The organism is Paenibacillus sp. SEL1 (genome assembly GCF_054602535.1).
Genome location: NZ_CM137723.1, coordinates 4,160,172 through 4,217,842, shown reverse-complemented (window position 1 = coordinate 4,217,842; position 57,671 = coordinate 4,160,172). Strand labels below are relative to the sequence as shown.

The window sequence follows — 57,671 nt, the reverse complement described above, 5'->3', positions numbered from 1 at the left end:
TCTGGATTAAAATCTTTAATGGAAGCGGCTATTTTCGTAGTGTACTCACTTGTATCGAAAGCTTCGATTTCACTGACGCCGGATTTTCCAGCCATCAGATTATCCCATAGTGTGTTCAAATCCTGTCCCAGCGAAGTGATTACACCCATTCCTGTTATGACAACACGTTGTTTCAAAGATAATCACCTCTATGTCTACTGCATATTGTATTTTAAGACCGCACACTCTTGTGCGTAAAAATAATATAGAATCAACTAAAGTTAGTAATGCCGCATACTTCTCAGCCTTTGACTAAGTGAAGCTGAGCCAAACTCAAAAACACGCGGCAATTCCGTCTTTAGTTCAATCTGTATAATTAGGAGAAAGTCCCGCCTGTAACAGAACGGGACTTTTGATGACATGAATTAGGTATGAGATTGTATGTACTTCACAACTTCACCTACAGTTGTAATTTTCTCTGCATCTTCATCAGAGATTTCCATATCAAACTCATCTTCCAATTCCATTACCAATTCAACTACATCGAGAGAATCAGCGCCTAAATCATCTTTAAAAGATGCTTCAAGTGTAACTTCGGCTTCGTCGGCTCCCAAACGGTCAACGACAATGCGTTTTACGCGCTCCAATACATCGGACATCCGGCTCACCTCCTCTTAGGTATTATACGAAAATTACAATTAAAATGCCATAGAAGAGAGTTTTCATTGACAACTCTTCATCGGGGCATGCGGATTGGCAACATGCTACTTACATATACATGCCGCCATCCACATGCAAAGTCTGGCCCGTCATATATGAGGAAGCATCCGAGGCCAAGAACAGCACCACGTCAGCAATTTCCTCAGGCCGTCCAAGACGGGCCAGCGGTATACCGCTAAGCATATTGTCACGCAAATCATCAGCCAGTACCTGCGTCATCTCAGTATCGATGAATCCAGGAGCCACACAGTTCACTGTAATACCTCTCGACGCAAGCTCTCGAGCAGAGGATTTGGTAAGACCAATTACCCCTGCTTTAGCAGCAACGTAGTTGGCTTGTCCTGCGTTGCCAAGTACACCGACCACGGAGGAGATATTGATAATTCGGCCAGAACGCTGCTTCATCATTGGACGTGTTGCCGCCTTAAGACAATTAAACACACCCTTCAGATTCGTTTCGATCACCTGATCGAATTCCTCTTCCTTCATGCGCATGATTAAATTATCTCTTGTTATGCCGGCATTATTCACCAGGATGTCAATCTTGCCCCAAGCGCCAATCACATCCTTGATCAACTGATCTGCTTCGTCAGCGCGACCGACATTAGCCTGAACTGTAATAGCCTCTACACCTTTGGCACGAATCTGCTCTGCTACCTCAGTCGCAGCCGCTTCACTACCAGCATAGTTTACTGCCACATTAGCGCCTGCTTCAGCCAGCGCCAGCGCGATACTACGGCCAATTCCGCGCGACGCTCCCGTAACGAGCGCCGTTTTTCCACTCAATGGCTTAGACATCATAGTCCCCCCTTGCAAGTATATAACCCGTTAAGGCAATGATTATACTTTTAACGGGCCTCCAAGGCTTCCGTTACAGAAGCAAACGACTCCAGGCTGCTTATATTATACAGCTTAACCGTTTTGTCGATTTTTTTAACCAGTCCAGTCAAAACACTTCCCGGTCCAAACTCAACAAAGGTGTCAACACCTTGTTCTAGTAGCCATGTTACACTGTCTTCCCACAGTACCGGAGAATAGACCTGATCCACCAACAGTTGGCGGATTTCGCTCCCCTCACGCACAGGTTTAGCTGTTACATTGGCAACAACCGGAATCTGAGCTTTGGAGAAAGTTACAGCCCCCAACTTGCCGGAGAGCTTGGTCGCTGCTTCCTTCATCAATGACGAGTGGAAAGGACCACTAACCTCCAGAGTAATAGCGCGCTTGCCTCCTGCTTCCTTCACACGTTCAGCGACAGCAGCTACGCCCTCCTTCGTACCAGATACAACAATTTGTCCGGGACAATTGATGTTGGCTAGTTCGACCAGTTGACCAGACTCCGTAATATCACGGCACAATGCTGCCAATGCTTCACGATCAGCTCCCAACACAGCAGCCATCCCGCCTTGCCCATCAGGAATGGCCTGCTCCATGAACTCGCCACGTGTACGAACGATCTCAACCGCATCCTCAAATGCGAGGACACCGGAAGCGACTAGCGCGCTGTATTCTCCTAGACTGTGTCCAGCCACATAATCGGGATGAATGCCCATTTTTTCCTTGAACGCTTCATACAACGCAATGCTCGCCGTTAACAGTGCAGGTTGCGTATTGGATGTTTGCTTCAAAGCTGTGTCCGGCCCTTCAAAAATCAGTGTGCTTAGTGCGAATCCTAACCGTTCGTCCGCTTGGCGAAACACTTCTGTTGCAGCTGGAACTGCTTCATAAGCATCTTTAGCCATACCTACAGCTTGTGAGCCCTGACCGGGAAATATAAATGCCGTTTTGCCCATCGTGTATGCACCTCTCTATATCCAATGCTTGTCCTGTAAAACACTACACAAATTCAATATTATATCAAAACTTCCATCTCGTTACCAGACAAGAACCGACGCTCCCCAGGTCAAGCCACCGCCAAAGCCCACCATTAATACACGGTCGCCTTCCTTCATGCGGCCTTCCTCAGCTGCTTCCACAAGAGCGAGAGGGATTGATGCTGCAGATGTATTCGCATATTTATGAACATTAACAACTACCTTTTCCTCTGGTAAATCCAGACGTTGCATCGCCGATTGGATGATGCGAATATTGGCTTGATGCGGAACGAACAGATCAATATCATCTTTGGACAGCCCTGCTTTTTCCAACACATCAACCGTTGCCGTTCCCATAACACGAACCGCGAACTTGAACACTTCGCGTCCGTTCATGTAAATATAGTGCTGTTTATTTTCCAGTGTGTCTGCACTCGCAGGCAAACGCGAGCCTCCTGCTTCCAACTTGAGTAAGCTGCCTCCGGCACCTTCAGCCCCGAGATCAAAGGATTGGAATCCTCTACCTTCAGGCACTTCGCCAATCACTACAGCTCCTGCACCATCTCCGAATAGAACACAGGTATTGCGGTCGGTATAATCTGTAATCCGAGAAAGACAGTCTGCCCCAATGATTAATGCATTATTATAAATACCTGTCTTAATGAAGCTCGTTGCCGTAGCCAGTCCGTATACAAAACCTGAGCATGCCGCAGACAAATCGAAAGCTGCTGCGCCTTTGGCTCCCAATTTGTCCTGAAGAATGCAGGCAGTTGACGGAAACGCCATATCCGGTGTAACCGTAGCTACAATAATTAAATCCAGATCCTGTGCCGTCATACCCGCGGACTCCAACGCCTTAATTGCTGCTTCATAAGCTAAATCAGATGTAGCCTGTTCTGGAGCCGCAATATGGCGCTCCTGAATCCCTGTACGGCTGACAATCCATTCATCACTCGTTTCTACGATTGCTTCCAAATCTTTATTGGTCAGAATTTTCTCAGGTACGTATTTCCCTGTTCCGATAACACCAACCGGCCGTAATTTATTCATATCGTCACTCACTTCCTGCTGATTTCCTTGGATATACTTTCCACCAACCGGTTTTGCAAGGCCGTACGAGCCTGCCTTACCGCGTTTTTGACGGCAACGCCGTCAGACGAACCGTGACTTTTCAGGACGAGTCCACTCAAACCCAGCAAAGGAGCCCCGCCATGCTCTTTATAATCCAATTTACCTTTCAGACTGCGAAGCTCAGGCATAATCAAGGCTGCCGCAAGCTTGGTCTTCAAGGATTTGGTGAATTGCTCTTTTAAGAGAGAAAATATGGCTCCGGCTGTACCCTCCAGTGATTTTAGCATGATATTTCCAGCAAATCCATCACACACCAGTACATCGCAATTCCCGGTTAACACATCTCTCGATTCAACATTACCCACAAAATTGACAGGTAACTGCTCAATAAGTGGAAATGCCAACTTCGTCAGTTCATTGCCCTTCCCAGCTTCAGTCCCCACATTCAGCAGACCCACCCTTGGAGAAGCCACACCGTGAACTTTCTGACGATACAAACTCCCCATCAGTGCATACTGGGCAAGATGCTCAGGTTTGGCATCCATATTGGCTCCCAAGTCAAGCGCCAGAATACCCTGATCATCAATCGTTGGTATCATCGGCGCGAGAGCCGGACGTTCAATGCCTTCCATTCTTCCAACCACCAGCAACCCTGTGGTCATTAGCGCGCCTGTATTACCTGCGGATATCATGGCATCCGCTTCGCCTTCTCTGACCATTCGACCAGCCACGACCATCGAAGCATCCTTTTTACGGCGCACTGCCTTTACAGGCTCGTCCTGCGCATCTATCGTTTCGGATGCATGGCGAATGCTGAGGTTCGTCGGCAACGCCCTGCCGTTCAGAACCGATTCAATACGTTCCCGGTCACCAACCAGCGTAATGTCCGTATCCTTCCATTCCGCCGCCGCAGATAGCGCGCCCTCTACTGTCGCCTCAGGAGCATTATCTCCCCCCATGGCATCAATGGCGATCCGCATGCTGACTTCCTCCTTCGCTATACTCTTCCTCCGTGGAGCGATAAATGACAAAGTTGCCTTGGAACACCATTTCTTCTCCTACGTAGGCAAAGACTTCCACTTTAGCCTTCCCTTTTTGTTCTGGATTGGAGCGTACATATGCCTTGGCAATGCACTTCTCACCTAAATGAACCGGGCGGACAAAGCGTATATCCGCTGACGCGGTCAATGCTATCTCATCATTAATCACGGCAACGGCCAATGAATTGGCCTGGGCAAATACATAATGCCCCCGCGCAATGCCAGTACGCGAAAAAATATGTTCCTCTTTAATCTCAAAAATCGAAATACCGCTTCGATCCAACTGTAGATCAACGATATCCCCGATCACTTCATGCAAAGGCAAGGAACGAACCTGGTCGTAGGAGCGCTCAGCCATCAGCTTTAGCCGTTCCCGCAATTCCGGGATTCCCAGTTCCATCCGGTCCAGCCGAATAGTCTGAATACTTACCTTCAGCTGTCTTGTCAATTCCTGATCCGTTACGAACGGATTATCATCAATTAATTGAGTCAGCCGCTGCTGTCTCTGTCTCTTCGGCAAACGTTCGATGTCAGTGACGCCTCCTTTCCCTACAATAAACTGTCGTTCAGACGACAGTTTGGGTTACTTTACTTCACTTTCTAACGGCGAGACTTCAAGCCGATTTGTCTTCTTGTATGTATAAAGGAACCCCTTCGGCCCTTCTTTCTTAGAACCTGGTACTAAAACAGTATATAGCATGCTGACGTAAAAAGGAAGCATGCAGACAAAAAAAGTAGCGCCTCACTGAAGTGAAGCGCTACTCTTTCTGCGAAGATTCCAAAGAATCCGCTTATCGGACATTATTGAGAGATGATCTCTCTAGCTTTGTACGTTCCGCAAACTTTGCACACATGGTGAGCAAGTTTCAATTCGCCGCATTCGGAGCATTTCACCATACCTGGTACTGCCAGTTTAAAGTGAGTACGACGTTTGTCGCGACGAGTTTTGGATGTTCTCCGTTGAGGTACTGCCATTCTTCCCACCTCCTTAACCAGATCAACCCCGCATAACGGGTATGACTTCTTATCTCATTCAAGACTGAAAGAAAATGCTAGAAGCAATTATCTTACAGCCGGTGAATCAAGCCTGCAACATCCACGCATCGGTTCAGTAACTCTCCGGCACAAGCGGATGATGATTTTTCAGAATTGAACTCAATTCTCATTTAAAAAAATCCTTAAGCCCTGCTAGACGCGGATCAATCTTTTCCGTATTGCCATCGCTACTGTCATCGGAGCCAATACTCCAGTTTTGTCCGGTCTTTGGTGCGATTCCCTGACAATCCTCACTGCACAAAGGCGCAAACGGCACATGCAGTACAAACAGTTCTTCACAATACGGTGCAATGTCGAAGGAGTCCTCCGTCACTGCGATAAAATCGCCATCTTCATCCTCCTCTTCAACACTCGAAGAGGTTTGCTTGAACCGTTCACGGAATTCAATCTTTAAATCCTCGTGCATCGGGCTTAAACAGCGTGAGCACAGCATGTCCAGACCTGCGGTCAACGTGCCTTCCACGCTCATCAAGCCTTGACCCAGACTAACGGCGACCAAGTCGGTCTCCAGCGGGGAAACGGCCGTAACATCAGCACGATCATCCACCAATTCACTCACATTAAGAGATTCACGGATAGGAAAAGGACCGTCACTTGTTGCTACTTTGCGAAAAAATAGTTGCATCACTATCACTCCAAACAAACAAAAATTATTATACCGACTGATCGAGTCGTTTGTCAACACCTTTCACTTTACACCACTCACAAATCCACCGGTTTTCCAATGGTTCGACAAGTTTTATGCAGAAGCAAAAATGCATTGTGCTAAACATGTACTGATGAGTATTCGTACCCCCGCCACTCTTCGTGTACAATAATGCGAGTATAAAGCTTTTTCGTCCAGGTCTCAATGGTCTTGTTCATGCCGACGATGAAAAATCAGTATAGCTGCCCTGAAAACAAACATTGACGGGTACTTAACCATTATTATCAAAAGGGTTATCCAATAAGCTACTTTAAGAAAGGAGCCTACTACGGTCTTGAAAACACTCGGTATGATTGTAGAGTACAATCCCCTGCATAACGGACATGTCCATCACTGGGAGGAATCTCTTCGCATCACTGGTGCGCAACGCACAGTGGCTGTGATGAGTGGTCCTTTCCTTCAGCGGGGTGAACCCGCGATTACAGACAAATGGTCCCGCACCGAAATGGCACTCGCCATGGGTGTGGACCTAGTTCTGGAGCTGCCTGTGGCCTATGCCGTCCAGCCCGCAGAATGGTTTGCCCGCGGAGCGGTCGCCCTGCTCCATGCGACGGGCATCGTCGACGCGCTCTGCTTCGGCAGCGAGAGCGGAGACATCGCCCCGCTGCGCGCGCTGGCTCGCGTGCTGGCGGCAGAGCCGGCCGAGCTCAAGGCTGGCATCGCGAAGCGCCTAAGCAGCGGCACGAGCTATCCCGCTGCCTACGCGGGAGCCGCAGCCGCGCTCGCGGCCGAAGGAGCGGACGGCGCTACGCTCGCCGCCCTCATGCAGCAGCCCAACAATACGTTGGGGCTGCATTATTTGATTGCGCTGGAACGGCTGGGCAGCACAATCAAGCCCTTCGTGGTAGCCCGCACGGGATCGGGCTACCACGAAGCCGTGGCCCCTGCGGACGGAGTCATCGCCAGCGCCACGGCCATCCGCCGTCTGCTGCTGGACGGCGGGCCGGAGGACGCGTCGCCGTACATACCTGCGGCGACACTGGAGATTTTGCGGCGCGAGTGGCAAGCTGAACGCGCGCCGCTGCACTGGGAAGCGTTCAGCCAGCCGTTGCTGAACGCCCTAATCACACGTAGCCCACAGCAGCTGGCGGAGCTGCACGAGGTCACCGAAGGGCTGGAGCATCGTCTGCGGCAATCGCTGTACACGCTGCCCCAGCCTTCTGTGGAGGCCCTGCTCACCGCGATCAAGACAAGGCGGTATACTCGTACGAAGCTTCAGCGGATGTGTGCACATATTTTGCTGAATCATGCCAAAGCCGATATGACTCCGGATAAGCTGGCGAAAGGTCCGGGATATATCCGCGTGCTCGGCTTTAACAGGGCTGGACGCGAGCTGCTGGCACGTATGAAGCAAACAGCCACCCTTCCAGTATGGGTCAAGCTGTCTGCCGGATCACATCCCCACCTGGACTGGGATACAGCCGCAGCCGCCATACACGCAGCCGGGATGCCACGTCCTGTCATCCGCGGCATGTATGCTGATTACTTGCGACCGCCCATTATGGTTTGATGGGCAGCTTTTCCATATAATTCAGCGCATCGCCAAGCTTGCGGACCGAAACAAGCTTCATCCGGCTTCCCATTTGCTCAGCTTTGGCCTTGGCCTCTTTATAATTATCCGCAGGGACGAAAAACAATTCCGCACCCTGACGGTCAGCAGCAACTATTTTATACTTTGCACCACCAATCGCTCCAACCTGACCGTCCTTATCAATAGTACCCGTACCGGCTACACGATATCCCTTACTCAGATCACCTGGTGTCAGTTGGTTATAGATTTCCATGGTAAACATCAAACCTGCCGAAGGACCGCCAACATCCGTAGATGTAAAATGAATCGTTTTACGTTCATCCTTCGGCTCTACCTTCTGTACCGTGGCAATACTGACGCCAAAGCCAGAACGTTGCTTACCCGTTTCAATGTCCGTGATGGTCGTTAAGGGAGCTTGAACGGTCAGCAACTTTCCATCGCGCTTTAGCTTCACTTTAGCCATTTTTCCCGATTTTTCGTCCTCCAAAGCCTTCCGAATGGAACGATTATCGGTCACCCGCACGCCGTTCAGCTCCAATATTTCATCTCCAGGCTCAAACACGCTGTTCGATCCCGGGACCTTAAATACATACACATAATCCGGCACAATGCGATAGGGAACATGGGCACGGGTGTAGGCAGCCTCCATCGCGGAAGATTGAGAATCCCCCATATACCATACCTGCTCTGCCGCATATTCGTCTTCACTTCTTCCATGCAGACGATCCTCTTTGCGCTGAATCTCCGAATTGCGGTCCAGCTTGGACAGGCCCAACATAATAACATTGGCATAACGCGCCGATACCGTCGTCATCATAAAGGTCCCCCGTTCGATGCTGTCACCCTCCCGGACTTTAACCATCGGTTTGATCTCGTTAGCCCCACCTGGTCCATAGATCAGATAAGGGGTTGGCATATAGACCAGCACATAGACCATTGCAGCCAGCATTAAGACATAACCGGTTGTAAAAAAAACTCTTTTCCGGTTTATTCGTTTCATTGCTTCTCCCCCCTTGCAGCCTAACTTCTCCTATCTTATCCAAGTGCCTCTGCGCCACCTGTTCTCAAGCCTTCCGAAAAAGCATACATTGTTTACGACAACGTATACGAACAACCTATCCCAAGACAACGAACGTGAATAAACACTGGAGACAGCATCCCACTCTCCTTAGTATATTTATGAGAGGTGAATTCTTTGATGCAAAAGGAAGCCCATTCCGCTCCTTATTGGACAACCATACTGCTTGGCCTCGGAGCCATTTTGCTTGTACTGGCTGTTGTCGCCTCACCAGAAGAAGTATTTCAAGCCTCTACTCAAGGCCTTAAGCTATGGTGGAGTATTATTTTCCCAGCCATGCTGCCTTTTTTGATGCTGTCCGAAATGCTCATCGCCTTTGGTCTAGTACATGGACTAGGTATCCTGCTGGAGCCGTTTATGCGATCCTGGTTCCGTCTACCCGGGCGAAGCGGCTGGGTGTTGGCCCTCGGCCTGACCGCGGGATTCCCCGCTGCAGCGGAAGCGGTGCGCCAATGGGCACAACAGGAGGATATGACTGCGTTTCAGCTTCGACGTCTAACCTCTATCGCTCATTTCTGCAATCCGATTACCATCCTGCTCGTCATCGGGACAGGGCTACTGCACAATGCTACCGCAGGCGTGATGTTACTTGCAGTTCACTGGATTTCCGGGCTGCTGGCAGGCTGGATCACCGCCAGACTACCTGTATCGTCCAAAGAATTGCAAAAACGGGAAACGCCAGCTGCCCTACGGCGCACCTCAGTTTCCCGTACTTCTCCCTCCCTGATCCGATCCGCATGGGAAGCTACCCGCTCTGCCAGAGAACGGGACGGCCGCAGTTTCGGAAAACTGTTGGGCGAAACCGTATCCCATGCTGTACAGACGCTGATGGTGACAGGTGGATTCATTATTTTCTTTTCCGTACTGATTCGACTGCTGTCCATATACACAGGCCAAGGATCGCTTTCTTTCATATGGCCTGCCTGGATGGAAATCCATTTGGGTTCCTATGAAATCAGCCGTCTGCCCTACGATCTCCGTACACAAGTAGTCCTGATCAGTGCTGTGTTGGGCTGGGGCGGCCTGTGCGGCTGGCTTCAAATTACCGCCGTCACCAGACCTTCCGACAAGGGCATCACCTTCACCTTGTCACGAGTGCTCCATGGGATCATTGCTTTTGGACTTACCTTAGCGACATGGGTCCCGCTAAACCGCATCGTCAGCAATACAACTCCCGCTTACGTCAGTCGCAGTTCTGTGTCTTCTTTTGTGGAAAGCGTAAATGAATCCGCCACGCATCCTGTCATGACTGGAGCCAGCGGCTTACTAACACAAATAGAAGGAACATCTATGTACCCCTGGCAACTAACCGTACTGTCCATTGCGCTGCTGGGTACAATTATAGTTACCCTGCTGGCCTTTTCCTTTATGACTTCATGGTGGAGCCGCCGCGATTCGCGTTGACCTTCGCACGCAGCGCGTCTTCCACCTCCGGTGCCACCAGATCTACAACCTTGCCATCAAAATGCGCAATTTCCTTCACCATACTGGAACTCAGATATGAATAAGTCGGATTGGTCATCATAAAGATCGTTTCCGCATCCGGGTTCAGCTTATGATTTGTAGAGGCTAATTGCAGCTCATATTCAAAATCAGTCACCGACCGGATTCCTCTGACAATAACCTGGGCCCCTTTTTGACGTACATAATTAGCTGTCAGATCACGGAAGCTGTCCACTTCAACGTTCGGGATATCGCGAGTTACCGTTCGCAGCAGCTCCATTCGTTCCTCAAGTGAAAACAGCGGATTTTTACTAATATTGTTAAGAACCGCTACAATCAATAGATCAAACTGTCTGGCTGCTCTTTGAATAATATCCTGGTGCCCCATCGTCACGGGATCAAAGGTCCCCGGATATACGGCAATACGTGGTTTGTGCTCAATCATGATGATCCTCCCCGTCTGATTCACTGATGCCGAATTTGACCACTCCGGCTTCTGTATGTTCTACGACATCCGACAAAGCATCGGCTGCAAAATGATAAATAGATAACGCCGTTTCACCATAGACTGCTTTTCTGACCTGTTCGAACGGTCCGAAGCTTTCCGGATATTCATGTCCCGATTCATACTCCAGCACGATGATTGCATCTGAACGAAGCAAGTTCAACTCAGCCATACGGCTCATTAATTCATCTCCGTGTTTGAGACGATAGGGTGGATCGAGAAAAACAGCATCAAAAAGAGCTCCACGTTTTGCCAGCACCTTGAGCGCTCGTCCGGCATCATTGCGGAACACTTCAGCCTGTCCTTCCAATCCAGTTTTTCGCAAATTTTCTTTAATGACATCAATGCTTTTGGATTCCATATCAATAAAAACAGCCTTGTCCATTCCCCGGCTAAGCGCCTCTATACCCAGGCCACCACTACCAGCAAACAGATCAAGTGCGACTCCCCCATCAAAATAAGGACCTATCATGCTAAATAACGCTTCCTTGACCTTATCGGTGGTCGGCCGCGTCCCTGTGCCGGGAACTGCCTTTAACGGCCTTCCTTTGGCACTACCCGATACCACTCTCACGCTGAAACTCACCTATTTTCTATATGTGTTCATAACCATATAAGATTATGACGCTATCGTACCACATGCACCGCCGTTTGAAAAACTTAGGATGAGGCAGGTATAAAAAACCATTCCCTGGGCATCCTTAGGATATCGGCATTCAACCAATGTCGTAGACAACCGCGGAGAAGACTTACGTTTCCCCATAAGCTCTTCGTCCGGTTTCTCCTCTCCCATTCGGGCGCTCTTTAATGGAGCGCCTGATTTTTTTTACATAAAAAGAAGCTGCTTAATAGCAGCTCTATGTATCATTTTTCTATTTCGGCATTTTGTTTATTTCAGCAGTTCCTCGGGTGTATCCCCTTGATAAACATACACATAACTCGCCACTGATACAGCAAATGTTGCAAACATAGACAACGATGTGGCTAATCCATATACCATTTTCCTCATCATTCCACTCACCTCCTTTCCCGGATCAATGTTAGACTTTGGACCAAAAAAGCAACAGCCACTACAGAGGAACCGATTACAAAATTAGTACATACAAGCAAGGAGGATAACAGTCGCAAGAGGGGATAAAAACGTACTGGAATGCGCGACTGCTTTTCAATTCTGGACGGGGCAAAACATAAAACGAGAATGAGAGCTATTCCGGTAAACAGGTTTGTCCACCAACTATTTAAGGCAATGCAGGATATGTAAGTAAAAGCTGCTGAGGTCACCAACACACATGCCATGCCCGTTTTCAAATGAATGCCTCCTGATATTTGGCGCAGTAGGGCGAAAGCGATGAGAATCGTTACAGCTTCTACCATCCGTCCCGTGAAGATTGAGGCGAATAGTGTTAACACGATGATCATGGACGCATTCAGAATGAGAGCAAGTGCGTATTTAAGTACCGCGACAGAGGCTGGATGATCAGGCACAGTACGTTTGATCTGGTTAGCAAGTTTGAAAGCCATCGCTTCAATCATCCCGGTATTCCTTTCCGATTGCATAATAGATGAAAAATCCCGAAACCAGTGCAAAAAATATCATACTTAACCATACCTCGTTATAGTAGAGCACAATAGAAGTTGAAATGAGGGACAGGATAATCAGCGTGATGACAATGCCATATTCCTCTTTGAACTTAAGCTTCTTGAAATTAGGGGAAAAGCCGATCCCTTTTCGATACAACATCAATGAAATAAGCAGTCCTACTGCCGCGCTTACCACTTGTAGCAAGTAGCCCTTCAAGGACCCATCCTGCAGCTCAGAAACCGGAAGGTTGCCGAACATGACTTTTAAGAATACCGACTGAACAACGGCATATGCAAAATAACCTGTAACCGTCATAATACCGGACCACACAATCGGAATCTTCACGACCGTAGCGAGTAAAAAAATAAAAAGCAGCATATTTACGACAGGCACCAAATACGAAAGGGAAAACTCCTCTCGGAGCATATAACTTTGCATATTCATAATCAGGTTAACAAAAATGGCCTGCCAAAGATAAGGGGTCATTTTAACTTTAAAAATACTCAAAATCAGCGCAAAAACAGCTACTCCCTCAAGCGTGGAGAAAAGCAAAAAGCCGATTGGCTTCAAAAGCATGCGTGCATCTCCTTTACAATTCCAACCAACCTCATCGGTGTATTCAAAAACTTGGATGTACATCGAATATAAAGGGCTGGGAGCTACTTTTCAAGAGGTCTTTTCAATTATTTCATAGATTTATTCAAGCACTTCAACCAAATGTTATCGGATGCTGCTTCAAGTTGTAGCTTAGGCAACACTTTCTTTGACCGAATCTCCCTGCTTGCGCACAGGCTTCATACGTGATATAAGCTTTTTCCCCCAACGGATGCCGGGCTGTTCAATCCACGAGTAGGTAAACCAAGATAGTCCGATGGTGACTAGCAACGTCACGATAAACATAAGTGTGAGGCTGACTAGGGGAGCAAAAGGTATTTTAACCTGTACGATTAGTCCCAGAGCCAGCATATGCGTCAAATACATGCTGTAGCTAAGGCGGCCGATCCATGACCATACCCGATTAAGCAGCCATATCGGCTGCCAGTGATACAAAGCATACGCTCCCAGTAGCAACCCGAAACCTATGAGATAATCGGTCATACCTCCAAAAAATGCAAATAGCACAGAAACAAGCAGCAAACCTCCACTGACTCGGTCTATACTTTTCCAATGCCGCTCGTCTTTCCAAATGAAAAACAACAATATACCTAGCCCAAAGACAGGCAATTGATTCGGAAACCATAAATACAGATAGTGACCCCATAAAGAGTGATCACTAATCCATGGATATTGAGCAAATACCGTATTTAGACCGAAGCTTACCACAAGCACCATCACAACAAACCAGGCCGCATGGCGGACTGATCGGATCAGCTTAAATAATAGGGGGATAAACAGATAAAACATACATTCCACCGCAATGGACCATTCCACACCAATAATGCTGTTGATCCAGTACGGATTCAGACCATTCAAAAACAGGACATGAGCAGCGATATTGGCGGCAGTGACTCCCTCCTGATCTCCAAGCCAAAATCTTGGACCTGTCCCGTTCACAGCCAAATAGATTCCTAACATCACGTAATACAAAGGAGCAATCCGAAAAAAACGACGCAACAGGTAAGCTGAAATTCTTTCCCTCTTGTCACCTGAACGTCTGCTCAAGGACAGAAATAGTGTAAAAGCGCTGGCCATATAAAATAAAGCGACTCCTTTAGCTCCTATACTCAAGCCTTTTTGCAACCATCCGTTTAATCCGTCTACATGCTGGCTGACATGCACAAGTAAAACTCCAATAATAGCCAGCGCCCTCAGCGTATCTACAAATTGCAGCTTGTCATCTTCCATTTTCCCCGTGGCTTCGGGCATCGTATCCCTCCATAACAGTCTTGAATGATACATTTCGTATCTATAATACACAAAATGTATCACCAAAGTAAATATCTCCGTTATGCAAAAAAACACCCTCCGACCGCAAAGAAATGCGGCCAAAAGATGTTCATTTTGGTCATGCTATATTCAGCTGTACCCTACAATTGGCAGTGACTTTATTTGTTTAAATGAAAAGGAACGGTCGTTACGATCACGTCTTTATAATTAATCAAATAAGCTCTCATCAGTAAGCTGGTCTGATTGTGTAGAATATTTTCCCACCAGTGCTTGGTGATGAATTGTGGAATGAGAACAGTGATATGGTCCTCGTCTGCTTTTTTCCACTCTACTGTATCGATGAACTTGCGAAGCGGATTAATAATGCTGCGATAACGGGATTTCAGTACCACCAAACGTATACCGACATCCCACTCTTCCCATTTCTGTTCCATTTTGCGAATCGCTTCATCATCCACACCCACATATACGGCAACCACATTGTCCGACAAGGTTTTGGCATAGCTGATCGTATTCATAACGACTCGCGTAATACCTGCCACCGGAATAATAATCGTATTGCCTTTCACCATAGGTTTATCCTTGGTAATATCAATGCGCAGTTGTTCAGCCGTATTTTTGTAATGCCTATTGATCTTCATAAAGAAATACAGAACCAAAGGCAGGAAGATAAAGATTACCCACACCTGGCTAAACTTGGTGAAGATAAAGATAAGCGTAATCGACAGCGTGGTCAGCATCCCAACCGTATTAATAGCAAGTTTGACGATCCAGCCTGGCGGTTTGAGCTTGATCCAGCGAATCATCATACCAAGCTGTGAAAGGGTAAACGGAATAAATACCCCTACCGCATAAAGCGGAATCAGATTTTCTGTGTTGCCGCCAAATACGATGACCAGCAATGCCGAGAAGATACTCAGAAACAGGATACCATTAGAGTATCCGAGCCGATCTCCACGGACCATGAACATGTGCGGCATGTATTTGTCCTTCGCGAGCATAAAAGCAAGCAATGGAAAGGCCGAATAGGCTGTATTCGCCGCCAAAAACAAGATGAGCGCCGTTACGCCTTGAATGATGTAATACATCACACCGCGCCCGAAAGTGGCGTTCGCAATTTGCGAGATGACCGTTTCATGCGGATTAGGACGAACACCGTACCAATAAGCCAGCAAACTAATTCCGATAAACATACACCCGAGAATCAAACCCATCATCATTAGTGTAGTTGCTGCATTTTTGGCAGCAGGCTTGCGGAAGTTCGGAATGGCATTCGAGACAGCTTCTACCCCAGTTAACGCCGAGCAACCCGAGCTGAACGCCTTAAGTAACAGGAACAGACTGACGTTGGATACCGTAGCTCCAAATTGCGGTGCTGCAGCATGAGCTCCCCCTGCCACGTAATGAATGATACCGCTAATAATCAAAACAAAAATCGCAACAACAAATAAGTAAATCGGTACAGCCAGCACCGAGGCAGATTCTGTCACCCCGCGCAAGTTCATAATAGTCAAAAAGATAATCATAATCAGAGCAATGGCAATCCGATGATCATGTAACGACGGGAAAGCCGATGTAATGGCATCTGTACCTGCTGATGAGCTAACTGCTACCGTCAGAATATAATCGACCAGCAAAGAACCACCTGCAATCAGACTCGGACTCTTTCCCAAATTGTCCTGTGCAACAATGTACGCTCCTCCGCCACCAGGATAGGAAAATATGGTCTGTCTATAGGACAGGATCAGAATGATCAGCAATCCCAATACCGCAATGGATATAGGAATGGAATACCATAGGGCAGCGAAGCCGGCTGTAATTAAAACCAGCAGAATTTGCTCCGTTCCGTAAGCTACAGAGGACAAGGCATCTGAGGACAGAATGGCCAGTGCCTTGAGCTTATTCAGTTTCTCATCTTCAAGGGCCGTCGACTTTCGCGGACGACCGATTAATAATCTTTTGACTTTACTCAGCATTTCATTGACTCCTTCTTTGGATGAGGGTTTTGCAAAAGAACTATGGATCTTATGTTTATTATGTCACCTGAACATCAGATTGATGAAACAAATGAACTATTATTTTATACTCCCTCATCCTGAAAAAAACAATAAGGAATGCTCCCTAAAATGAGCATTCCCGAGTAAGAAAGAGTATTTCGATAAAATACCCTTATGTATACAGTAATTTGAACCTTTCAGGCGTAATTCCTTCAGCTCGGCGGAAAGTTGCCACAAAATGACTGGCATCTCGGAATCCTACTCGCTCCGAAATCTCCTTTACTGTTAATTGCGGATATTCCGTCATCATTTCCTTGGCCTTCCGCAGCCGAATTACAATCAGATAAGCATAAGAAGTCACACCAAACGCTTGCTTAAATAATGTATTTAAATGACGGGAGCTGACATTCATCATAACTGCCATATCACCTAGGCCCACATCTGGACTGGCATAATTTTGCTCCATAAAGGCTAGTACAGGGGTTAAACGTTCTACATTATGGGATAGGGAAGGCATCGAGCTATGTTGTCCATGTTTACGCAATAGAGTCAGAAAACGATACATATTGGCCGAAGCATCTAATCCAGACAAATCACGTTCACTAACCATGGAATGGAGCATAGTTTCCCCAAAGCTGTGTAGCTCGCTATCCGGGTCCCAATGATACCCACGCGTATGCTTCAATCCCAGTGCAGTCAATACAGCAGCGGCGATGGGGCCGTCAAATGTAATGTATAACGTTCGCCATACCTTGGTCGCCCGTCTGTATGCATGGGATTCCCCGGGCAGCAGCAGAACCCCGGACTGCTCTCCCAGACGGAAACTCCCCCCTTTAAATGTAAACATCCCTTCACCAGACACCGTCTGAATCCAGTGAAAGCACGGATAACCCTCTGGACGGGACACATCTTCCTGCCTGCTGTTAAATCCGATACTTTCAATAAAAAGGGGTAAAGAATGCTCACGCGTAGTCAGGAAAAATCTTAAATGATGGGGAGTTAAAATCATAAAAAGCACCTCCGGCGTATGCGGGTATGTATTTCACATGTAGATCCATATTGTTATATACACGTTCATTTTATTATATTTAAAAGCAGTTATTTGTATTATAAGATAGGATTATTCTTATATACAGAGGTGATTGGCATGATAAGCAGTAAACTTCCTAAAGTATTTTACGGTGGAGATTATAATCCTGAGCAATGGGATGAGGCCACGCATCAGGAAGATTTACGGATGTTCAGGCAGGCAGGGATTGATATCGCCACGGTCAACGTATTCTCATGGGCCAAAATTCAATCCGACGAAATCACATATTATTTTGAATGGCTGGATCAATTGATTGACAGTCTTTATGAAAGCGATATCTTCGTTTGTTTAGCTACTAGCACGGCAGCGCATCCAGCCTGGATGGCTACGCGTTATCCCGACATTCTGCGGGTCGATGCTGACGGGCGTAAGCGGAAATTCGGCGGACGCCACAACTCTTGTCCGAATAGCCCAACTTACCGAAAATATGCGGAGCAGATGGCTGACCGACTTGCAGAACGATACAAAAACCATCCTGCGATCCTCGTGTGGCACGTGTCCAATGAGTACGGCGGGGATTGCTATTGTGATAACTGTGCGGCCGCATTTCGGGTGTGGCTCAAGCAAAAATACGGATCACTGGAAGAACTAAACCGGGTGTGGAATACTTCCTTTTGGGGTCACACCTTCTATGATTGGGATGAAATTGTACCGCCAAATAATCTGAGCGAGCATTGGGGAGAAAATCACTCGACCTTTCAGGGCATATCCCTCGATTATGCACGCTTTAATTCAGACAGTATGCTTGATTGTTATCTGCTGGAGTATAACGCGATTAAAAAACATGTTCCCGATGCCGTGATAACGACCAACCTGATGGGCTTTTTTAAACAACTGGACTATTTTAAATGGGCTAAGCACATGGATATTGTATCTTGGGACAGCTATCCCGGGGCCAATACTCCGATAAGCTATACGGCGATGGCGCACGATCTGATGCGCGGCTTGAAGGATGGGCAACCCTTTATGCTGATGGAGCAAACACCGAGCCAGCAGAACTGGCAGGCGTATAATTCGCTTAAACGGCCTGGCGTTATGCGGTTATGGAGTTATCAGGCAGTCGCGCATGGCGCGGACACGGTCATGTTCTTCCAGCTTCGCCGCTCGATCGGCGCTTGTGAGAAATTCCACGGGGCCGTCATTGAGCATGCCGGGCATGGGAACACACGTGTATTTCGCGAGGTGGCACAGCTTGGCAGTGAGCTTGGCGCATTAGGCAACACGCTACTTGACGCGACCGTTAATGCCAAAGTAGCCATTTTATTCGATTGGGATAATTGGTGGGCTTTGGAAAAATCAAGCGGCCCTTCTGTCGCCTTGAAATATATGGATCAGGTACACAAGTATTATGCTCCCCTCTTCCGGCGGAATGTACAGGTAGACCTGATTTCTGTTGATGCAGATTTCCAGAAATATGATCTCATTATCGCGCCTGTACTCTACATGGTCAAGCCGGGTACCGCCGAGAAGCTGGAACAATTCACAGAGCATGGCGGCACCTTCGTAACGACCTTTTTCAGTGGCATTGTAAATGAAAATGATCTGGTCACAACCGGAGGATATCCTGGTAAACTGCGTAACTTACTTGGGATCTGGGTGGAAGAAATAGACGCGCTTCTGCCGGAATCACACAATCGCATTGTATTGAAAGAAAAGGTGGGCGTATTACAAGGTGAATATAAATGCGGTCTGCTCTGCGACTTGTTGCATAGCGAAGGCGCCGAGGTGCTGGCCGAATACGGCGATGATTTCTATCAGGGCATGCCAGTGCTGACACGTAATCGTTTCGGTCAAGGTGAGGCATGGTACGTTGCTTCAGATCCTGAAGAGACTTTCCTTGATGGCCTACTGGGCTACATTTGTGAGCAAAAAGGGATTTCATCCCTACTGCGCGCTCCTGCGGGTGTAGAAGCCACTGTACGGACCAAAGATGGAAAATCATATCTATTCGTTCTGAATCATAACGCCCAGACGCAGCAATATCATCTGGATGATCAGAAAGGGAACGAGCTGATCAGCGGTAAATACCTAGAAGGAGATATTTCTATTGAAGGTTACGGCTTTCAAGTACTGGAGCTATCATAATCACTCAGATTTGACTCATGCAGTCAGATTGCTGCATGAGTCAAATCTAGGTATCAAAGGAGTTCATCATGAAACGACTGCTATGGATCGGCAGCTTGTCTTATTTTTTAATCGGCCTGGCACACGTGGTTGTAGGCTCCCTACTGCCTGTGTTGTTAGAGCATTACGGTAGAAACTATACGGACGGCGGAAGCCTAATCTTCGCTCAATTTTCCGGTTTTCTGGGTGGAGTCCTGCTGTCGCCGTGGCTTGCCCGGCGTTTCGGCAAACGCCGAAGTCTAGTATTCGCCCTGCTCCTGCTGTGCGCGGCTGAAGTGCTGTACTCATTGCTGCTGCCTTGGGGTTGGCTATATGCCGTCGGGGCAGCAGCCGGGTTTGGCTTCGGCATGGTAGAAACACTCATTGGCACTATTATTATCAGCGGTATTACTCAAGGAACGGGCGCGGCGATGAGCCGTCTGGAAGTCTTTTTTGGGATTGGCGCTTTGGCTATGCCCGCTATCGCCAGCCAGCTCATTGCTCTCGGTTGGTGGCGATTGGCCTTTCCCATCATTTCCATGTTTGCAGCCGTGACCGTCATAGCTTGGCTGCGTGGGTCCTTCGGCACGCTGGACGCTGTATTAGACCAACAGGAACACCGAGGTGACAACCATGCGCGCTCCACCAACTCATCCAAAACCCCCACGGTGGAGGCTTCTAAACGTAGCCCTATAGGCAATTGGAAGCTACTTGCACTATTTATCGTCTTTTTCTTTATCTATGTAGGAACAGAGATGAGCCTGGCTAATTTCCTGCCCTCCATGTTCATCGAACGTTTGGGTCTCACACAAGCCGAAGCAGCACTTAGTGTCACCTGCTTCTGGTTAGCAATGGCTACCGGCCGGTTATTCACAGGCTACATTGCCGATCGATACGGCTACGGTGTCTTTGTCGCCCTGAGCTCACTGGTAGCGACCTTGCTGCTGTGCGTGTTCCCGCTGATCAAAGGCACTGCCGGCGCCTTTATCCTTATTGTACTGCTGGGACTGGGCATGTCCGGGATCTTCTCCATCGCACTTGTTTTTGCCAGCAAAATGATGCCAGGCACCGAAGAATCCACCACCAGCCTGCTTATAGGCGCAGGTGGAGTTGGAGGAGCTCTGCTGCCTTTATGGCTCGGAAATAGCATGGACCGTGGTGGAGCAGTCTCATCGGCGTGGTTGCTGGCAGGCTTCGCCTGCATCCTGTGTCTGCTTGGAGGCATCTTGTACGCCCTATATGTGCGCAAAAAACGGCTTCAAACCGCTTCATCATGATACACGTCTCTACTGGCGCCTTTGTCTGTTCCTTGGTTGTCATCCAAGTGCACATTCAAAGGTGCTTTTTTACATACTAGACGAATGTACCTTGTACAGCAGCCTGTTTTTAGTCAAAATAGATCGTTTCCTATGGATCACAGGACAGATATCCATGCCTCCTCTAGATGAATGGAGTAGTATACAACAAACCATATGGAGGTGTTTGTATTGGGTCATCCTGAATTAAAACGAAAAAAAGGCCGTAAAAAAAATGTTTTTGTCCGTGCCTGGTTTGATAAGTTAGAAAAAAAGTTTGAGGAAAAGCCCCCAAAGAGAAAAGGCCGCTCGAAACGGAAAGGGTTCGGGAAAGACATCATCGTCAAAAAGCAACTTGTAAGTGTGAATATTAATCATGGCGCTTTAGGGCCTGAAGGGGATTCTGGAACCATAGGTGATTTAGCGCAGTTCGGTTATATTTATAATGTGAAGCCCCAAGTTGTTCCGATTGAAGGGGATGTCATTTTGGATACAAACGGTATACTTACACCTGGAATTGCTCATGTTCCAGGAACTACACAGATTGCTGTATCCGATGCTGGAAAATATGAAGTTCACTTTTCGGTGTCCGGTGTGGAACCTAACCAATTCGCCCTCTTTATTAATGGCGCACTGGCTGAGGGAACTGTATACGGCTCAGGAGCCGGGACACAACAGAACACAGGGCAAGCCATCCTCGCTCTGGCATGCGGTGACGTCCTTACTTTGCGAAACCATAGCTCTACTACTGCTGTTACCCTGCAAACACAAGCCGGAGGAACTCAAGCCAGCATAAACGCTTCTGTCCTCATTAGAAAATTGAGATAGGCTTGAACTCCCGCAAAGCCTCAGTGTACTAAAAAGGGTTTATCCATACAGCGAGGATAAACCCTGAATATTTTTAAAAGGCCATAATGATCCCTTTGTCATTGGCGTACATTGAACTAATCCCTCTGGTGGACACAATATGAATATCTTTAAATTGATAGCGTTTCTTCAGCGCATTCATTAATTTTTCCGCCAGCCCAGGATTATTGCAGTGAGTAATGACGATGCTTTCTCCTTCGGTAGCCCGGCCACTTTTTTCAATAGTATCTGCCAGCTTTTCGATAATTTGATTCTGACCGCGTGCTTGAGTAAAAAATGCGATATTCCCGTCACCATCCGAGCCTAAAATAGGCCTGATATGCAAGAGTGAAAGTATCTTTCCAGTGATTTTATTCATTCGTCCGTTCTTAACCAAATTATCCAGATTTTCTAAAACAAAGTAGGTTTTCATCTTGCTGATAAAGCTCTCCAAGGAAGAAATAATTTCGCTTTTATGATATCCCTCGTCAATCAACTTGCGTAGTTTTAGAGCTAACAAGAGCTGTCCAGCCGAAGCGCTTTTCGAATCAAATACATGAACATCCGCCCCTTCTTCTTCCGCCATATCTTTTCCTACCAATGCACTGGAATACGAACTGGACAGGTTGCTGGATAATGTAATGGCAAAAGAAGTATGCGCACCTTGAAAGGCTTCCTTATACAGCATAGGTGACGGTGATGCGGATCCAATTTTGGTTGTACAGGCTTTCATTTCTTCCATAAACTGAGGCAAGTCCAATGTGTCATCATCTACAAAGCATTTATCTCCCAGCGTCATATTCAACGGAATCGTAGTAACTTGCATCTCTTCTCTAAGCTCTCTCGTTAAATCACAGCAGCTATCCGCTATTATTTTATATCTCACCCGGTACACCCTCACATTATGTTATTTTTCAATAGAACGCGCATTCATAATACTCAAAGAAAGATCAATTAACCGTATAAATTCCTTCACATTCTTCTCACCCAAACCTACTACAAGCGCTTCAAAATAACCTTCAATTCTCTCTTGCTTCTGTTTAATCAAGGATTCACCATCTACTGTGAGCCTTACACACATTCGTCGTCTGTCATGCTCAGACATTTCCATAGTCACATAGCCTTTTTTCCTTAATCCCGTAAGCGCTGCCGTAATTCTTGATCTGGATACATGCAGATGATCGCTGAGCAAGGAAGGATTAATTTCATCATCCCGATGCTGAACTAAATATTGAAGCACATGGTTTTCCCCCTGAACAAGCTCCGTCAGGCTACTGAATAATTCCATGCCATAAATCCGGTTAACGGATTCTCTCAATTCGTCCCTTAGTTCATAATCTTTCATAGTGAACCTCCGCAACACACATAATACATACAGTTAACTATTAATACTATGTACTATAATGAATTGCCCACGATAATAACAATGAAATATTTGTGAATTTTAATACAAGGGTAAATGAGCTCAGCGTCGAATAAGAAAAAATACGCTTGATCACCTCTTGCCAGTTTACAGTAAAGGAGTTGTTACATAAGATGAAACGGTTTAGATGCTATTACAACTTCAAAGATCTATGAACCGGGATGTTGGAGATATATAAGCACTATAAGAAAAGGCCAACCACTAAATACGGGTTAACCTCATTATTTAAAGAATGTCTTACGTTTCTAAACGAATATGAACTAACTTTACAGCACCGTTTTAGCCGTGTCTTGGACTTGCTTCAGCAGTCCTTTATAGCCATCTTCATCAAGGTAACCAATACTTCCAAGCAGTAAGTGACCGACGGATTCAATTCCAACGAAATCAAAAATTCCCGTATCTGATGTGATCTTCAATCCTGCGGTCATACCGATTTCATCGTAGATCGCGTTGGGAGTACCGTGTGTATTCACGATAAAACCTTTTTTACCTGTAAGCAGCTTATTAATCCCTTCTACACCAGCCGTATATGCAAAGCCGTATGCAAATACACGGTCAACGTAACCTTTCAGGATAGCCGGAAGACCTGTCCACCAGATGGGAGAAATAAAAGTAATCGTATCCGATTGTGAGATGTATTCCTGCTCCACTTTGATATCAGCCGGGGTTTGCCCTGCTCTCATAGCGGCAGTATCCTCAGGTTTTAATACAGGTTGAAAATCAAGGGCATACAGATCGCGTACAACGACTTCGTCACCTTTTTCTTTCAAGGTATTTACAACCGTTTCGAGTATCGCATGATTAAAGCTTTCTGCGTTAGAGTGAGCATAGATGATAAGATGTTTCATTTTAATAACCTCCCGATGTTTTATTGTTATTTTGATATTAATATAGATATCTATACATTTACTTAAAAAAATTTATAATCTGTTTTTGACATGCTCCAGCAGATATTCCAGCTGTTCTTTTTCTTCATCTTTGAGACCACCATAGATGGTTTCTTGTAATCTGTTGGAGATCATCTCAAATATAGGCTCTATCTCTCTTCCCTTATCGGTCAGAAATATCAGGGTAACTCGACTATCCTCCCTTTCTTTTTTTCTTTCGACATACCCCAACTTCACTAGCTTGTCGATCAAAACAGTGACAGTGGGTTGCTGACGAGAAATTTTTTGCGTCAATTCCTTAATGGAAAGCCCGTCCTTTTGATAAAGGAACATTAGAATTCCACCATGAGTAGGAACAATCCCTTCAATTCCATTCGCTTCAAGCTCAGACACAATCAATTTATTGATCGAGTCTCTAATGGTTCCTATCAGTGCAGCTGCATTATTTTTTAACATACAAGCATTATTACATAGACATCTATATATATCAAGTATTGATGTCAGTCTGATCTGGTTTTAGTATATGAATGATTTCAAAGAACTAGGATTAAGTCTGTTATAATGAGATCTAAATTATCCAAGAAAAGAAAACTTTAAAGCAAATATGACTTAATCTAAAACGGTTCATGATGGACTGCTATCCAGACGCATAAAAAACCAAAATACCAAAGTTCCTTACCTCACTTTGAGTATTTTGGCTTACAGTGTTTATTTATGAAATGAAGAGGTGTTCAAAGTATGATATGTTTTAGTTGAGCGTTTGAAGTAACTCAGGTGTAAAGGTTTGAAGATCATGAATTCGGCCTTCACGTATTTTCGTAGCCCAAGCAGGATCTCCCAGAAGCGCACGCCCAACAGCTACCAGATCAAATTCATTGTTGTCCAGCCGTTCCAGAAGTTCATTAATATCTTGGTGTCCTGCCCCTTTTCCTTCCGTATAACTTACAAAATCCTCATCCAGACCTACAGAGCCAACCGTAATCGTGGTTTTTCCAGTCAGCTTCTTCACCCATCCGGCAAAGCTCAAATCGGAGCCTTCAAATTCAGGTACCCAAAAGCGACGTGTCGAGCAATGGAAGATGTCCACGCCCGCTTGTACTAACACATTCAGGAGCTGCCCCAGTTTATCCGGTGTATCGAACGGCTTTGCGTTGTAATCATTCATTTTCCATTGGGATAGGCGCATGGCAATAGGGTAATCAGGGCCAACCTCAGCACGAATAGCTTCCACAAGCTCAATGGCGAATTGTGCACGTTTTATGATATCGCCACCATAGCGATCCGTACGTTGGTTCGTTCTCTCCCAAAAGAATTGATCAACCAGATAACCGTGTGCTCCGTGAATTTCAACGCCGTCAAAGCCCAGTCGTTTTGCATTCGCAGCTGCATCGACATAGGCGCCAATGACCTTGGCGATTTCTTCTTCTGTCATCGGTTCGGTCACTTTATTGCCTTCCAGATCCAGCCCCGATGGACCAATCGATAGCGCTTCGGGATTCGGCTGAGATCCCAAAGGACGAGCCATCCCCATATGCCAAAGCTGCGGGAAAATTTTACTGCCAGCTTCATGAACCTGTCTGACCACTTCAGCCCAACTGTTTAAAGCCGCTTCCCCATAAAAATTAGGTATCCTCGGCTCACTGGTTCCAGCCGGATGGTCAATCACTGCACCTTCAGTAATAATAAGGCCTACATCATTCTCTGCGCGACGGCGATAATAAGCGGCTACATCCGGTCCTGGCACACCATTTGGTGATAAAGCGCGGCCCATTGCCGGCATTACAATACGAGTCTGTAAGGTCAGATTATGAATAGTATAAGGTTGAAATAAAGCTTCTGTTGAATGGACATTTTGCGGTTGATTACTCAAGGATTGTACCTCCTCATTTTCTTTTATCGTTATAAAGGATTATATGAAAGGCTGGTGCATCATCAAACGGGGTGCAAGTAAAATGTTAGCAATGTTTAATTTATCATTCAACCGACAAAATGTTCATTCTGTTGCTTAACCAAAAGGGTTATGAAATTGTTGTATATCTAAATTCACTTGTTGACAAAACAACACATGTTTATAATGGGGGAATCATTTGATTTACCTGAAAGGAGTGTCTTGAGGATGCCTGGTGTAACTTCACCCAACCCAAACGATCCGCGCGTCATTCGAACACGTAGATTAATTCTCGACGCATTCGTTGACCAATTAAATAAGAAAGACTTCTACACGATTACGATCAATGACATTACCCAAAAAGCCACCATTAACCGTGCCACGTTCTATGCACATTTTCAAGATAAATATGCACTGCTTGAAACCCTTTTGTCAGACGCATTTTTGGAGTATGTTATCAAGAGGATTGATGCTGAAGCACGTTTGTCGGAGGAGACCATTCAGAAACTTATTTTTTCGTTATGTGACTATCACGACTCAAGTAACCAATGCGTTCATAAATATAATTCAGTGGCACCGATCCTGGAAGAACATATTAAGAATCAATTAGAGCAATTCATACTTCAACTCATAACAAGAGAAGCCAATAATACAGACCAAAGAACGTTAGAACTTGCCGCAAACATATTAAGCTGGTCCATTTATGGTGTAACCTTTCGTTGGAATGCGGAAGGAAAAAAAGAGTCTCCTACAGCTTTAGCCGAGAGAGCTGTGCCATTAATCTTCAATGGGACTGTCTTATCTCTAGTCTCACAAATCTCTTAGTAGAAAATGCAAATAAAAAGGGCCGTTCCCAGTATTCTTCGATCATTTCCTGGGACAGCCCTTATAATATTTAACACAATAATTGTACCTTTTATTTAAAGAATTTTCTTAAACATCTCGATAACTTGTTCTTTGCTAGGTATGAACGGATTGCCCGGAGCGCAAGCATCCTTCATTGAGTTCTCGGCAAGCAGATCCAAATCCACTTCATTTACACCCAGTTCAGAAAGTTTGGAAGGAATCCCAACTTCCTTCGACAGGTCTTTGATTCTTTGGATTACATAGTCTGCGCATTCCTTATCCCTTTTCCCCTTATCTTCAAAACCGATGACCTTAGCGATGGCACGAAATTTCTCTGGTACATGCTTGGCGTTCTCCTCCTCCACAATCGGCAGCAGCATGGCATTGCAAACACCATGAGGCAAATCGTATACGCCGCCAAGCTGATGCGCCATCGCATGAACGTGACCCAATCCAGCATTATTAAATGCAAGTCCTCCCAAGAAAATAGCGTATACCATTTGCTCTCGTGCTTCTATATCATGACCGTTGCTCACCGTACGGGTCAAATAATTAAAAATAATCTCTACTGCTGCCAACGCAGTCGCATCCGTTACAGGATAGGAGCCTGGCGTAACCAAAGCTTCAATAGCGTGGGTCAAAGCATCTAGTCCTGTAGCTGCCGTTAATGCGGCGGGTTTATCTACCATCAATTCAGGGTCGTTGACCGAAATCGTAGCTACACTATTCTTATCAACCATAACCATCTTGACCTTGCGCTCTACGTCAGTAATAACATAATTAATCGTGATTTCAGCCGATGTTCCTGCTGTGGTATTAATAGCCACAATAGGAAGCGATTTATGCGTGGATTTATGAACGCCCTCATACTCGGTTATATGTCCCCCATTGGTAGCAATAATGCCGATTCCCTTAGCCGTATCCTGTGGTGATCCTCCGCCAATCGAAATTAAAAAGTCACATCCGTTTTCTTGCAGAAACTGAACACCATCATGTACATTTTTACAGGTCGGATTTGGTTTTACTTCATCGTATACCGCATAGTTCAATCCAATATCATCCAGCAAAGATGTAACCTTGCCTGCAATGCCACTCTTCATCAAAAATTTATCCGTAACGACTAGAGCTTTGTTTAAATTCAGTTCTTTTATATACGGCCCAACTTCATGCAAACATCCTGTTCCCATAAGATTGATAGATGGTACAAAAAATACATGTGCACTCATAAAAAATCGGCCTCCTAAGAATTCACTTCTTAATGCCTCGCTAAATACGGAATCAATCTCTAAAGTGAAATATTTCACACAGATAATTTTATCTTTACTTTGTTTTGATGTCAATAATAAAACACAGATATTTTTTTGTTTTATTTTTGTTTGTTTTGTTTTTTTGAATAAATCCAATATTTGGTGTACAACTAATCGGAGGCAGTCTCGTACAACTTAGATGAACACATTCACAATGAGGTGATAACAGCATGACAATCAACAAGAAAGTATTGCTGGCTCTGCTGGCGGTATCACTGCTCCAAGCTCCCCCCTCTTATGCAAAGTCGGTACGGACGACTCCGGTGACAACCGTTTATGTAGATGACCGCCCGCTTCAGCTTGCCGTCCAGCCGCTGCTGCTAGACGGGACAACGCTCATCCCCATGCGCCAGTTGTTTGAGGCGCAAGGAGCCAGGCTTTCCTGGGATGGATCCGGCAAAACCGTAACGGCAACCAAAAACGACACGGTGCTGACCTATCGCATCGGGGAACTCGCTGCCACCTTAAACGGCGATACGCTGTCCCTGAATGTTCCAGGACAGATTGTTGAGGGCAACACGATGATTCCACTGCGTTTTGTAAGCGAAGCACTTGGGAGCACAGTAAAGTGGGAGGCCTTGACCCGGACCATCCGAATTGCCTCCAGGGGCGATTTTTTCACAACGGTTCTTTTCGGGGTCAACCTGCGCAGCAAACCGGATTCATCGATAGCTTCCTCTTCCCTACGGCTTATTCCAGCCGACGAAAAGGTTCATGTCATTCGTGAGGTCAATGCTCTCTGGCTGGAAGTGCGCACTAAAGACAACCTGACCGGATACATATCGGCTAAACCAAAATACAGCGATTATACCAGCCCATCCCTGGTGGAACGACAAGGAGATGAACTGATCGCCTACGGAGAGAAATTCCTTGGTACTCCTTATGAATTCGGAGCAGCAAGCGGCCAGACATCGACCTTTGATTGTTCTTCTTTTGTGGAGGAAGTGTTCCGGCATACGCTCTCTATCGACCTCCCCCGTGTCTCTTACGATCAGGCTAAAGAAGGCCGGAAGGTCGGGCTGAACGAGCTGCGCAAAGGCGATCTGCTGTTCTTCAGCGCACGCGGCCTGGAGATCGGCCATGTGGCGATCTATGCAGGGAACCACACATTGCTGCATACCTTCTCCAAAGAACGCGGCGTTCATTTTGACACGTTTGATGATAAATGGCAGAAACGTTTCGTCACAGCGCGCAGGCTGTTTTAGGACGAACCAGATAGCCAATAACAGGAGGATTCCAGTACCACATTCATTATCTTCTGATTGCCTTTTGCCGGACGCCTCCCTTGCGGTTTGCGTTCAGGCGGCAAAAGGTCTGGGTTCATTGTTAAATGGAGGTCTAACGTTTAAAGGCTACGAACGCATAAAAGATTGGATTGAGATGTTAATCGTTTTAAAATACTAAGTAGAGTCTGTTGATTATAGACAGGAGGAATCGTTATGCAATTTGAGACAAACCGGCTCATCATTCGTGATATTGGCAGATCCGATTGGGAAAGTATACATACATACACGTCATTGCCTGAAGTTACTAGATATACGGCCTGGGGACCGAATACAGAAGAAGATACAAAGGCATATATAGAACAAGTTCTAGCTTCACAGCAGGAACAGCCACGACAAGACTATGAACTAGCCGTTTGTCTGAAAAATAATGGAACCCTGATCGGCGGTGTTGGTATTCATGTCAAAGATACTAATGCAGAAATCGGTTATGTTTTGAATCCAGATTATCAAGGGAAGGGTTATGCAGCAGAGGCAGCACGAGCGTTACTAGACTTTGGATTTAGCACACTTGCTGTCCACCGTATTTATGCAACATGTCGTCCAGAAAACAAGGCTTCTGAGAAGGTTATGCAACAGATCGGAATGCAACGTGAAGGTTTGATGCGTGAACACTGGTACTACAAAGGCGAGTTTCATGATTCATATTTGTACTCTATTCTTGCTGAGGAATATAACAGGACATAAAAGGTATTTTTTTATATCTAAATATATTTTTATATTTTTCAACAGACCATTACTCCTTAAGAAACATGTTGCTGCGATAAAATGATAGTTAAACCCTTTTGACTATCTAGTTTGAAAATATATATAGTTGGAAATAGGTGTTGTTAAGAATCTGTCTGAGCCATTCTGTGAGGAGTTTTAACGATAAATAGGTTTGAGGAACTTTTCTGAACGATATAATTTTTAATTTAAGGAGGGAACAACATGGAAGCTTTTGCAGAATATTTAGCGCATATTGATAACCCCCAACATCGGGCTCGAACGCAAGAGGTTTTGGCTTGGGTAACCAAGAAGTTTCCAAATTTAATGGCAAAAATTGCGTGGAGTCAGCCTATGTTTACGGATCACGGCACATTTATTATTGGCTTTAGCGTAGCCAAACATCATTTGGCCGTTGCCCCTGAAAAGGCAGGGATTAATCATTTTTCTGAGTTAATTATGCAGGCTGGCTATGATCACACCAAGCAGTTGGTACGTATCCAGTGGGATAGTCCCGTTGATTTCTCATTACTTGAGAAAATGATCGAGTTTAATATTTTGGATAAGGCAGACTGTTCAACCTTTTGGCGGGGATAAAAAAAGGTTCCTTTTCTCGTAAAACTATCGAGCATCACAAATAAGTATGTTTCTTCTCGCCCCTCTACCATCCTTCCAAATCTCATCATGCTAATGACCCTTAAAGTAACACTATGCTATAATGTGGAAAGTATGGATTGTTACATGCACAGGAGGATTGGAGTAAATGATTGGGAAATTTTTAATTTTCTCTCTACTATGGAGTTTGCTCGGCAACCCGTTTTTGGCAATGCTCGTACTCCTAATCGTGATCTATATATTGGATCGCAGCTTTGTCGGTGTATTGCCCAGCATCAGCAGACCATGGAAAAGAAGACGCAATGCCGCTCGATTGCGCCAACAGATTACGCTAAACGCCAACGATGTGGCTGCCAAGTTCGATTTGGCTCGTATCTGGATCGAAAGCAAGAAATATCCTCAGGCTTTGGAGCTGTTATTGGAAATTCAATCCCGTTATGAAGAATCAGCAGACTATTGGAACGCACGGGGAACGGCTGAAGTACACACAAACCATCTGGAGGTTGGAGAACAGCATTTATTGAAAGCACTGGACATTAACCCACGAGTGCAATACGGTGAGCCTTATTTGCATTTAGCCGCTGCTTTCAAGGAACGTGACGTCAATAAGTCGCTTCATTATCTGCAGCAGTTTCAGGAGATTCAGTCTTCTTCCAGTGAGGGCTATTATCTGACAGGCTTGATGTACCGTATGCTGGGACGCAAGGATGAGGCCATTGTAGCCTTTAACCAGTCCATTGCCGTCTATCGCTCTCTGCCCAAATACCGTAAACGAAGTGAGCGCAAGTGGGCTGTACGTAGCTTATTCCGTAAATTAATCGGCTAAACAGCTATATTTATTTTCTTAACGACCTTTCTCTTCTTTTGAGAAAGGTCGTTTTTACGTTTGTCTACCATGTACTTCCACGGACCTGAATCGGCTCACTTTCGCATCCTGAATTTGAGGCATTTTTTGTAATCAGTCGTTGACATGCCACATATCAGGTCATATAATCCGTTTATGAACTGATGAGTTTATACATAAACTTTAAAGTACAAAAAGACAGAAAGGATGATCATCTTGTTAAAACCCAGTCTCTACATATCTGCTATATTCATTCTTCTGTTCACCTCAGCTTGCTCATCTACAGGATCGAGTAATAATGAAGCAGCAGAACAACAAAAGCAAAAGGTGGAAGCGATGGTTGTTAAAAAAGAACCGCTGTCTGCTTCTTTTGACCTTTCAGGCACACTACAGCCCTATGAGGATACCTCCGTATCTTTTGAGTTATCCGGACTGATTCGCGACACAGTAGTCAATGTGGGAGACTCCGTATCCCAGGGGCAGATCTTGACGATGCTTGATTCATCCAGCTACCAGCTACAACTGGAGCAGTCTAGTACAGCTATCCTTGAAGCACAGGCAGGTATCAAAAATGCTACAGCCGCCATTTCCAGCGCAGATGCCTCCATTCAATCCGCCGACGCGCAAAAAGCAGCAGCTCAAGCTGGAGTTAACAAAGTGAACAAGGGTGCCCGTGAGCAAGAAAGGACACAGGTCCGTACCAAAGTGCAAAGAGCACAGTCCGCTTTGACTAAAGCACAAGCCACCGCTGAACGCACTAAGCTTTTATATGACCAGGGAGCTGCGACCAAAAACGATTATGAAAATGCACAGCTCGCTTTAACCAACGCCTCCAAGGATCTGGAGGATGCGCAAGAAGCCCTCTCCTTAATACAGGAGGGAGCCACATTAGAAGATCGGCAATCGGCAGAATCCAGCTTGCGGCAAGCCCAAGCCGGGAAAGAAGCTGCTATCGCTGCGAAGGAACAGGCAGAAGCCTCCCGAGATAACTCAACTGCGGCATATCAACAGGCGGTCATTGCCAAAAAGCAAGCCGAACTTTCCCTCTCCAAGACAGCTTTAAAAGCCCCCATTTCCGGCGTTATTCTGGAGAAAAAGGCAACGGTGGGACAATTGGCGAGCACTGGACAGCCGGTATATCGTATCGGACAAATCGACAAGCTCAAGGTGCTGCTCCCTGTTCCCGATCATGAAATCACGAACTGGAAGCAAGGTCAGACAGTCCAACTTCAACTGTACGATGAGAACAGAGAAGGAACGGTCAGCAAAATTTATCCGGCCACCAACACCAATACGGGCAGTATCAACGTAGAAGTGATTGTTCCTAACCCCCAGCATGATTGGGCCCCGGGACAAGTCATAAAGGCAGGCCGCCAACTGACTCAGAGTGAGCAAATTTTGCTCCCAGCCAAAGCTGTCATTAATAACGGTACAGATACTTTTGTCTATAAAGTGGTGAACAACAAGGCGGTCAAGACGGTCGTGAATGTCGGTCAGATGTCCAATAATAAGCTCGAAATTACCAAGGGGCTGAATGTCGGGGATCGTATCGTTACCACCGGAGTAAACCTGATCTACGATGGGCTGCTCGTTCAGATCATGGGGGGAACGAGCAAATGATTGCATATTTTATCAAAAAGAAAAAACTGACCCTCTTTATTTTTATCATGGCGATTGTTGCCGGGCTATATAGTGTCTCTCAACTTCCCCGGCAGGAAACGCCGGATATTATCAAGAAAACCGCTGTGGTCACGACCCTCTACCCTGGAGCTACACCCCAAAAGGTAGAACAAACGGTCACGAAGCCTCTGGAACAAAAAATGAAAGAAATCAATCATATTAAAAAGATTTCTTCTACATCCGAAAATGGACTTTCGACGATTATCATTGAGACAGAAGGCAACGCCAATGCCGCAGAAGTCTGGGATACATTACGCAAAAAAATGAACGATGCCCAATCTTTTCTGCCCACAGATGCTCAAAAGCCTGTCGTTAACGATGATTTGAATAAAGTATTTATCCATTCCTACGCCATCACGGGGGACTCTGTGGAGCAATTGTATCAACTAAATGATATGGTGATATCATGGAAGGATCAATTAAAAACCATTCCCGGTGTATCGGAAGTAACAATCAAGGGATTACCGGATCAAGAGGTTCAGATTCAGATTGATGCTCAAAAGCTCCAACAGTACCATATCAGTTGGGAACAGCTCATGAGTGCAGTGCAGAAGGAAAATGAGCAATATCCGATAGGCAATCTGGATTACAATGAACGTACCTATCGCTTGAATGTAAAGCAGTCCAAGGATGCTCAGGATTTGAGTAAAGTCATTATTTCCAGAACAGACAGCGGTGCTCCTGTGTATCTCAGTGATGTGGGCACCGTATTGCTTACACATAACACCAGCAGCTATATGGCCTTTTTTAACGGTAAACCAGCTATTACGCTGACGATTAACGGTAATACCGGCTCTGACGTAGACACGATTTATAGCAAAGTAAATAAAGAAATGCAGTTGTTAAAACCAGATCTGCCTAATACGTTTCAACTGAATACGTTATTTTCACAGACCGAGCGGATTGATCATATTTTTCATGGCTTGACCCGTGAATTGCTGTTTGCCATTGCGGCGGTTGTGATCGTATGTACATTGGGCTTGAATCTGATTACATCCTCTTTTGTGGCACTGGCTATTCCTATTTCAATCGCCATAGGTCTCATTATTCTCCCTATGCTCGGAATAACATTGAATCAGGTTACGGTCATTGGCTTAATTATTGTAATGGGGATTCTAGTCGATGATGCTGTGGTGGTTAATGATAATATTGAACGCAGAATGATGACCTTGGGCGAGAGTCCCAAGATAGCAGCATTAAATGGAACGAAAGAAGTTTCCATTTCCATTTTGACCGCAACCCTGGCAACTGTAGCCTCCTTTGCCCCGCTGTTCTTTTTATCAGGCGATGCAGGCTCCCTTATCAAACCACTACCGTTTGCTGTTATCTTTACGTTATTGGCTTCCATGCTTATGTCCTTTACCGTCATCCCAATCTTTAGAGAATGGTATGGACAACGAAATCAAAAAACGCCCAACTCCACCATGAAGCCGTCGGGACTGCTGGGAAAACAAATTGATGCTCTTCGTAACGTATATACCAGCAAGCTGATTCCGAGAGTCATTAAGCAACCTGGATTATATGCTGCATTAGGATTATTGATCAGTACCACGCTGTACGGCATACTTGCTCTGATTCCGATCGACCTGTTCCCCAGAACCAACGATCCGGAATTAAGCATTAATGTGCGTATGCCTACAGGTACTTCTATAGAAGAAACCAAGCGGGTCACCGAGGATATTGCCAAATGGGTGAAGCAGCAACCTCATGTGGAGACGATCAGTTATGCGGCTGGCGGCGACGCTCCCCGGTTGTTTCAAGATATGACCGCTGACGCCAAAACAGGCACAACCGTGGGTCAAATTGCTATTATTGGGGAAGAAGGTGCATTTGATCCCGATGAAATGGCAGACAAATGGCCCTCCATCTTAAAGGATCGTTATCCGGGTCAATCTATTTCCTTGAAAATAGCCAAAGTAGGGGTGCCTCTCGGTAAGCCGATCTCCATTCGGATTTTAGGCAATGATGTAGATCAGTTGCGTTCGTTGTCACAGCAGTTAAAAGAAGGCATTATGGCTACCAGAGGAACACAGGACATACAAGATAATATGGAAAATGAAGGATATACGTTAGATTTCCAAATCAACAAACAAGCGATGGATCAATATCAGGTAAGCAATAATGATCTGACACGTACACTCTTGTTAATGGGTAATGGCGTGAGCTTTAGCCGATTTGATACGGGGAAAGATTTGATCAATATTAAGCTGAAGCTAAGCCAAACCGATCAAAATCCTGAAATTTTGTTTCAGCAATTGAATGTGACCAATGCCAATGGTATTCAAATCCCTTTATCTCAATTGGCTGAGTTGAAACCATCCTTTGCAACACAAAAAATTAACCATTATAATTTAAAACGTTCGATTACTGTTGAAGCTGAAGTTCACGGGCGTACAGCTTCCGAAGTCATGAAGGATGTCAAGCTTAAATTGCAGGATATTAAATTTCCTCCAGGCTACACTTGGGAAATTGGGGGCGAGATTTCAGGACAAGATGACATTTTATCAGAAATAGGATGGTTATATGTTGTCGTCATACTATTAATCTTCATGCTGATCTTTTTGCAATTTTATTCTTTCTCGACTCCACTCATCATATTGACTACCGTGTATATGGCAGCAGCAGGCGGATTTCTTGGTTTGTTCATTCTAAATACGCCGGTTAGTTTTATGGGCGTGTTGGGCTTAATGACCTTGGCAGGTATTGTCGTACGTAACGGCATTGTGCTGATTGAGTTTATTGAGGATGCAAGACGTGAAGGGATCGAACTGAAGGAGGCCGTTGTTGCAGCGACCAAAGCGCGTTTCCGCCCCATATTGCTTACTTCACTGACAGCCATTGTCGGTCTGATTCCGATTGCGCTTATTGGGGAACTTATGTTTAGACCTCTGGCGTATACCATTATGTTTGGATTGATGTACTCGACCATTCTTACGATGTTTGTGGTTCCGTCCCTGTATATGGTTATTGCCCGCTGGAAATTAAAGAGACAGAGCAAAAAATTGGGGGTACAATGAAAAAAATAACGAGTGAAGATATTATCTATGCCGCCCTTTCCCTGTTTTCTGAAAAAGGGTACGATGCCACCTCGGTGGATGAAATTGCCCGCGAAAGCGGGATGGTGAAGGCTTCCTTTTATAAATACTTTCAAAGTAAAGAAGAGTTGCTGCTGGGGACAATCGTCCTGATTGAAAAACTTCTTGATGCAGATATTAAAGAACTTTATTTGAAGCACCAGCTACCTTCCCGTGAAAAGTTGAGACAACTGTATTTGATTGCGCTGGGCCGGATTTATAAGAATAAAGTTCATTTACTGGTATACTCCGTCCCTTTAATCGGTTCTAAGGAAGAAAAAATCGCACAAGCCATTGATCGTGTTGAACTTTATTTGTCTAACGTGATGGTTGATTTCTTAATTGATGCTTATGGACAATCTATACGTGACTATGCGTATGATATTGAGTTTGTCGTCAAAAGCATGATTGTCAATTCCCTCCGATTGAGCGATTCAGAGCTGTCCTGGACGGAGCAGCAAACACTGGCTGAATTTATGCTCAGCATTACGGATATGCTGGCACAAGGAATGCTGAGCCCTGATGTTCAACATCAAATCATGTGGGGCCGCGATTCCGTATTCCATGAAGATTCTGATCAAATCTGGACCAAGGGAAAACAAATCTCCTATGCACTGCAACGTATGGATACGGTTCTGAAACAAACTAAATTAAATGAAGCTCCCCGGAATGAATATGTGCAAATCCTAAGCAGATTAAAGGGTGAACTCTCGGAAGAAAACGTGGAAATAGCTCACGTGAAAGCCCTCCTTCTATTTTTGGGTCAGCTGCCCGAGTTACTGGAAGACTGCACCAAGCTGAAGGCTATATTGGAAGTTTAGTACGCCGAAATGCAGAAAAAGAGGTTCATGATGGTCAGTTTCTACTGCCATCATGAACCTCTTTCTTTAATATACTTTGTCCGATCCAAAGCATCCTCTCACGCTCACCGTAACGGCGCATAACCAAGCCGATTCAGCTCTTCCGCAATCACGCGATAACCACGACTGTTCGGATGCACCCGATCTAACGAAAGCAGTGCCCGTTCATAGCCCTCAAATGCGGGATAAATGTTCGCCACCCGGTAATTTGGTCCGCCCAATGTATAGAGAAACGAGTTATACTGGCGCACATATGCTCCCGCCTCCCTCACCCCTGGAAAAGGATTATATAATCCCACCATTCGGATGATAAATGGCTCACGCTGACCGGACTTTATCTGATACAGGACATGTACAATTTGGCGCACATGTTCTTTTGTGTGATTCAACGCTTGCGGAATGGAAGAACCCGACAAGCCGGAACCTCCAGCAAGGGCACTGATGTATGGGCGCAGATCATTTCCGCCGATCGTTACGGTTATAAGTTCAGCCCGGCTGAGCGCCGACCGAAAAAGCGGATTGTTGCGGACCATTGACAGCAACTCCTGCGATGTCAGCCCATTGATTCCCAGATTCTCGTAACTGACTGGCGTACGGAGATGTCTTTCTGCCATTCGCCGATAGATAGGTACAAATCCGCCGCTCAGCAACGTCCCTGCACCTGTTGTTAAAGAATCTCCAATCGCTGTGTAATGGTACGCCAATGAAACTCACCTCCCTCTTTCTACATAACATATCTTATGTAGAAAAAGGGACGCGGGACCCGGAGATTCGCTTATTCTTCGTCTATTTCATATACACAATGGAATTGCCCACCCTCTGGCAAATCCTCTGATCCATAGACGGCAAAGCCCACGTTGCGGAAGAAATCTGCCCCCTCCGCATCCGTGTCCACAGTAAGCCGTTTCGGATTACGCTCCTGAATGAGCGTAAGCAGCATACCTCTGGCATATCCTCTATGACGGTTTTCAGGCAACACGGCCAGATGACGAATTACGGTTGTCCCATCCTCCTGCTCCTCAAAGCCGACAATACCTACAATAAGTCCTTCATCTTCTACACCGAACAGCTTCCAGTCATCCGAGGCTTGATAGGTACGTAAAGCTGCTTCTCCGCGTTCAGGGTGATCCAGCACAGCGTAGGTTAACAGCTCCAGAACCTCCTCACGATCTGAATCTGTTTTTATATTTTTAAACATTGTTTGTCGTCTCTCCTTAATATCCTGAAATTAGGATTACACTCTAATTCTCCATAATAAGCAACGGCCAGTTATCAAGCCATTGCTTCTCAAATACACGCTGACGAAAAGCCGTTGTGTGACGAAACAAAGGGCTTTGCCGTACCCGCATATCCAGTAAATCTTCCAATCCATGCGGACAAATGACCTCTATTTGATCCTTGTCATTCAATCTAACCGCCACAGCCGTTGCCGTCTCTGGCCAGCGGCTCATCGCATCCTCTACCGAGGAATACGGAGCCTCACCGTTGCGAATATGCATCCGAGCCTGATTTTTGACAGACCAGTTACGTCCGGCCTGCTTACGGTTCAAGGACAATTCTAGATACTCATCTCGTTCCTCTAGCGTATTTTTCGGGTCAAAATAAATAACATCAATATCGTTTAAAGGTGTAGCAGTTGTATAGCCATGGAGCTTGTCCCAAACCCGGTTACGTACATAGCCTGCGGCAATACATCCTTGTGGCAACTTCAGCTCTCGCACATAGCGCAAGTCTTGCAGTACCTGCGGATCATTCATATATTGTATGATTCGTAGCGCATTTTCTTCCGACTTCATCCTGCACTCAACTCCCTTTTTATGATGACAGTTGCTGCACCGATTTTCCTCCCTGAGCCGCGATCCGTGCTGTACGCTGCACCAGACGGCGGCGTGCGACCAGAAGGAATGGAATACCAATCACAACCGACAGGGCAACCGGAACAAAAACGGCAAGCGGCGCCGTTTGACCATAGATATCCAGCAACCAGCCACCAAATAAAGGAGCCAGCACGCTTCCCAAATTATTAAAGCCGATTGTACCGAAGTAGGTCCCTTTATATTGAGCATCTGCAATTTGGTCAATCAATACGTCCAGCATCGTGAACAATAACACTTCACCAACCGTAAACAGCACCATATCCAGTATAAACATCCAGCCTGAGTTTAGCATACCGCACAGCAACAGGCTGACCGCAATACATATATTCCCTGCAATCAAGGAATTCACCGGGGAAAATCGGCTTGCCAGTCGCACCAGCGGATATTGAAATGCCAATACACAAACCGCGTTGACCGTCAGCATGTATGTAAACCATCGGGTTCCTTCTGCGAAGGATAAGGACAAGAATTGAGGCATTGTGGAATTGGAATGCGCATAGCCCATCACACAAAATACCGTTCCCAGCAAAATTGGCATAAACACCGGATCACGGCTGGCTGTGCGGAATGCCTCGCCCATTCGCAGTGGAGCCTCTTCCGCCGTTGTACCTATATGCAGATCCGATGCATACCGGGCAAATTGGATCAACAACAGTACCCCGTACAATGCGTACACACCAGCAGCAACCATAAACGGCGTACCCGTGGATGCAGATCCTAGCATTAAACCAAGCAACGGCCCTGCCACCACCCCAACATTAATGGCCGCATATCTCATATTGTAGATAAGCAGTCTTTTCTCCTTCGGGGTTATATCTGATAACAGCGCCCGTGAGGTTGGCTCGAACAAGGATCTGCACAGGCCATTCAGAGCATTAATGACAAAAAAGGCCCAGGCCGCTTCCGCCAACGCAAAAGCAACGAATACAAGCGCCCAGCTCGCAATGGACACCAGCATCACCTTACGCCGTCCGATTCGATCTGAAATATATCCACCGTAAAAACTGGCAAAAATGCCGACCAACGAGCTGACCGATACGATCACCCCCGTATGAAAGGGGGACACCCCTAAACGGGTGGTAAGGTAAATAGACAAAAACGGGATACTCATGGATGTCGCCATCCGCCCAAAAATAGTACCGACAATAATCGTCCAGGCCAGCGGGTGAATAGAACGCAACTGTTCTTTCATATATGTCTCTTACGTCCTCCTTCCGTATGCAAGTCTAACAAGGGGGAAACCTGGCTAGCACTGGTGAATATAACGTTCCAGTTCTGAACACGTTGCTTGATAGACAGATTGGAGCGCAGACAACTTCGCTTTCGCATTCTCGAGTTGGTTCTCCCGTGCAAGCTGTTCAATATCGGACAGCAACGAGGACAAACGTCCGACACCCAGACTCACGCTGCCTGATTTCAACTCATGAGCAGCCTCTACTACTTTTGTGACTTCGCCCGCAGCAGCCAGTTCATTTAACTTATTGATTTTGGCAGGTGTATCACTCGTATACATTTCGACCAATGACTCCAGTAGTCCCGTGCTGCCATCCTCGTCCAGCAGCATAATTTCACGTATAACTTCCTCATCCAAAATCGGCTCGGTTTCCGGCTTTGGAAGCCATTTTACAAGCTTTTCAGAGAGCTTTTCAATCGTTACTGGCTTCATCAAGTAATCGTTCACTCCAACCTCCTGGCTCCGTGCCTGATCCTCCTCGGATACATTTCCGGTCAAAGAAATGATCGGTACAGGGGGTTGCTGGTTTTCTGCTTCCCGCTGGCGGATCGCTTTTGCCGCATCATGACCATTCAGCAGAGGCATATGATGATCCATTAGAATACAAGCGTAGGATCGTTCGGAGGCCGCTCTTACAGCAGCTTGTCCATCCTCAGCAAAATCAATATGCTGGAATCCCAAGTGGTTAAGCTGCAATTGCACCACCTGCCGATTCACCCGATTATCCTCAGCCACCAAAATAGTTTGAGAATGACTATGCTCACGCAGCAACTCGCTAAATGCCTTCAAATCACCATTTTCATGCTTCTCCATTTCGTCTGCCTGCTCCGATCCTTTCATGAGGGGAATTTCAAACCAGAACGTGGAGCCTTGGCCTTCTTGACTGACGACCCCAATTTCTCCCTGCATGAGTTCCACAAATGAACTGCATATCCATAGCCCTAGACCCGTTCCTCCATATTGGGAGGTGCTGCCTTCACCGGCTTGTACATAAGGCTGAAACAGCTTATTCTGATCCTCCGGTGAAATACCAATACCCGAATCCTGCACCTCAAACCGAACACGTTGGGAATCTTTTGTTTCCTCCACCAATTTTGTTCGAATGATGAGCAATCCTTCACTGGTAAATTTATTCGCATTGTTCAACAGATTGAGCAAGATCTGCATGATCCTTGCAGAATCTCCCTCCAGATGCTCTGCCACACCAGAATCGGTCTCTATACTCAAACGGTTACCCATCTGATAGATTTGTGGCTCCAACAACTGAGCAACGTGGCTCATAATCGCCTGCACTCTGACGTTTCCGATCTCCAGTTCCATCTGTCCTGCTTCCACTTTAGATATATCGAGCAGATTATTAATCATGTTCAACAACAGAGAGGCTGACTCACGTATAACACCGATGGCCTGCCGTTGATCTGGGGAAAGTTTGGATGAACCTAACATTTCAATCATTCCAAGTATTCCGTTCATTGGCGTTCTGAATTCATGACTAACCACAGCCAGAAAAGTGCTCTTTAGGTCATTAGCCCGTACCGCTTCTTCCTTCGTCCGTGTTAATTCCGCATTGCTTTTGGCAAGCTGACGCTGCAGATTGACCAGCTCGTTGTTCATTGATGAAAATTCATTCAGCAACTTTTCTTCCTCAGCCTTGCTTTTCACAATCTCATCCGTTAATTGTTCGACCGTTTTCCGCAGGACAGCCATTTCTGCTGTCGGTTCCTTCATATTAAAAGGCCCCCTTTACAAAATGACTACAGGTTCACATAACTAACCTTATTTCCTGAGCGAAAGTAAGTCCCCTGCAACCTCCAGCGCTTCCTCCGCATCTGGTGCGTATCCGTCCGCCCCTACTTCCTGCCACAAGTGGGAATCGAGATTAAAAGGCAAGCCTCCGACCATAATTTTCACATGGCTAGTCGTTGGGTCTTGCCGAATGAGAGCAATCAACTCTTTCAGTAGATGGACATGGTAAGCCATGGTAGCTGAGATAGCCACCACATCCGCCTTGTAACTCACAATGGCCTGAAGCAGACTCCGGTTAGGTACATTGGCGCCTAAATAATACGTATCCCAACCATCCATTTCAAATATATCAGCCAGCATACGCAGACCAATTTCATGCTGCTCGCTGCCTACACACGCCGCCACGAGGCAGCGTTCCTTATTTCCATTCCCCATCCATTGGGGGTACAGGCTGGAAATAATAAATTGAGTCACAGCAGTGCAAAAATGCTCTTGACCGACGGTGATTTTGCCTTCATGCCATAGACGACCTATTTCATATTGCGAAATTTGAAAAATATATTTATACGTATGTTGAATAGAGATACCCTCATCCAGCAAACGGACGATCCAATCCAAAGCCTGTCTGCGATTACCTGAGAGTAAATATTCCAAATATTGAGCCACGTCAGCAGCATAGGGATTATCATCTGTAATAAAAGAGGCATACTCCTCTTTCTTCCCTATTTGCTGTATCCCCAAATCCAGATGCTCCAGCACCATAGCTTTATCTGTATGATCGAAATGCTCTACCAACGTCTCCTGGATTAATCTGAAATTGATGCTCAAATCTGCTTGGGTTATGCCGAAACCCTCCAGAAGCTTTTTTAACCAAGAAACATACTGTGTAAATAAAATAGGGCTGTTCATGATTACACTTTCAGCTAAATAGTTCAAACTATATATAGAATCCTGTTTTGTCTTTATTTTACCGTTATCCCCAAAACGCTGCAAAAGATCGGGCTGTAATTCGTATTGCTTATGGGTAACTAATTCAGCCAAAGCTCCTGCTTGCATCAATAGCGATTCACCTGCGGTATATTGCTGTATACTCATGTACAGCTCCTTCCCCGACAAGGTATTGTATTCGAAACAGATACTGGGGATTTGTTCCAGACGTGACTATTAGACAATTATACCTGATTTGCGTCTCTACATTAACCCTACTCCCCAAAATACGACAAAAAAATAAAATACCGAGAAGTCGGTATTTTATCTAAAGCAGTTTTAACCTGCACACGCACAATTTATGATCCGTTACTCTTCTGCCCCTCAGCCGTGAGTCCAAGCTTTTTTAACAGATGAATAGCCTGCTCTTTCTCTTCCACAGATAAGCCATCTACGGTCTCCATAATGACACGATGATGCTGCGGGAATATTTGCTCAAAGAAATGGCGTCCATCATCAGTCAATTCTGCATAAATCACACGCCGATCATCTTGTGATGCACGACGGGTAAGCAAGTTTTTTTTCTGAAGTTTATCTACCACATACGTAATATTCCCACTAGAGATTAGTACCTTTTCTCCAATCTTCTGCAAAGGCTGTGGTCCCCGATAATACAGCAGATCAAGCACTCCAAATTCTGTTGTATTTAAACCATGACTATGAATGTCCCGATTCGTACGGGATGTGACCGAATTATAAGCACGAGCCAGAACAACGAACAAATTAAGCGCTAAGTCCTGATCATCTGGTTTTACAGACATATTAACAGCCTCCGTTACTCATATCTTTATTCCAAGATATCTTAATTGTGCACTTTTGTCAAGTTTAAGCGTTCACTTCCCCTGCTCCTACGGCCTATAAATGGAGGACTTACCGTCTATTATGTGAAGGTTACAGTTCATTATGTAAAAAAAGCCCGCTCTCAGTCAGTCTTAATGCACTGATCCAGAGAGCAGGACGATTATGTTGTAATCCCTAACTTCTTACGTAAAAACACGTAGGCAACACGGCCGCATAATACTCCCAGAACGTTCAATATGATGTCATCTACATCCATTGTACCTGCGCCCAGCAGCATTTGGGACACCTCAAGAATGACCAGTGCGATCACTATCGTTAACAACAGACTGCCTATACTTCGCATGGACACCCAAATGATAGGCACAAGAATACCGAAGGGAATGAATACGCCAATATTGCCGAGCAAATTAACACCCCATACCCGAAAAGGAAACGACTCCATTGCCCGCCAGTATTGCCTGATCGTATCAAACGGAACAATATTATACGAATACGGGGGTCCTGGCCGTAATGTACGACCAAAACCGAGAAACATCCAATATAATAGAAGCCCTGTATATAAAATCAATAACATCAACGCCACATGATGAAGCAGGCGGGTCCTAAACATTACTTGTTACGGACGTCGATCTGTCCATTGGCCCGTGCGATAATAACCTGGTCCGCCATATTAATGAACAGTCCGTTATCGACTACACCCGGAATTTGATTCAAGCGGATTTCCAACTCCTGCGGATTCTCAATCGTACCATAGCGACAATCAGCAATATAATTACCGTTATCCGTAAGGAAGCGCTCGCCGTCTTTCATACGCCACTCCGCCTTACAGCCTGTCTGCCGCAAAGCCTCCAACGTCCATTCACTGGCAAAGGGTACGACCTCAACGGGTAAAGGAAATGTACCCAGTACCTTCACATCCTTGGACTCATCGACAATAATAATTAATCGGTCGCTATTGCTTTCCACAATTTTCTCTCTCAGTAGGGCTCCGCCTCCACCTTTTACCAGCACAAGCTGCTCGTTCACCTCGTCTGCACCGTCGATGGTAACGTCAAGCCTTCCAATCTGATCAAACGGAATGATGGGAATTCCCAGCTCCCTGGCCTGATCCTCCGAAGCTTGGGATGTAGCTACAGCCTGTATATGTAATCCTTGCGCTACACGCTCACCAATTTTTTGAATAGCCCAAAAGGCTGTCGAGCCTGTACCAAGTCCTACTTTCATGCCGTCCTCAATCGCCTCAACTGCTTTTTCGGCTGCTTTTTGCTTCAAATTCATTATCATCTCTCCCGCTATATAGGCTAGTATTGATCATCATCCATTTTATAAGAGAACGCTTTATAATAACAGAGACAGCTTTTTACCATAACAAAGACTGTTTTCATCGTGTTCATACTCCCCAAACCGTTCAATAGGTTCGTATCCCCGTTTGGTATAGAGAGCAATCGCTTCAGGTTGAGCCGCTCCGGTCTCCAGTTTAATCCTTACAACTCCCCGTTTGCTGGCTTCCTCTTCCAAAAAAGATAATAGGCTCACCGCAATTCCTTGTCTGCGATAAGAGGAATCGACATAAAATCTTTTGAGCTCCATTTCTTCCGCATCTATAGGCCTAAGCCCTCCACAAGCCACCGGTTTTTCGTCCACATACACAACAGCGAAAACCATTTCTTTAACTTTCGGATTGGAAAAATCAACCAAGTAAATTCCGTCGGCAGGATACCTTTCCAGCAAGTCCTCATCCAGCCTTTGAATCAACTCATGCAGATCCTCGTGATGACTCTCAACCTTTAAAATCGTAAGCTTGGACATTCTTCTTATCCCTCTTCTCTTTGCATGGATATAAGGACTCATTTCGCAAACAATTCACAAAAACCGCGATAAATCAAGCATTTCCAACGTTAAATATGAAAAATGTCCCAAATTGATAAGTGCATTTGACTCTATTATAAAGTATGATGGTTTCTGTTGAATAGTTGCTTATGGACTGTAATAAATTCGAATTTCAAGTAGAAGTATAAATTGGAATATACTGAAACACAGATAGCGTTTACCTATTAAAAATTAATTTTTTATTGTGTAAGGTATTCATTTCAAGAGCATTTCGTACGACATATATATAGGGATATCATACTTGTCTATAAAAGGACTTAAGACCTATTACATAAAATTCAAGGGTCTATTATCTCGATTATTATGTTTGTAAGGGGGACTTGATTATCTCATTCGATAAGCGGTTCAACACCATATACAAAAATACAACCAGGGAGTGGAACATTTTGAAAAAGTGGAGTAGCTTATCATTCTTCACCAAAAACTTATTATTATCCTTCTTCAACATCGTATTGATTGGACTAGTCCTTATTGTGTCCAGTTATTTGATCCAACGTACGATTTTGATAGACCAATTGCATGGGCAAGTGGAAAAAATCACATTGAAGTGGGCCCAGGGCATTAATTCCGATGAAGTAACCCAAGCGGTTCAAGAGAAAAATTATGATGGACCCGTTCAAACCAAACTCCGCACGTACCTAGATAACATCATGGCGACCAATCCGAATATCTCTCATGCCTATATATTCGGGACGGAGCTCGAAAACGGCAATCTAACATCTATTGTGGCGATGCCAACGGATCTCAGAGAAGCATTTGAAAAAGATAAGCTGCTCGTTGGCTCTATGTACGAGCAACCCAATGTCGTGGCAGTCGGCGTAACCGGTATGCTGGACAGTGGCAAACCAACATTCACTAGCTTCTACGATGATTCTTTTGGTACATGGACGACTTTGATGACTCCGATTAAAGATTCAAGTGGCAAAATCTTTGCATATTTTGCAGTCGATGCAGATGCTGGCGCCGTACCTGCTGGCTTAACCAAGCTGCTCATTAGCGGCGCTACCATTTTAGTGATTTTCCTACTGATCTGCCTGGCGCTTCAATATTGGGTTGTGAAGCGCACGCTGTCCCCGATTAAGCAACTGATGTACGGTATCAGTGAAGTAAGCAGAGGAAATCTGGATGTTCAAATTCATGCAGGTCATGATGATTTGGGGCTCGTAAATCAGAATTTCAACGATATGGTAAGTCATATTAACAGCATTATGACCAAAGTGAAGCAGACAACTGATGAAGTCAATGAATCTGCCAAGGAACTACTCGCAATCTGCGAACAAAACGGAATCAACTCCAACATCATCAATCAAAACATCAGTGAAATTACGGAGAATATCCGTTCGCAGGAAAAAGCAACAGGCGATAGTGCACGTGCCATGGCTGAAATGGCTTCGGTAATTCAAAATATTGCCACGAGTTCTTCCAATGTTGCGGAAGAAGCCAATTCGGTAGAAAAACGTTCTAACGAAGGCAATGAGATTGTAAGCAAGGTATCATCTCAAATGCACTTGATTACCGATACAGTCACCAATACTTCCCGTATCATCAAGTTGCTGGACAGTCGTTCGCAGGAAATTGGCAATATCATCAGTACCATTTCAGGCATCTCCAGTCAAACCAACCTGCTCGCTTTGAACGCTTCTATTGAAGCTGCGCGCGTTGGTGAAGAAGGTAAAGGCTTTGCCGTTGTTGCCAGTGAAGTACGTAAGCTGGCAGAACAATCTGCGGATGCAACCAAACAAATCACGTCCCTGATTGAAGAAATTCAAAGTGAAATCGGACAAGCTGTGAAGTCGATGGAGCAAGGAAACGTTGAAGTTCAAAACGGAATCGTCGTTGCCGGACAAGCAGGCGTGCTGTTCAATGATATTCTTCAAGCAACTAAAAATGTAGCATGGCAAATCCAAGAAGTTTCCAGCGCTACTGAGCAAATATCTGCGGGTACACAGGAAATGACCGCGACAGCAGACGATCTTTCTTCCACTGTAACCAAAACAGCCAATAACAGTGTTCACATTGTGCAAACGGTGGAGGAGCAAAAAGCTTCTTTGGATTCGATTATTGATTCATCCCATAAATTGACGTCCATGTCTGAAGAGCTTCAAGAAATTACATCTTATTTCAAAATTGCAGACACCAACCGTACCAAATCATAATAACCATTTATCAGCTCCAAAATTTATAAGTAAATCATTCGGTAATGCCTCCCTCCTGTTCATGCATTTGAAGGGATCGGAGGCATTTACTGAGTTTACCATTTATATTAAGACATCATACATTCAGGAGGTTAGCGTAATGGCTTCATTACTACAAAACAGCACACAGACAACCCCATCCCCATTCCTAGTTCCCTTGGATTGTGCACGTATACAACGCAAGCATACATCCTCTACTTATCAAGTAGAGTTAGAAGCGTCCATCTCGGAACAATTAAATCAGCAAAAAACTGCGGAAGACAAACAAACGTTGCTTTTATCAGCATATACTGCATGGGTATATCGCCTATCCGCAGAAGAAGAAGTTTCTTTTTCTACATTTGTGCCACAAACCGGTCTGCTTACAGCTTCGCTGACAGTCGAAAAGGAAACGACTTTTCATGAACTAGCAGACTTATTTCAGGAGATGCTCCGTGAGCCTAATGCATACCTAGCGGAACCACAAGCCGATACTTCATTTTCGGCAAATCTGCCTACGGACAGCGGAGTAGAATCCCGTATTATGGACTGGGCTGTTAGTGAACACAATGGCACTTATCAAATACAGATCCGATATGATCAATCACTCTTGCTGGAAACAACGGTTGTCCGATACGCAGAATACTTTGAAACTCTTTTGCGCGGCGCGCTAACCAACAGCCATGCACTTGTGAACTCCATTGATATATTATCAGATGCAGATCGAGCTGCTCACGAAGCTTTAAATAATACAGTCGTGAAATATCCTGAGCATCAAACTATTCATGGAATGTTTGAGGAGGCTGCTTCACAATACCCTGATCGTCCGGCTATTGCTTCCCACACTGGAGAGTACACGTACCGTGAGTTGAACGAACGTGCTAACCAAGTCGCACGTGTCTTGTTATCTAAAGGTCTTACCAAAGGTGAATTCGTGACTATCTTCATGGAACGAAGCTTGGAGACCGTTATTTCCCTTCTGGGTATCCTGAAAGCCGGGGGCGTGTATGTGCCTGTTGATCCCGCCCACCCCGCCGACCGGAGCAGCTACATTGTCGAAGACACGCGTTCTCCTTTTGTCTTAACAACTTCCGCACTCATGAAACAAGCGACTGAACTGTGCGGTTCCATTGAGACGGTAAAAGAAATTTTAGCAATTAACGGACCACTGGCAGGCTATGCTGCAAGCAATCCAAACGTTAATGTAAGTCCGGATGATCTAGCTTATGTCATCTATACATCCGGCTCTACAGGCAAACCGAAAGGTGCCCTGATCGCTCACCGCGGTGTCGTTAACCTAGGAGCTGTCGTGCAACGCGATTGCGACATTACACCTCAGGATGTATTGACCCAATTTGCAACCTACAGCTTCGATGCATCCGTTTGGGATACAATTGGAGCCTTGTTTTACGGTGCAAAATTGTACTTGCTGTCTGCCGAAGAACGTGTATCTGTTGAAGAATTCGCTGAAGCCATTGCACGTACAGGCACGACGATTATTACCATTTTGCCGACCGTATTCTTTAATCAGCTATCTACGTACTTGTCAGACGAAGGCTATCGCAAACTCGCTAAGGTACGGATCGTTACCGTAGCAGGAGAAGCGCTGTACGGCTCACAAGTTCGAGCGTTCCAAAGTAAATTCGGTATAGATACCGACATCGTAAACGTATACGGACCGACCGAATGCACCGTGGCGACAACGACCCATCGGGTTCGTGGTGCCGTGCCTGAGCATGTCGTCAATATTCCGATCGGCAAGCCGATTTACAATTATAAAGTGTATATCGTTAACGATGATAACAAGCTTTGCCCTGTCAATATTCCGGGTGAAGTATGTATTGCTACGCCTGCGTTGGCCCATGGCTATCTCCATCAGCCAGAACGTACAGCTCAATCGTTTGTGGACAACCCTTTTGTTCCAGGTGAAAAAATGTACCGCTCGGGTGATATCGCCAAGCTGCTGCCAGACGGTACGATTGAATACGTAAGTCGCAAGGATTCACAGCTCAAAATTCGGGGGAATCGGATTGAAATTGGAGAAATTGAAGACCATTTTTCCAAACATCCAGGTGTTCAGGACGTCGCTGTAGTAGCCGTCAAAGATCACACAGATCAGAACATGTTAGTTGGCTATTTTACCACTTCGGATGGACAATCCATTCCACAAGACGTTATTCAGTCTTATATTGGGGGCAAGCTGCCTTCTTATTTTGTACCAAGTCATGTCGTTCATCTGGAAGCCATGCCAATTTCACCAACTGGCAAGATCGATCGCAAAAAGCTGGCCCTGCGACCACTTCCCGAAGCGTCTGATCTTTCATTTGGCGGGGAACCTCTCCGAGAAGGAACCGAAACACTCATTGCCGAAGCATGGACTCAAGTGCTTGGTAAAAATAACATTGGCGCTACCGATGATTTCTTCCTGATCGGGGGCGATTCGCTTCGTGTCATTCATGTGCTGGCTATTCTAAAACCGCGTTATGGCGCGCTGCGCATCGGAGATTTTTTCCGCTACAAAACCGTTCGCGAGCTTGCTGAATATGTGGAACAATTAGGTACGGAACAAACGCCGCAACGCAAGCCACTCGCGATTTCTCAAGAAAAAATGGACTTGAATGAGCATCCTATTGAGTTGTCTGGTGCTTCTGACTTATCTGAAGTCCGCGACTTGCGCGTGATTTTGTTAACCGGTGCTACAGGCTATCTGGGCTCGCACATTCTGTATGACCTACTTCAACGGACAGAAGCCAAAGTATACGCGATGGTACGCCCTTCTCAGGACTGTCCATCCGGTATCGAGCGTATTCAGTCCGTATTGACGGGATATTTTGGACAAGATATCTCCAGCTTGATCGAAGGACGGGTAAAAGCTGTCTATGGGGATCTGGAGCAAGCTGATCTTGGTCTCTCTTCCGTCGACCGCCATATGCTGGAGCACCAAATCGACGGCATCATTCACAGCGCCGCTGACGTTCGCCATTTTGGTGATTCGGCAGCCTTCGATCGCACGAATGTAACCGGAACACTGGAACTGCTGAAAATCGCTCAAGCCAAGCCAGGAGTATCTTTTCATCATGTCTCCACTATGGGAATACCGGAGGATCTTGCTAACGAAGGAAAATGGGAGTCGGCATTGGAGCTTTCTGCCTTCCCAGACGAATTGAACGTGGACAACCTGTACACGAACAGTAAACTCGCGGCGGAGAAGCTGTTGTTCCAAGCAGCTCAAGCGGGTACCCCTGTCTCGATCTATCGCGCGGGCAATTTGACAGCCCATTCGGCCAACGGACGCTTCCAGCGAAATATCGATAGCAATGCTTATTATCGTATGATGAAGGCGATGCTGCTGCTGGGCAAAGCGCCACAAGCCGATTGGCATACGGACTTCACACCGATTGATTACGCCAGCCGTGCTATCGTAGAGCTGTCCGTTCATCAAAAAAGCGCAAACCGCATTTTCCATATCTGCAATCCGAATCCACTGCCATATGATGAACTAATCGCTATGGTAAACCAACTCGGTTACGCAGTAGAAACCCTGCCTTTTGACGATTACAGCGCCTGGCTGCTGAATCCGTCTTCCGGCATTCAGGAGGATGCACTTCACCTTGCTATGGGACAACTGGAAGGTGACGGAGCCAAGGATTCAGCTTACCGTTACGGATGCTCTGTAACCGCAGCTCTGCTGGAACAAGCTGGCGTTCAATGCCCGGCAACCGACCTGAACTTTATTCGGAACATGATCCAGCATGCCGTCGAGATTGGTTACTTCCCGACCTCTTCAACGGTATCTGTAAAAGCAACACAGAGGTAACAAAGTTGTGATATTTCCCCCGCATGTTTTCGGTATGATAGACTAGATTTTGCTAGTTTCATATTTAGTATAAACCTCTATACTTTCAGAATTTTTTTTGCATGCGGGGGATGTCATTCAATGAAACACACTTTTTTTAAAAGAACGTTGCTAATCATAAGTTTGTTGGCTATTTTAGGGATTTTGGTGTATGAAGCACGTAGTATATACCACACACCTACAGTTAAAGGGACTCATCGTACACGTACAGCTCATGCTGATCGACTGGTACGCCATTTATTCTCACTGACGCCTACACCAGATAAAGTATATTACCAAAATAAAGTAATTGTCCTGATGTATCATGAGGTGACCAAGACTCCACCTGATCCCGGCGCTCTCAAGCTTAGTAATTTAACGAGGCAGTTGGACGAAATGAAAGCTAACGGCTTCCACTGGATCACGATGAAAGAGTATACGGACTTTATTTTACATAAAGCCAAGGTTCCTGATAATGCAGTACTTATGACATTCGACGACGGCTATGAGTCCTTTTATACGGACACTTTTCCTGTGTTGAAAAAGTACCAGGTACCGGCAACCAATTTTCTCATCACGTCCACGATCAGCAATCCCAAACATATTGGAATTCCTAAGCTGACATGGGATCAAATTCATCAGATGCATGCCGAGGGTATTGATTTTTACAACCATACCAATGACCAGCATGCTTACGGATACTCCAACACAGCGCGCACCCAACAAAAGCCACTTCTGATGGGTCCGGTGTATTCGAAAAAGCTGGGGCGAATGGAAACCGAGAATGAGTTCAAACAGCGGGTTTATACCGACTTGGGCATGGCTGACAAGAAGCTGTTCAAGCATCTACACAATGATCAGAATGTACTTGCCTTCCCTTATGGTGGGTATACCAAGGAGACGCTGGAAATTTGCCGTTCCTTGGGGATTGACGTTACGTTCACGGTGAAACGGGGGATTAACTTGCCAGGGCAAACGAACGGCTATCGCGTCAATGCAGGTGGAATACACAATATTCCAGAAGTATTGGTGCAATACATGAAGGAAGGTGCTCCCCTTCGCCCACTTCCTTTTGCCCAAGGTCCCAACAAGGTATCCTAAACATTGACTAGCTTAATAAAGGAAAACAAAAGAACCTTTAAAACCATTTATGTCGTGGTTTTAAAGGTTCTTTTGCTGTATAAGATGTAGATTAGGGCCAGATACGAATTGCAGCGATAACAGCCAGATGTACCGGGTAAAAGCTACGCCACAACCAGCGCGGTACCCTATTATAAAATCCGCTTTCTCCAGTTGCAAAACATACGATCAGAATGCTGGACAGCAGACTAAAGTGTTGGAGATTCGCGTGATGCACCATATCATACACTACGTTCAAAACAAAATGGGCTGCAATCATCATATATGAACGGGTGTATCGATAAATGAGAACCAACAGCAGTCCATAGGCTCCGTAATCCATCTGGCTGAGCTCCATAACCAGAGCTGAAAGGACGTACAGACCCGTTACAGCTGTCCAATGCTTCAAGCGGGATGCCGCAGCCAGCGCGAGCAACGAGGCCAATAGCGTCCAGATTACGTTCGGTCTAAGCACATCAAACGCCAGCATATAGGGCACCTGAGAAATCAGAGCCAGTCCGAGTAGACGGAGCATATAGCTCCGTACGTCTCGGGTATGAGTATATCCCAAATACAGCGCGTACGCGTAGATTGGAAAAGCAAGCCTGCCGGCAATTCTCCAAGCCGAATCCGTCGGAAAAAACACAAGTCCGACATGGTCAATCAGCATCGTCAGCATGGCCAACCAGTACATACAAGGCCCCCTTATTCAATGTTTTACGTTTTTTCTTCTGTCAAGCTCAGAATGGCGTTCATGATATCCGTTTTCGTAACCCGTCCTACCAACCCCCGAATTGGAGTTGAGGAGCTACATTGCTCGTCCAAAACTGGAAGACAATTGACCTGATGCCGAATCAGTCTCGATATCGCTTCCAGTAAAGTGTCTTCTGGAGCAAGCGTCATCATTTGGGCCCGGCGCGTCATGGCCATGGTCACCGGGACCGTGTGAAGATCGGTATGCCCCAGCATGACCTTCAGCAAATCCTTGCGGGTAACAATCCCAATGAACTCCTGCTCCTCCCCTGTGACCATCAGCGTGCCTGTATTTTGCTGAAACAACATCAGCACCGCATCATAGGCAGTCGTGTCACCGGAAATCAAAATCGGATCGCTAAGTATATCTGCCACAGTCAGCTTTTTGAGCATGTTGCCGATATGACTATCATATTTGGGGTAACGTCCTGGCAGGTAGCCTACCTTCGGCTTGGCATCCACCAGCCCGAGCATAACGAGCAGAGCAAGGTCAGAACGGAGAGTCGGACGCGTCAGTCCCAGTGTTTCAGCAATTTTATCCCCCGTAACAGGTGCCAGACGCCGGACAATTTCAACAATTTCCCTCTGTCTTTCAGACAGTTGAATAGTGATTACCTCCTTATGGAGTGGGGTAGTATACATTATAGCCGAGCATAGATCGGTAAATTTCAGCTTCTTCCGACAATTCATCAAATTTTAATCATACACAGCTTGTTTTCGAATTTAAAATGTGTCACAATTAAGAATGTAATACATACTAATTATAAGTTTAACGTGTGCAATATGCTACATTTAAATGAACTATTGTACATCGCATGTGATATGTATTATGTATTATATAAACCTGAGGAGGAAATCAAATGAAATTTTTCTTGGATACTGGTAACATTGAAGAAATCAAACGTATTGAACGTTTGGGTCTGGTTGATGGTGTAACAACGAACCCTTCACTGATCGCTAAAGAAGGTCGAGTGTTCAAGGAAGTCATTCAGGAGATTTGCAGTATCGTTGAAGGTCCCGTAAGTGCTGAGGTTATTGGTCTGAAGGCTGAAGATATGCTCAAAGAAGCTTATGATATCGCCAAGTGGGCACCCAACGTGGTTATCAAGCTTCCTATGACCGAAGACGGCTTGTACGCTTGTAACGAGCTGACCAAGAACGGAATCAAAACGAATGTAACACTGATTTTCTCCGCGGCTCAAGGTTTGATGGCAGCCAAAGCTGGCGCTACTTTTATCAGTCCATTCGTAGGACGTCTGGATGATATTGCTGTTGATGGTATGAAGCTGATTCGTGAACTGAGACAAATTTTGGACATTCATGGTCTGAAATCCGAAATCATCGCTGCATCCATCCGTAATATTAAGCATGTAGAAGATGCTGCTCTGTCTGGTGCACATATTGCCACCATTCCAGGTTCCTTGCTCCCTTCTCTGTGGAAACACCCGCTGACAGACAGCGGTATCGAACGCTTCCTGAAGGACTGGGAAACTGTACCTAAAGCTTAATTCGCCAGTTATGGCAAAACGATACTTTATCAACCCAAACAGCCCGTATTTTACGGGCTGTTTTTTGTTTTGCTTTAGTGATGGCAGAACCCAAAACACTGAACAACTTTTTTTGACAAAATAACTTGTTGTTCATATAATTGTTATAACAACTAATTAATTTCGAAGTAATTTATGTACGGGAAACAGAAAGGAGTACCTATGAATAACTTGCCTCCCGATTGTTCCATTGGGATGTTGCTCGGGATTACTCATCGCAAAATGAGTCAACAGCTCTTGCAGCGTCTCAAACCTTATGATATTTCCCCAGAGCAATGGTCGGTTCTGTACCAAATCTATCAGGCTGAGGGTTTAAATCAGAAAGAAATTGCAGCTAAGGCCGTGAAGGACCAGCCTACCACGACTCGAATTATTGATTTGTTGGACAAGAAGGGCTGGGTACGGCGTGTGAATAGTCCGCAGGATCGTCGGGCCTATTTGCTTCATTTGACTGAAGCAGGCCGACAGCTTGTGGAGGAGACTCTTCCTGTCGAACGTGATGCCAATCACGATTTTGTAAAAGGAATTTCCTCGGCCGATCTGAAGCAATTCCGCCAGACTCTTTTACAAATTCACGCCAACATGACCGAATCAGAGAAACAAGGAGAGAACGATTAATATGCAACAAGGCAAGCAACCTCTTTGGACCAAAGAATTTATCGTTCTTACGGTTTCCAATTTATTTTTGTTTCTGGAATTACAGATGATCCTATCTTCCATTCCTTCTTATGTGAAAAATACATTCCACGCTAGTTCCGTTCAGGTGAGTCTCGTTACCACCTTATTCGCTTTAAGTGCGATTGCAGCACGACTCTTTTCAGCCCGTATGCTGGAAAAAGGACACCGCAGTACCCTGATCTTCGTGGGCCTACTGTTTGCTTTGGCAGGAACGCTGGGGTACAGTGTTTCACCGACGATTACAGTGCTTCTACTCATGCGGATGTTATTTGGGATCGGCTTCGGTATGAGTAGTACGGCCTTTCCAACGATGGCCTCTGACGTCATCCCGCCCAAACGTCTCGGTGAAGGAATGGGTTTCTTTAGTCTGTCCACCAGTCTAGCGATGTCGATTGGGCCAACCATCGGCATTTCGATGCTGCAATACGGGAGTTTCAACCTGCTTGCCTATACGACAGCAGCTGTAATTGTTGTGATATTCCCGTTGGCTTACTGGCTGATTCGTACACTACCTAAGGGGCACATCGAACCACCTATGGTTCCTTTGGAAGAAGGGCGAAAACCGGCATTTAACCGTAAATTGTGGATTCCCGCCTTGTTGAACATGCTAATGTCTATCACATATGGTGGGTTACTCGGCTTTATGGCGCTTTACGGGGATGAAGCAAATCTGGCGCATCCTGCCTACTTTTTCCTGTTTAATGCGGTATCCGTGCTGATCGTGCGTCCCTTCTCGGGCCGTATTTATGACAAAAAGGGGGCAAAAGCACTGCTCATCCCCGGCTCCCTGTTTTTAATTGGCGGTCTGATCCTGCTTTCCTACGCGCACAGTGATGTCTTCATGTATATGTCTGCTCTTTGCTACGGTATCGGGTTTGGTGTCATGCAGCCGACCCTGCAAACCTGGATGATTCAGGTCGTGTCTCCTAAACAGAGGGGTATGGCAAACGGAATGTTTCTCAATTCCCTCGATTTTGGGGTTGCAGCCGGAGCGCTTATACTTGGCATTATCGCCAAAGCAAGTGATTATGCGTGGATGTACCGTCTCTCCTCGCTGTTTATTGTACTGTTCTTACTGATCTATGTCATACAAATCGTCGCAAGCCGTAAGCCTAAGACACATGTCCCTCTAGAAGGGTAAGTCTATGATTTACAATTGAATATTAGTTTATACTTGCTCAGTTTTCAAAAAACACCCGTTGCCATGATTTCATGGACAACGGGTGTTATTTCTTATTTCACAGGAGCTTTGCGTCTTAGCTTGGGAGAAAGAGGCTTTTCTCGGGACACATCTGTTAACCCCTTATCCACATTCATAGGGTCAGTGGATTTGTCATCTGTGGGTTCATCCTGCTTGGGTCTGACCGCAAACAGCATCAGCATAGCTGCAATGCCTCCCACTGCGGCCATCACGCCAAAAAGCAGACCATGTCCACTGCGACCCAGCAGCAATGAAACAACCGGAGGGCCTAACGATACCCCGACAAAGCGCATGCTGCTATACAACGAAGTAATGGTTCCGCGCTCCTCTTTTTCAATTCCCTTCGTAATGAGGGAATCCAAACAAGGCAGTGCGAGCCCAATCCCGCCGCCCCCTAACGTAAACAATCCGATCACCGCATAAATATTTTGGAAAAATCCGAGAATGGCAAAGCTGATCGTCAATACGGCCAAACCACTGAAACCGATCCACTTCATGCGCTTTTTGTGCTTGCCGATGATCTTGCCTCCTACATAAGAGCACAGACAGAGGGAAATCAGCGGAATGGCTAACACAAAACCTTTCCACACTCCATGGAGGTTGTAACGACTTTCCAGTATGTCAGATAAGTAAAACAGGACGCCAAAAATGACAAACATACAAATACCGCCCAT

The 57,671-nt window shown here is 45.7% G+C and carries 57 protein-coding genes (2 of these 57 cut by a window edge); 19 read left to right on the top strand and 38 right to left on the bottom strand.

Annotation, left to right across the window (positions count from 1 at the left end; genetic code table 11):
- From fabF to ACYCSE_RS19705, 9 genes are all read right to left on the bottom strand, one after another.
- On the bottom strand, nt 1-176 hold the beginning of the coding sequence (gene fabF, locus ACYCSE_RS19745; RefSeq protein WP_061832008.1) for a beta-ketoacyl-ACP synthase II. Its footprint begins 1,063 nt before the window's first position; only the first 176 of its 1,239 coding nucleotides appear in the window; the start codon lies at nt 174-176; its stop codon lies beyond the left edge, outside the window.
- A 228-nt stretch (nt 177-404) separates the two neighbouring features.
- Nucleotides 405-638 (bottom strand): acyl carrier protein, encoded by a 234-nt coding sequence (locus ACYCSE_RS19740; RefSeq protein ID WP_007429985.1) that lies wholly within the window; start codon nt 636-638, stop codon nt 405-407.
- A 109-nt stretch (nt 639-747) separates the two neighbouring features.
- Complete coding sequence (gene fabG / locus ACYCSE_RS19735; RefSeq protein WP_025721716.1) at nt 748-1,497, bottom strand: 3-oxoacyl-[acyl-carrier-protein] reductase; 750 nt, start codon at nt 1,495-1,497, stop codon at nt 748-750.
- Nucleotides 1,498-1,547: 50 nt separating this feature from the next.
- The gene (gene fabD, locus ACYCSE_RS19730) at nt 1,548-2,492 is read right to left on the bottom strand and encodes an ACP S-malonyltransferase (protein WP_069291710.1); all 945 of its coding nucleotides are present in this window, start codon (nt 2,490-2,492) and stop codon (nt 1,548-1,550) included.
- 81 nt (nt 2,493-2,573) lie between these two features.
- Nucleotides 2,574-3,563 (bottom strand): beta-ketoacyl-ACP synthase III, encoded by a 990-nt coding sequence (locus ACYCSE_RS19725; protein WP_069291709.1) that lies wholly within the window; start codon nt 3,561-3,563, stop codon nt 2,574-2,576.
- Nucleotides 3,564-3,571: 8 nt separating this feature from the next.
- The gene (gene plsX, locus ACYCSE_RS19720; protein WP_254349485.1) at nt 3,572-4,564 is read right to left on the bottom strand and encodes a phosphate acyltransferase PlsX; all 993 of its coding nucleotides are present in this window, start codon (nt 4,562-4,564) and stop codon (nt 3,572-3,574) included.
- Entirely contained in the window at nt 4,548-5,144 is a 597-nt protein-coding gene (fapR, locus tag ACYCSE_RS19715; RefSeq protein WP_007429980.1) for a transcription factor FapR, read from the bottom strand. Before fapR ends, plsX begins: the two co-directional genes overlap by 17 nt.
- Before the next feature lie 281 nt (nt 5,145-5,425).
- A complete protein-coding gene (rpmF, locus tag ACYCSE_RS19710) occupies nt 5,426-5,599 on the bottom strand; it encodes a 50S ribosomal protein L32 (protein ID WP_007429979.1) in 174 nt (57 codons plus the stop codon).
- A 187-nt stretch (nt 5,600-5,786) separates the two neighbouring features.
- Complete coding sequence (locus tag ACYCSE_RS19705; protein ID WP_069291707.1) at nt 5,787-6,305, bottom strand: YceD family protein; 519 nt, start codon at nt 6,303-6,305, stop codon at nt 5,787-5,789.
- Nucleotides 6,306-6,660: 355 nt separating this feature from the next.
- Between ACYCSE_RS19705 and ACYCSE_RS19700 the strand changes: the two genes are divergently transcribed.
- Nucleotides 6,661-7,896 carry a nucleotidyltransferase gene (locus ACYCSE_RS19700; RefSeq protein ID WP_459699498.1) on the top strand — a complete coding sequence of 412 codons (1,236 nt, stop codon included), beginning with the start codon at nt 6,661-6,663 and terminating at the stop codon, nt 7,894-7,896.
- Here the strand turns inward: ACYCSE_RS19700 and ACYCSE_RS19695 are convergent.
- Nucleotides 7,886-8,917, bottom strand: coding sequence for a YlbL family protein (locus ACYCSE_RS19695; protein WP_459699496.1), 1,032 nt, complete (start codon nt 8,915-8,917; stop codon nt 7,886-7,888). The two genes, ACYCSE_RS19700 and ACYCSE_RS19695, sit on opposite strands and share 11 nt — an antisense overlap.
- Before the next feature lie 198 nt (nt 8,918-9,115).
- Here ACYCSE_RS19695 and ACYCSE_RS19690 point away from each other — a divergent pair, with 198 nt between their 5' ends.
- Complete coding sequence (locus ACYCSE_RS19690; protein WP_459699494.1) at nt 9,116-10,399, top strand: nucleoside recognition protein; 1,284 nt, start codon at nt 9,116-9,118, stop codon at nt 10,397-10,399.
- On the opposite strand, the gene coaD is transcribed toward ACYCSE_RS19690, so the two are convergent.
- The 9 genes from coaD to ACYCSE_RS19645 form a co-directional block, all read right to left on the bottom strand.
- Complete coding sequence (coaD, locus tag ACYCSE_RS19685) at nt 10,362-10,883, bottom strand: pantetheine-phosphate adenylyltransferase (protein WP_250261723.1); 522 nt, start codon at nt 10,881-10,883, stop codon at nt 10,362-10,364. The two genes, ACYCSE_RS19690 and coaD, sit on opposite strands and share 38 nt — an antisense overlap.
- Entirely contained in the window at nt 10,876-11,517 is a 642-nt protein-coding gene (rsmD, locus tag ACYCSE_RS19680) for a 16S rRNA (guanine(966)-N(2))-methyltransferase RsmD (RefSeq protein ID WP_061831348.1), read from the bottom strand. The genes coaD and rsmD overlap by 8 nt, the downstream gene beginning before the upstream one ends.
- A gap of 315 nt (nt 11,518-11,832) precedes the next feature.
- Nucleotides 11,833-11,955 carry a cyclic lactone autoinducer peptide gene (locus tag ACYCSE_RS19675; RefSeq protein ID WP_023988155.1) on the bottom strand — a complete coding sequence of 41 codons (123 nt, stop codon included), beginning with the start codon at nt 11,953-11,955 and terminating at the stop codon, nt 11,833-11,835.
- A 5-nt stretch (nt 11,956-11,960) separates the two neighbouring features.
- The gene (locus ACYCSE_RS19670; RefSeq protein WP_322159302.1) at nt 11,961-12,476 is read right to left on the bottom strand and encodes an accessory gene regulator ArgB-like protein; all 516 of its coding nucleotides are present in this window, start codon (nt 12,474-12,476) and stop codon (nt 11,961-11,963) included.
- On the bottom strand, nt 12,469-13,101 hold the full coding sequence (locus ACYCSE_RS19665; protein ID WP_061831346.1) for a hypothetical protein: 633 nt from the start codon (nt 13,099-13,101) through the stop codon (nt 12,469-12,471). The genes ACYCSE_RS19670 and ACYCSE_RS19665 overlap by 8 nt, the downstream gene beginning before the upstream one ends.
- A 171-nt stretch (nt 13,102-13,272) precedes the next feature.
- The gene (locus ACYCSE_RS19660) at nt 13,273-14,391 is read right to left on the bottom strand and encodes an acyltransferase family protein (RefSeq protein WP_459699490.1); all 1,119 of its coding nucleotides are present in this window, start codon (nt 14,389-14,391) and stop codon (nt 13,273-13,275) included.
- Nucleotides 14,360-14,431, bottom strand: coding sequence for a hypothetical protein (locus ACYCSE_RS19655; RefSeq protein WP_367987578.1), 72 nt, complete (start codon nt 14,429-14,431; stop codon nt 14,360-14,362). The genes ACYCSE_RS19660 and ACYCSE_RS19655 overlap by 32 nt, the downstream gene beginning before the upstream one ends.
- Before the next feature lie 139 nt (nt 14,432-14,570).
- On the bottom strand, nt 14,571-16,388 hold the full coding sequence (locus ACYCSE_RS19650; RefSeq protein WP_061831344.1) for an APC family permease: 1,818 nt from the start codon (nt 16,386-16,388) through the stop codon (nt 14,571-14,573).
- A gap of 193 nt (nt 16,389-16,581) precedes the next feature.
- Nucleotides 16,582-17,418, bottom strand: a complete 837-nt coding sequence (locus ACYCSE_RS19645) for an AraC family transcriptional regulator (RefSeq protein WP_069291699.1) — start codon at nt 17,416-17,418, stop codon at nt 16,582-16,584.
- Nucleotides 17,419-17,556: 138 nt separating this feature from the next.
- Between ACYCSE_RS19645 and ACYCSE_RS19640 the strand changes: the two genes are divergently transcribed.
- The 3 genes from ACYCSE_RS19640 (at nt 17,557) to ACYCSE_RS19630 (ending at nt 21,725) form a co-directional block, all read left to right on the top strand.
- Nucleotides 17,557-19,584, top strand: coding sequence for a beta-galactosidase (locus ACYCSE_RS19640; RefSeq protein WP_250261731.1), 2,028 nt, complete (start codon nt 17,557-17,559; stop codon nt 19,582-19,584).
- 68 nt (nt 19,585-19,652) lie between these two features.
- On the top strand, nt 19,653-20,879 hold the full coding sequence (locus tag ACYCSE_RS19635) for an MFS transporter (RefSeq protein WP_459699487.1): 1,227 nt from the start codon (nt 19,653-19,655) through the stop codon (nt 20,877-20,879).
- A gap of 210 nt (nt 20,880-21,089) precedes the next feature.
- On the top strand, nt 21,090-21,725 hold the full coding sequence (locus ACYCSE_RS19630) for a BclA C-terminal domain-containing protein (RefSeq protein ID WP_061831340.1): 636 nt from the start codon (nt 21,090-21,092) through the stop codon (nt 21,723-21,725).
- Between the two features lie 73 nt (nt 21,726-21,798).
- On the opposite strand, the gene ACYCSE_RS19625 is transcribed toward ACYCSE_RS19630, so the two are convergent.
- The 5 genes from ACYCSE_RS19625 to ACYCSE_RS19605 form a co-directional block, all read right to left on the bottom strand.
- A complete protein-coding gene (locus ACYCSE_RS19625) occupies nt 21,799-22,629 on the bottom strand; it encodes a DegV family protein (protein ID WP_025718529.1) in 831 nt (276 codons plus the stop codon).
- A gap of 21 nt (nt 22,630-22,650) precedes the next feature.
- Entirely contained in the window at nt 22,651-23,088 is a 438-nt protein-coding gene (locus ACYCSE_RS19620) for a MarR family winged helix-turn-helix transcriptional regulator (RefSeq protein WP_459699484.1), read from the bottom strand.
- 344 nt (nt 23,089-23,432) lie between these two features.
- Entirely contained in the window at nt 23,433-24,014 is a 582-nt protein-coding gene (locus ACYCSE_RS19615) for an NAD(P)H-dependent oxidoreductase (protein ID WP_459699481.1), read from the bottom strand.
- Between the two features lie 72 nt (nt 24,015-24,086).
- Complete coding sequence (locus ACYCSE_RS19610; RefSeq protein WP_061831337.1) at nt 24,087-24,509, bottom strand: MarR family winged helix-turn-helix transcriptional regulator; 423 nt, start codon at nt 24,507-24,509, stop codon at nt 24,087-24,089.
- 292 nt (nt 24,510-24,801) lie between these two features.
- Entirely contained in the window at nt 24,802-25,923 is a 1,122-nt protein-coding gene (locus ACYCSE_RS19605) for an NADH:flavin oxidoreductase (protein ID WP_459699478.1), read from the bottom strand.
- Nucleotides 25,924-26,169: 246 nt separating this feature from the next.
- On the opposite strand from ACYCSE_RS19605, the gene ACYCSE_RS19600 reads away from it, so the two are divergent.
- Entirely contained in the window at nt 26,170-26,766 is a 597-nt protein-coding gene (locus ACYCSE_RS19600) for a TetR/AcrR family transcriptional regulator (RefSeq protein WP_459699476.1), read from the top strand.
- Between the two features lie 95 nt (nt 26,767-26,861).
- Here ACYCSE_RS19600 and ACYCSE_RS19595 read toward each other — a convergent pair whose 3' ends face one another.
- Nucleotides 26,862-28,013, bottom strand: coding sequence for an iron-containing alcohol dehydrogenase (locus tag ACYCSE_RS19595; protein ID WP_459699474.1), 1,152 nt, complete (start codon nt 28,011-28,013; stop codon nt 26,862-26,864).
- Nucleotides 28,014-28,264: 251 nt separating this feature from the next.
- Here ACYCSE_RS19595 and ACYCSE_RS19590 point away from each other — a divergent pair, with 251 nt between their 5' ends.
- The 7 genes from ACYCSE_RS19590 to ACYCSE_RS19560 all read left to right on the top strand — a co-directional run bounded on the left by ACYCSE_RS19590 (nt 28,265) and on the right by ACYCSE_RS19560 (nt 37,116).
- On the top strand, nt 28,265-29,299 hold the full coding sequence (locus ACYCSE_RS19590; protein WP_459699472.1) for a C40 family peptidase: 1,035 nt from the start codon (nt 28,265-28,267) through the stop codon (nt 29,297-29,299).
- A gap of 234 nt (nt 29,300-29,533) precedes the next feature.
- A complete protein-coding gene (locus ACYCSE_RS19585; protein ID WP_459699470.1) occupies nt 29,534-30,064 on the top strand; it encodes a GNAT family N-acetyltransferase in 531 nt (176 codons plus the stop codon).
- Between the two features lie 243 nt (nt 30,065-30,307).
- Complete coding sequence (locus ACYCSE_RS19580) at nt 30,308-30,679, top strand: iron chaperone (protein ID WP_165175703.1); 372 nt, start codon at nt 30,308-30,310, stop codon at nt 30,677-30,679.
- 166 nt (nt 30,680-30,845) lie between these two features.
- Nucleotides 30,846-31,523: a tetratricopeptide repeat protein gene (locus tag ACYCSE_RS19575; protein ID WP_160789433.1), complete on the top strand. Its 678-nt coding sequence runs from the start codon at nt 30,846-30,848 to the stop codon at nt 31,521-31,523.
- Nucleotides 31,524-31,748: 225 nt separating this feature from the next.
- Nucleotides 31,749-33,161: an efflux RND transporter periplasmic adaptor subunit gene (locus ACYCSE_RS19570; RefSeq protein ID WP_459699467.1), complete on the top strand. Its 1,413-nt coding sequence runs from the start codon at nt 31,749-31,751 to the stop codon at nt 33,159-33,161.
- Nucleotides 33,158-36,238, top strand: coding sequence for an efflux RND transporter permease subunit (locus ACYCSE_RS19565; protein ID WP_254325855.1), 3,081 nt, complete (start codon nt 33,158-33,160; stop codon nt 36,236-36,238). The genes ACYCSE_RS19570 and ACYCSE_RS19565 overlap by 4 nt, the downstream gene beginning before the upstream one ends.
- Nucleotides 36,235-37,116: a TetR/AcrR family transcriptional regulator gene (locus ACYCSE_RS19560; protein ID WP_459699464.1), complete on the top strand. Its 882-nt coding sequence runs from the start codon at nt 36,235-36,237 to the stop codon at nt 37,114-37,116. Before ACYCSE_RS19565 ends, ACYCSE_RS19560 begins: the two co-directional genes overlap by 4 nt.
- 104 nt (nt 37,117-37,220) lie before the next feature.
- On the opposite strand, the gene ACYCSE_RS19555 is transcribed toward ACYCSE_RS19560, so the two are convergent.
- From ACYCSE_RS19555 to ACYCSE_RS19510, 10 genes are all read right to left on the bottom strand, one after another.
- Nucleotides 37,221-37,859, bottom strand: a complete 639-nt coding sequence (locus ACYCSE_RS19555; protein ID WP_322159293.1) for a GDSL-type esterase/lipase family protein — start codon at nt 37,857-37,859, stop codon at nt 37,221-37,223.
- A 71-nt stretch (nt 37,860-37,930) separates the two neighbouring features.
- Nucleotides 37,931-38,353 carry a GNAT family N-acetyltransferase gene (locus ACYCSE_RS19550; RefSeq protein WP_069291686.1) on the bottom strand — a complete coding sequence of 141 codons (423 nt, stop codon included), beginning with the start codon at nt 38,351-38,353 and terminating at the stop codon, nt 37,931-37,933.
- A gap of 43 nt (nt 38,354-38,396) precedes the next feature.
- Nucleotides 38,397-38,951, bottom strand: coding sequence for a nucleotidyltransferase family protein (locus ACYCSE_RS19545; RefSeq protein ID WP_165175713.1), 555 nt, complete (start codon nt 38,949-38,951; stop codon nt 38,397-38,399).
- Nucleotides 38,952-38,970: 19 nt separating this feature from the next.
- Nucleotides 38,971-40,224, bottom strand: a complete 1,254-nt coding sequence (locus tag ACYCSE_RS19540) for an MDR family MFS transporter (RefSeq protein ID WP_459699461.1) — start codon at nt 40,222-40,224, stop codon at nt 38,971-38,973.
- 54 nt (nt 40,225-40,278) lie between these two features.
- A complete protein-coding gene (locus ACYCSE_RS19535; protein WP_459699459.1) occupies nt 40,279-41,994 on the bottom strand; it encodes an ATP-binding protein in 1,716 nt (571 codons plus the stop codon).
- A 48-nt stretch (nt 41,995-42,042) separates the two neighbouring features.
- Nucleotides 42,043-43,107, bottom strand: a complete 1,065-nt coding sequence (locus ACYCSE_RS19530) for a cobalamin B12-binding domain-containing protein (protein WP_459699457.1) — start codon at nt 43,105-43,107, stop codon at nt 42,043-42,045.
- A 191-nt stretch (nt 43,108-43,298) separates the two neighbouring features.
- Entirely contained in the window at nt 43,299-43,760 is a 462-nt protein-coding gene (locus ACYCSE_RS19525) for a MarR family winged helix-turn-helix transcriptional regulator (protein WP_013309820.1), read from the bottom strand.
- Nucleotides 43,761-43,960: 200 nt separating this feature from the next.
- The gene (locus ACYCSE_RS19520; protein WP_061831320.1) at nt 43,961-44,410 is read right to left on the bottom strand and encodes a VanZ family protein; all 450 of its coding nucleotides are present in this window, start codon (nt 44,408-44,410) and stop codon (nt 43,961-43,963) included.
- Nucleotides 44,410-45,078 carry a ribose-5-phosphate isomerase RpiA gene (gene rpiA, locus ACYCSE_RS19515; protein WP_459699454.1) on the bottom strand — a complete coding sequence of 223 codons (669 nt, stop codon included), beginning with the start codon at nt 45,076-45,078 and terminating at the stop codon, nt 44,410-44,412. The genes ACYCSE_RS19520 and rpiA overlap by 1 nt, the downstream gene beginning before the upstream one ends.
- A gap of 60 nt (nt 45,079-45,138) precedes the next feature.
- Entirely contained in the window at nt 45,139-45,609 is a 471-nt protein-coding gene (locus ACYCSE_RS19510) for a GNAT family N-acetyltransferase (protein WP_459699452.1), read from the bottom strand.
- A 467-nt stretch (nt 45,610-46,076) separates the two neighbouring features.
- Between ACYCSE_RS19510 and ACYCSE_RS19505 the strand changes: the two genes are divergently transcribed.
- The 3 genes from ACYCSE_RS19505 (at nt 46,077) to ACYCSE_RS19495 (ending at nt 52,800) form a co-directional block, all read left to right on the top strand.
- Nucleotides 46,077-47,846 (top strand): methyl-accepting chemotaxis protein, encoded by a 1,770-nt coding sequence (locus ACYCSE_RS19505; RefSeq protein WP_061831317.1) that lies wholly within the window; start codon nt 46,077-46,079, stop codon nt 47,844-47,846.
- 139 nt (nt 47,847-47,985) lie between these two features.
- A complete protein-coding gene (locus ACYCSE_RS19500; RefSeq protein WP_459699450.1) occupies nt 47,986-51,681 on the top strand; it encodes a non-ribosomal peptide synthetase family protein in 3,696 nt (1,231 codons plus the stop codon).
- A gap of 120 nt (nt 51,682-51,801) precedes the next feature.
- Entirely contained in the window at nt 51,802-52,800 is a 999-nt protein-coding gene (locus tag ACYCSE_RS19495; RefSeq protein WP_459699448.1) for a polysaccharide deacetylase family protein, read from the top strand.
- A 91-nt stretch (nt 52,801-52,891) separates the two neighbouring features.
- On the opposite strand, the gene ACYCSE_RS19490 is transcribed toward ACYCSE_RS19495, so the two are convergent.
- Together ACYCSE_RS19490 and ACYCSE_RS19485 are read right to left on the bottom strand one after the other, a co-directional pair.
- Nucleotides 52,892-53,512, bottom strand: a complete 621-nt coding sequence (locus ACYCSE_RS19490; protein WP_459699446.1) for a TraX family protein — start codon at nt 53,510-53,512, stop codon at nt 52,892-52,894.
- Nucleotides 53,513-53,535: 23 nt separating this feature from the next.
- Nucleotides 53,536-54,213, bottom strand: a complete 678-nt coding sequence (locus ACYCSE_RS19485; protein ID WP_069291676.1) for a CBS domain-containing protein — start codon at nt 54,211-54,213, stop codon at nt 53,536-53,538.
- 218 nt (nt 54,214-54,431) lie between these two features.
- Between ACYCSE_RS19485 and fsa the strand changes: the two genes are divergently transcribed.
- From fsa to ACYCSE_RS19470, 3 genes are all read left to right on the top strand, one after another.
- Nucleotides 54,432-55,079: a fructose-6-phosphate aldolase gene (gene fsa, locus ACYCSE_RS19480; RefSeq protein ID WP_013309811.1), complete on the top strand. Its 648-nt coding sequence runs from the start codon at nt 54,432-54,434 to the stop codon at nt 55,077-55,079.
- Nucleotides 55,080-55,280: 201 nt separating this feature from the next.
- Nucleotides 55,281-55,736, top strand: coding sequence for a MarR family winged helix-turn-helix transcriptional regulator (locus ACYCSE_RS19475; protein WP_254327895.1), 456 nt, complete (start codon nt 55,281-55,283; stop codon nt 55,734-55,736).
- A gap of 1 nt (nt 55,737) precedes the next feature.
- On the top strand, nt 55,738-56,937 hold the full coding sequence (locus ACYCSE_RS19470; RefSeq protein WP_103047946.1) for an MFS transporter: 1,200 nt from the start codon (nt 55,738-55,740) through the stop codon (nt 56,935-56,937).
- Nucleotides 56,938-57,029: 92 nt separating this feature from the next.
- Here ACYCSE_RS19470 and ACYCSE_RS19465 read toward each other — a convergent pair whose 3' ends face one another.
- Nucleotides 57,030-57,671 carry the 3' end of an MFS transporter gene (locus tag ACYCSE_RS19465; protein WP_459699441.1) on the bottom strand. 669 nt of this gene lie beyond the right edge of the window, so the window shows 642 of its 1,311 coding nt (coding positions 670-1,311); its start codon lies beyond the right edge, outside the window; it ends in the stop codon at nt 57,030-57,032.

Excerpts from the sequence above, each read along its gene's own strand:
- ACYCSE_RS19740 (WP_007429985.1), bottom strand. The coding sequence starts at position 638 with ATGTCCGATGTATTGGAGCGCGTAAAACGCATTGTCGTTGACCGTTTG.
- fabG (WP_025721716.1), bottom strand. The coding sequence starts at position 1,497 with ATGTCTAAGCCATTGAGTGGAAAAACGGCGCTCGTTACGGGAGCGTCG.
- fabD (WP_069291710.1), bottom strand. The coding sequence starts at position 2,492 with ATGGGCAAAACGGCATTTATATTTCCCGGTCAGGGCTCACAAGCTGTA.
- ACYCSE_RS19725 (WP_069291709.1), bottom strand. The coding sequence starts at position 3,563 with ATGAATAAATTACGGCCGGTTGGTGTTATCGGAACAGGGAAATACGTA.
- plsX (WP_254349485.1), bottom strand. The coding sequence starts at position 4,564 with ATGCGGATCGCCATTGATGCCATGGGGGGAGATAATGCTCCTGAGGCG.
- rpmF (WP_007429979.1), bottom strand. The coding sequence starts at position 5,599 with ATGGCAGTACCTCAACGGAGAACATCCAAAACTCGTCGCGACAAACGT.
- ACYCSE_RS19705 (WP_069291707.1), bottom strand. The coding sequence starts at position 6,305 with ATGCAACTATTTTTTCGCAAAGTAGCAACAAGTGACGGTCCTTTTCCT.
- ACYCSE_RS19695 (WP_459699496.1), bottom strand. The coding sequence starts at position 8,917 with ATGAAACGAATAAACCGGAAAAGAGTTTTTTTTACAACCGGTTATGTC.
- ACYCSE_RS19690 (WP_459699494.1), top strand. The coding sequence starts at position 9,116 with ATGCAAAAGGAAGCCCATTCCGCTCCTTATTGGACAACCATACTGCTT.
- coaD (WP_250261723.1), bottom strand. The coding sequence starts at position 10,883 with ATGATTGAGCACAAACCACGTATTGCCGTATATCCGGGGACCTTTGAT.
- ACYCSE_RS19675 (WP_023988155.1), bottom strand. The coding sequence starts at position 11,955 with ATGATGAGGAAAATGGTATATGGATTAGCCACATCGTTGTCTATGTTT.
- ACYCSE_RS19670 (WP_322159302.1), bottom strand. The coding sequence starts at position 12,476 with ATGATTGAAGCGATGGCTTTCAAACTTGCTAACCAGATCAAACGTACT.
- ACYCSE_RS19665 (WP_061831346.1), bottom strand. The coding sequence starts at position 13,101 with ATGCTTTTGAAGCCAATCGGCTTTTTGCTTTTCTCCACGCTTGAGGGA.
- ACYCSE_RS19660 (WP_459699490.1), bottom strand. The coding sequence starts at position 14,391 with ATGCCCGAAGCCACGGGGAAAATGGAAGATGACAAGCTGCAATTTGTA.
- ACYCSE_RS19650 (WP_061831344.1), bottom strand. The coding sequence starts at position 16,388 with ATGCTGAGTAAAGTCAAAAGATTATTAATCGGTCGTCCGCGAAAGTCG.
- ACYCSE_RS19645 (WP_069291699.1), bottom strand. The coding sequence starts at position 17,418 with ATGATTTTAACTCCCCATCATTTAAGATTTTTCCTGACTACGCGTGAG.
- ACYCSE_RS19640 (WP_250261731.1), top strand. The coding sequence starts at position 17,557 with ATGATAAGCAGTAAACTTCCTAAAGTATTTTACGGTGGAGATTATAAT.
- ACYCSE_RS19635 (WP_459699487.1), top strand. The coding sequence starts at position 19,653 with ATGAAACGACTGCTATGGATCGGCAGCTTGTCTTATTTTTTAATCGGC.
- ACYCSE_RS19620 (WP_459699484.1), bottom strand. The coding sequence starts at position 23,088 with ATGAAAGATTATGAACTAAGGGACGAATTGAGAGAATCCGTTAACCGG.
- ACYCSE_RS19615 (WP_459699481.1), bottom strand. The coding sequence starts at position 24,014 with ATGAAACATCTTATCATCTATGCTCACTCTAACGCAGAAAGCTTTAAT.
- ACYCSE_RS19610 (WP_061831337.1), bottom strand. The coding sequence starts at position 24,509 with ATGTTAAAAAATAATGCAGCTGCACTGATAGGAACCATTAGAGACTCG.
- ACYCSE_RS19600 (WP_459699476.1), top strand. The coding sequence starts at position 26,170 with ATGCCTGGTGTAACTTCACCCAACCCAAACGATCCGCGCGTCATTCGA.
- ACYCSE_RS19595 (WP_459699474.1), bottom strand. The coding sequence starts at position 28,013 with ATGAGTGCACATGTATTTTTTGTACCATCTATCAATCTTATGGGAACA.
- ACYCSE_RS19590 (WP_459699472.1), top strand. The coding sequence starts at position 28,265 with ATGACAATCAACAAGAAAGTATTGCTGGCTCTGCTGGCGGTATCACTG.
- ACYCSE_RS19585 (WP_459699470.1), top strand. The coding sequence starts at position 29,534 with ATGCAATTTGAGACAAACCGGCTCATCATTCGTGATATTGGCAGATCC.
- ACYCSE_RS19580 (WP_165175703.1), top strand. The coding sequence starts at position 30,308 with ATGGAAGCTTTTGCAGAATATTTAGCGCATATTGATAACCCCCAACAT.
- ACYCSE_RS19575 (WP_160789433.1), top strand. The coding sequence starts at position 30,846 with ATGATTGGGAAATTTTTAATTTTCTCTCTACTATGGAGTTTGCTCGGC.
- ACYCSE_RS19570 (WP_459699467.1), top strand. The coding sequence starts at position 31,749 with ATGATCATCTTGTTAAAACCCAGTCTCTACATATCTGCTATATTCATT.
- ACYCSE_RS19565 (WP_254325855.1), top strand. The coding sequence starts at position 33,158 with ATGATTGCATATTTTATCAAAAAGAAAAAACTGACCCTCTTTATTTTT.
- ACYCSE_RS19560 (WP_459699464.1), top strand. The coding sequence starts at position 36,235 with ATGAAAAAAATAACGAGTGAAGATATTATCTATGCCGCCCTTTCCCTG.
- ACYCSE_RS19550 (WP_069291686.1), bottom strand. The coding sequence starts at position 38,353 with ATGTTTAAAAATATAAAAACAGATTCAGATCGTGAGGAGGTTCTGGAG.
- ACYCSE_RS19545 (WP_165175713.1), bottom strand. The coding sequence starts at position 38,951 with ATGAAGTCGGAAGAAAATGCGCTACGAATCATACAATATATGAATGAT.
- ACYCSE_RS19540 (WP_459699461.1), bottom strand. The coding sequence starts at position 40,224 with ATGAAAGAACAGTTGCGTTCTATTCACCCGCTGGCCTGGACGATTATT.
- ACYCSE_RS19535 (WP_459699459.1), bottom strand. The coding sequence starts at position 41,994 with ATGAAGGAACCGACAGCAGAAATGGCTGTCCTGCGGAAAACGGTCGAA.
- ACYCSE_RS19530 (WP_459699457.1), bottom strand. The coding sequence starts at position 43,107 with ATGAGTATACAGCAATATACCGCAGGTGAATCGCTATTGATGCAAGCA.
- ACYCSE_RS19525 (WP_013309820.1), bottom strand. The coding sequence starts at position 43,760 with ATGTCTGTAAAACCAGATGATCAGGACTTAGCGCTTAATTTGTTCGTT.
- ACYCSE_RS19520 (WP_061831320.1), bottom strand. The coding sequence starts at position 44,410 with ATGTTTAGGACCCGCCTGCTTCATCATGTGGCGTTGATGTTATTGATT.
- rpiA (WP_459699454.1), bottom strand. The coding sequence starts at position 45,078 with ATGAATTTGAAGCAAAAAGCAGCCGAAAAAGCAGTTGAGGCGATTGAG.
- ACYCSE_RS19510 (WP_459699452.1), bottom strand. The coding sequence starts at position 45,609 with ATGTCCAAGCTTACGATTTTAAAGGTTGAGAGTCATCACGAGGATCTG.
- ACYCSE_RS19500 (WP_459699450.1), top strand. The coding sequence starts at position 47,986 with ATGGCTTCATTACTACAAAACAGCACACAGACAACCCCATCCCCATTC.
- ACYCSE_RS19495 (WP_459699448.1), top strand. The coding sequence starts at position 51,802 with ATGAAACACACTTTTTTTAAAAGAACGTTGCTAATCATAAGTTTGTTG.
- ACYCSE_RS19490 (WP_459699446.1), bottom strand. The coding sequence starts at position 53,512 with ATGTACTGGTTGGCCATGCTGACGATGCTGATTGACCATGTCGGACTT.
- ACYCSE_RS19485 (WP_069291676.1), bottom strand. The coding sequence starts at position 54,213 with ATGTATACTACCCCACTCCATAAGGAGGTAATCACTATTCAACTGTCT.
- fsa (WP_013309811.1), top strand. The coding sequence starts at position 54,432 with ATGAAATTTTTCTTGGATACTGGTAACATTGAAGAAATCAAACGTATT.
- ACYCSE_RS19475 (WP_254327895.1), top strand. The coding sequence starts at position 55,281 with ATGAATAACTTGCCTCCCGATTGTTCCATTGGGATGTTGCTCGGGATT.
- ACYCSE_RS19470 (WP_103047946.1), top strand. The coding sequence starts at position 55,738 with ATGCAACAAGGCAAGCAACCTCTTTGGACCAAAGAATTTATCGTTCTT.